The organism is Nisaea sp. (assembly GCF_017640745.1).
GTDB lineage: Bacteria > Pseudomonadota > Alphaproteobacteria > Thalassobaculales > Thalassobaculaceae > Nisaea.
On record NZ_JAEPQA010000002.1, the window covers coordinates 170,158 to 227,297 of the forward strand.

Annotated in this window: 51 protein-coding genes and 2 tRNA genes (2 of these 53 only partly in view); 23 read left to right on the forward strand and 30 right to left on the reverse strand. The window is 61.9% G+C overall.

Annotation, left to right across the window (positions count from 1 at the left end):
- A protein-coding gene (gene queG, locus JJ959_RS02680) for a tRNA epoxyqueuosine(34) reductase QueG (protein WP_292879720.1) crosses the window boundary here: on the forward strand, positions 1–598 show its 3' portion. 545 nt of this gene lie to the left of the window's left edge; 598 of the gene's 1,143 nt are visible here — the last part of the coding sequence; its start codon lies off the left edge, out of view; its stop codon occupies positions 596–598.
- Between the two features lie 43 nt (positions 599–641).
- Here the strand turns inward: queG and JJ959_RS02685 are convergent, their stop codons facing one another.
- A complete protein-coding gene (locus tag JJ959_RS02685; RefSeq protein WP_292879721.1) occupies positions 642–1,109 on the reverse strand; it encodes a PAS domain-containing protein in 468 nt (155 codons plus the stop codon).
- A 220-nt stretch (positions 1,110–1,329) separates the two neighbouring features.
- On the opposite strand from JJ959_RS02685, the gene JJ959_RS02690 reads away from it, so the two are divergent.
- The 9 genes from JJ959_RS02690 (at position 1,330) to trxA (ending at position 15,335) form a co-directional block, all read left to right on the forward strand.
- Entirely contained in the window at positions 1,330–2,751 is a 1,422-nt protein-coding gene (locus tag JJ959_RS02690; protein ID WP_292879722.1) for a pyridoxal-dependent decarboxylase, read from the forward strand.
- Between the two features lie 18 nt (positions 2,752–2,769).
- Entirely contained in the window at positions 2,770–3,450 is a 681-nt protein-coding gene (locus JJ959_RS02695) for a DUF4286 family protein (protein WP_292879723.1), read from the forward strand.
- 52 nt (positions 3,451–3,502) lie between these two features.
- Positions 3,503–5,992 (forward strand): PAS domain-containing sensor histidine kinase, encoded by a 2,490-nt coding sequence (locus JJ959_RS02700; protein ID WP_292879724.1) that lies wholly within the window; start codon positions 3,503–3,505, stop codon positions 5,990–5,992.
- A complete protein-coding gene (gene tsaE, locus JJ959_RS02705; protein ID WP_292879725.1) occupies positions 5,989–6,525 on the forward strand; it encodes a tRNA (adenosine(37)-N6)-threonylcarbamoyltransferase complex ATPase subunit type 1 TsaE in 537 nt (178 codons plus the stop codon). Before JJ959_RS02700 ends, tsaE begins: the two co-directional genes overlap by 4 nt.
- Entirely contained in the window at positions 6,518–7,555 is a 1,038-nt protein-coding gene (locus JJ959_RS02710; RefSeq protein WP_292879726.1) for a phosphotransferase, read from the forward strand. Before tsaE ends, JJ959_RS02710 begins: the two co-directional genes overlap by 8 nt.
- 16 nt (positions 7,556–7,571) lie before the next feature.
- Positions 7,572–8,336, forward strand: a complete 765-nt coding sequence (locus tag JJ959_RS02715; RefSeq protein ID WP_292879727.1) for a nucleotidyltransferase family protein — start codon at positions 7,572–7,574, stop codon at positions 8,334–8,336.
- 23 nt (positions 8,337–8,359) lie between these two features.
- Positions 8,360–11,356: a double-strand break repair protein AddB gene (gene addB / locus JJ959_RS02720; RefSeq protein WP_292879728.1), complete on the forward strand. Its 2,997-nt coding sequence runs from the start codon at positions 8,360–8,362 to the stop codon at positions 11,354–11,356.
- Between the two features lies 1 nt (position 11,357).
- Positions 11,358–14,879, forward strand: a complete 3,522-nt coding sequence (addA, locus tag JJ959_RS02725; RefSeq protein WP_292879729.1) for a double-strand break repair helicase AddA — start codon at positions 11,358–11,360, stop codon at positions 14,877–14,879.
- Between the two features lie 105 nt (positions 14,880–14,984).
- Positions 14,985–15,335 (forward strand): thioredoxin TrxA, encoded by a 351-nt coding sequence (gene trxA / locus JJ959_RS02730; RefSeq protein WP_193183351.1) that lies wholly within the window; start codon positions 14,985–14,987, stop codon positions 15,333–15,335.
- A 57-nt stretch (positions 15,336–15,392) separates the two neighbouring features.
- Here trxA and JJ959_RS02735 read toward each other — a convergent pair whose 3' ends face one another.
- A complete protein-coding gene (locus JJ959_RS02735) occupies positions 15,393–15,938 on the reverse strand; it encodes a PAS domain-containing protein (protein WP_292879730.1) in 546 nt (181 codons plus the stop codon).
- A 353-nt stretch (positions 15,939–16,291) separates the two neighbouring features.
- Between JJ959_RS02735 and JJ959_RS02740 the strand changes: the two genes are divergently transcribed.
- Positions 16,292–17,824 (forward strand): hypothetical protein, encoded by a 1,533-nt coding sequence (locus JJ959_RS02740; RefSeq protein ID WP_292879731.1) that lies wholly within the window; start codon positions 16,292–16,294, stop codon positions 17,822–17,824.
- Here JJ959_RS02740 and JJ959_RS02745 read toward each other — a convergent pair whose 3' ends face one another.
- The 4 genes from JJ959_RS02745 to JJ959_RS02760 form a co-directional block, all read right to left on the reverse strand.
- Positions 17,825–18,208: a cupin domain-containing protein gene (locus JJ959_RS02745; RefSeq protein WP_292879732.1), complete on the reverse strand. Its 384-nt coding sequence runs from the start codon at positions 18,206–18,208 to the stop codon at positions 17,825–17,827.
- 70 nt (positions 18,209–18,278) lie between these two features.
- Entirely contained in the window at positions 18,279–19,115 is an 837-nt protein-coding gene (gene panC, locus JJ959_RS02750; protein ID WP_292879733.1) for a pantoate--beta-alanine ligase, read from the reverse strand.
- Positions 19,116–19,118: 3 nt separating this feature from the next.
- Positions 19,119–19,961 (reverse strand): 3-methyl-2-oxobutanoate hydroxymethyltransferase, encoded by an 843-nt coding sequence (gene panB, locus JJ959_RS02755; RefSeq protein WP_292879734.1) that lies wholly within the window; start codon positions 19,959–19,961, stop codon positions 19,119–19,121.
- 224 nt (positions 19,962–20,185) lie between these two features.
- Positions 20,186–20,261, reverse strand: a tRNA-Phe gene (locus JJ959_RS02760).
- A gap of 170 nt (positions 20,262–20,431) precedes the next feature.
- Between JJ959_RS02760 and JJ959_RS02765 the strand changes: the two genes are divergently transcribed.
- Together JJ959_RS02765 and JJ959_RS02770 are read left to right on the forward strand one after the other, a co-directional pair.
- Complete coding sequence (locus tag JJ959_RS02765) at positions 20,432–21,637, forward strand: putative 2OG-Fe(II) oxygenase (protein ID WP_292879735.1); 1,206 nt, start codon at positions 20,432–20,434, stop codon at positions 21,635–21,637.
- Positions 21,638–21,658: 21 nt separating this feature from the next.
- Positions 21,659–23,470: a class I SAM-dependent methyltransferase gene (locus JJ959_RS02770; protein ID WP_292879736.1), complete on the forward strand. Its 1,812-nt coding sequence runs from the start codon at positions 21,659–21,661 to the stop codon at positions 23,468–23,470.
- On the opposite strand, the gene yacG is transcribed toward JJ959_RS02770, so the two are convergent.
- The 11 genes from yacG to JJ959_RS02825 all read right to left on the reverse strand — a co-directional run bounded on the left by yacG (position 23,467) and on the right by JJ959_RS02825 (position 31,203).
- Positions 23,467–23,697, reverse strand: a complete 231-nt coding sequence (yacG, locus tag JJ959_RS02775) for a DNA gyrase inhibitor YacG (RefSeq protein ID WP_292879737.1) — start codon at positions 23,695–23,697, stop codon at positions 23,467–23,469. The genes JJ959_RS02770 and yacG overlap by 4 nt on opposite strands.
- 14 nt (positions 23,698–23,711) lie before the next feature.
- Positions 23,712–25,028, reverse strand: coding sequence for a ribonuclease E/G (locus tag JJ959_RS02780; RefSeq protein ID WP_292879738.1), 1,317 nt, complete (start codon positions 25,026–25,028; stop codon positions 23,712–23,714).
- Positions 25,021–25,641 carry a nucleoside triphosphate pyrophosphatase gene (locus tag JJ959_RS02785; RefSeq protein WP_292879739.1) on the reverse strand — a complete coding sequence of 207 codons (621 nt, stop codon included), beginning with the start codon at positions 25,639–25,641 and terminating at the stop codon, positions 25,021–25,023. Before JJ959_RS02785 ends, JJ959_RS02780 begins: the two co-directional genes overlap by 8 nt.
- 19 nt (positions 25,642–25,660) lie before the next feature.
- Complete coding sequence (gene infA, locus JJ959_RS02790) at positions 25,661–25,879, reverse strand: translation initiation factor IF-1 (RefSeq protein WP_193183322.1); 219 nt, start codon at positions 25,877–25,879, stop codon at positions 25,661–25,663.
- Positions 25,880–25,977: 98 nt separating this feature from the next.
- Positions 25,978–26,478, reverse strand: coding sequence for an arsenate reductase ArsC (locus JJ959_RS02795; protein ID WP_292879740.1), 501 nt, complete (start codon positions 26,476–26,478; stop codon positions 25,978–25,980).
- Positions 26,479–26,485: 7 nt separating this feature from the next.
- Positions 26,486–27,010 carry a UPF0262 family protein gene (locus tag JJ959_RS02800; RefSeq protein WP_292879741.1) on the reverse strand — a complete coding sequence of 175 codons (525 nt, stop codon included), beginning with the start codon at positions 27,008–27,010 and terminating at the stop codon, positions 26,486–26,488.
- A 13-nt stretch (positions 27,011–27,023) separates the two neighbouring features.
- Complete coding sequence (hisD, locus tag JJ959_RS02805; RefSeq protein ID WP_292879742.1) at positions 27,024–28,325, reverse strand: histidinol dehydrogenase; 1,302 nt, start codon at positions 28,323–28,325, stop codon at positions 27,024–27,026.
- Positions 28,315–28,977 (reverse strand): ATP phosphoribosyltransferase, encoded by a 663-nt coding sequence (hisG, locus tag JJ959_RS02810; protein WP_292879743.1) that lies wholly within the window; start codon positions 28,975–28,977, stop codon positions 28,315–28,317. Before hisG ends, hisD begins: the two co-directional genes overlap by 11 nt.
- 55 nt (positions 28,978–29,032) lie before the next feature.
- On the reverse strand, positions 29,033–29,551 hold the full coding sequence (locus tag JJ959_RS02815; RefSeq protein WP_292879744.1) for a DUF2948 family protein: 519 nt from the start codon (positions 29,549–29,551) through the stop codon (positions 29,033–29,035).
- Between the two features lie 12 nt (positions 29,552–29,563).
- On the reverse strand, positions 29,564–30,865 hold the full coding sequence (gene murA, locus JJ959_RS02820; RefSeq protein WP_292879745.1) for a UDP-N-acetylglucosamine 1-carboxyvinyltransferase: 1,302 nt from the start codon (positions 30,863–30,865) through the stop codon (positions 29,564–29,566).
- Between the two features lie 161 nt (positions 30,866–31,026).
- Positions 31,027–31,203, reverse strand: a complete 177-nt coding sequence (locus tag JJ959_RS02825; protein ID WP_292879746.1) for a hypothetical protein — start codon at positions 31,201–31,203, stop codon at positions 31,027–31,029.
- A 131-nt stretch (positions 31,204–31,334) separates the two neighbouring features.
- Here JJ959_RS02825 and JJ959_RS02830 point away from each other — a divergent pair.
- Positions 31,335–31,409: transfer RNA gene (locus tag JJ959_RS02830), tRNA-Thr, on the forward strand.
- On the opposite strand, the gene JJ959_RS02835 is transcribed toward JJ959_RS02830, so the two are convergent.
- The 7 genes from JJ959_RS02835 to JJ959_RS02865 form a co-directional block, all read right to left on the reverse strand.
- A complete protein-coding gene (locus JJ959_RS02835; protein ID WP_292879747.1) occupies positions 31,393–32,934 on the reverse strand; it encodes a recombinase family protein in 1,542 nt (513 codons plus the stop codon). The genes JJ959_RS02830 and JJ959_RS02835 overlap by 17 nt on opposite strands.
- Entirely contained in the window at positions 32,931–33,287 is a 357-nt protein-coding gene (locus JJ959_RS02840; protein WP_292879748.1) for a hypothetical protein, read from the reverse strand. Before JJ959_RS02840 ends, JJ959_RS02835 begins: the two co-directional genes overlap by 4 nt.
- A gap of 133 nt (positions 33,288–33,420) precedes the next feature.
- Positions 33,421–33,759 carry a hypothetical protein gene (locus tag JJ959_RS02845; protein WP_292879749.1) on the reverse strand — a complete coding sequence of 113 codons (339 nt, stop codon included), beginning with the start codon at positions 33,757–33,759 and terminating at the stop codon, positions 33,421–33,423.
- 18 nt (positions 33,760–33,777) lie between these two features.
- Complete coding sequence (locus tag JJ959_RS02850) at positions 33,778–34,080, reverse strand: hypothetical protein (RefSeq protein WP_292879750.1); 303 nt, start codon at positions 34,078–34,080, stop codon at positions 33,778–33,780.
- A complete protein-coding gene (locus tag JJ959_RS02855; RefSeq protein ID WP_292879751.1) occupies positions 34,077–35,681 on the reverse strand; it encodes a type IV secretory system conjugative DNA transfer family protein in 1,605 nt (534 codons plus the stop codon). Before JJ959_RS02855 ends, JJ959_RS02850 begins: the two co-directional genes overlap by 4 nt.
- A 3-nt stretch (positions 35,682–35,684) precedes the next feature.
- Positions 35,685–35,993 (reverse strand): hypothetical protein, encoded by a 309-nt coding sequence (locus tag JJ959_RS02860; RefSeq protein ID WP_292879752.1) that lies wholly within the window; start codon positions 35,991–35,993, stop codon positions 35,685–35,687.
- The gene (locus JJ959_RS02865; protein ID WP_292879753.1) at positions 35,993–36,481 is read right to left on the reverse strand and encodes a hypothetical protein; all 489 of its coding nucleotides are present in this window, start codon (positions 36,479–36,481) and stop codon (positions 35,993–35,995) included. Before JJ959_RS02865 ends, JJ959_RS02860 begins: the two co-directional genes overlap by 1 nt.
- Positions 36,482–36,660: 179 nt before the next feature.
- Between JJ959_RS02865 and JJ959_RS02870 the strand changes: the two genes are divergently transcribed.
- Both JJ959_RS02870 and JJ959_RS02875 read left to right on the forward strand, forming a co-directional pair.
- Positions 36,661–37,404: a hypothetical protein gene (locus tag JJ959_RS02870; RefSeq protein WP_292879754.1), complete on the forward strand. Its 744-nt coding sequence runs from the start codon at positions 36,661–36,663 to the stop codon at positions 37,402–37,404.
- 78 nt (positions 37,405–37,482) lie between these two features.
- Positions 37,483–38,583 carry a glycine-rich protein gene (locus tag JJ959_RS02875; RefSeq protein WP_292879755.1) on the forward strand — a complete coding sequence of 367 codons (1,101 nt, stop codon included), beginning with the start codon at positions 37,483–37,485 and terminating at the stop codon, positions 38,581–38,583.
- 140 nt (positions 38,584–38,723) lie between these two features.
- Here JJ959_RS02875 and JJ959_RS02880 read toward each other — a convergent pair whose 3' ends face one another.
- Positions 38,724–39,335 (reverse strand): sigma factor-like helix-turn-helix DNA-binding protein, encoded by a 612-nt coding sequence (locus JJ959_RS02880; protein WP_292879756.1) that lies wholly within the window; start codon positions 39,333–39,335, stop codon positions 38,724–38,726.
- 172 nt (positions 39,336–39,507) lie between these two features.
- On the opposite strand from JJ959_RS02880, the gene JJ959_RS02885 reads away from it, so the two are divergent.
- Positions 39,508–40,302, forward strand: coding sequence for a hypothetical protein (locus JJ959_RS02885; protein WP_292879757.1), 795 nt, complete (start codon positions 39,508–39,510; stop codon positions 40,300–40,302).
- A 2-nt stretch (positions 40,303–40,304) separates the two neighbouring features.
- Here JJ959_RS02885 and JJ959_RS02890 read toward each other — a convergent pair whose 3' ends face one another.
- A complete protein-coding gene (locus JJ959_RS02890; RefSeq protein ID WP_292879758.1) occupies positions 40,305–40,745 on the reverse strand; it encodes a hypothetical protein in 441 nt (146 codons plus the stop codon).
- A 307-nt stretch (positions 40,746–41,052) separates the two neighbouring features.
- Between JJ959_RS02890 and JJ959_RS02895 the strand changes: the two genes are divergently transcribed.
- The 5 genes from JJ959_RS02895 to JJ959_RS02915 all read left to right on the forward strand — a co-directional run bounded on the left by JJ959_RS02895 (position 41,053) and on the right by JJ959_RS02915 (position 49,419).
- Positions 41,053–41,658, forward strand: a complete 606-nt coding sequence (locus tag JJ959_RS02895) for a recombinase family protein (protein ID WP_292879759.1) — start codon at positions 41,053–41,055, stop codon at positions 41,656–41,658.
- A 449-nt stretch (positions 41,659–42,107) separates the two neighbouring features.
- Positions 42,108–44,876: a DEAD/DEAH box helicase family protein gene (locus JJ959_RS02900; protein ID WP_292879760.1), complete on the forward strand. Its 2,769-nt coding sequence runs from the start codon at positions 42,108–42,110 to the stop codon at positions 44,874–44,876.
- Entirely contained in the window at positions 44,876–46,444 is a 1,569-nt protein-coding gene (locus JJ959_RS02905; RefSeq protein WP_292879761.1) for a restriction endonuclease subunit S, read from the forward strand. The genes JJ959_RS02900 and JJ959_RS02905 overlap by 1 nt, the downstream gene beginning before the upstream one ends.
- Positions 46,441–47,931: a class I SAM-dependent DNA methyltransferase gene (locus JJ959_RS02910; RefSeq protein ID WP_292879762.1), complete on the forward strand. Its 1,491-nt coding sequence runs from the start codon at positions 46,441–46,443 to the stop codon at positions 47,929–47,931. Before JJ959_RS02905 ends, JJ959_RS02910 begins: the two co-directional genes overlap by 4 nt.
- A gap of 78 nt (positions 47,932–48,009) precedes the next feature.
- Entirely contained in the window at positions 48,010–49,419 is a 1,410-nt protein-coding gene (locus JJ959_RS02915) for a hypothetical protein (protein WP_292879763.1), read from the forward strand.
- Positions 49,420–49,672: 253 nt separating this feature from the next.
- Here JJ959_RS02915 and JJ959_RS02920 read toward each other — a convergent pair whose 3' ends face one another.
- Positions 49,673–51,010, reverse strand: a complete 1,338-nt coding sequence (locus tag JJ959_RS02920) for a relaxase (protein ID WP_292879764.1) — start codon at positions 51,008–51,010, stop codon at positions 49,673–49,675.
- A 3-nt stretch (positions 51,011–51,013) separates the two neighbouring features.
- Positions 51,014–51,397, reverse strand: coding sequence for a hypothetical protein (locus JJ959_RS02925; protein ID WP_292879765.1), 384 nt, complete (start codon positions 51,395–51,397; stop codon positions 51,014–51,016).
- 416 nt (positions 51,398–51,813) lie between these two features.
- On the opposite strand from JJ959_RS02925, the gene JJ959_RS02930 reads away from it, so the two are divergent.
- Positions 51,814–55,122, forward strand: a complete 3,309-nt coding sequence (locus JJ959_RS02930) for a DUF2126 domain-containing protein (protein ID WP_292879766.1) — start codon at positions 51,814–51,816, stop codon at positions 55,120–55,122.
- Positions 55,123–55,149: 27 nt separating this feature from the next.
- On the opposite strand, the gene JJ959_RS02935 is transcribed toward JJ959_RS02930, so the two are convergent.
- Positions 55,150–56,199 carry a putative zinc-binding metallopeptidase gene (locus JJ959_RS02935; RefSeq protein ID WP_292879767.1) on the reverse strand — a complete coding sequence of 350 codons (1,050 nt, stop codon included), beginning with the start codon at positions 56,197–56,199 and terminating at the stop codon, positions 55,150–55,152.
- Between the two features lie 207 nt (positions 56,200–56,406).
- A protein-coding gene (locus JJ959_RS02940; RefSeq protein WP_292879768.1) for an EAL domain-containing response regulator crosses the window boundary here: on the reverse strand, positions 56,407–57,140 show its 3' portion. It continues 442 nt past the right edge of the window; the window shows 734 of its 1,176 coding nt (coding positions 443–1,176); the start codon falls outside the window, past its right edge — the gene reads right to left on this strand; its stop codon occupies positions 56,407–56,409.

A 57,140-nucleotide genomic window follows, 5' to 3' on the forward strand; every position in this document is an offset into this window, starting at 1 on the left:
GCCGGACGCTCCCGAGAGCGACCGTTGCGGCAATTGCACCCGCTGCCTCGATATCTGCCCGACAAACGCCTTCCCGCGGCCCTACGCGCTCGACGCGCGGCGCTGCATCTCCTACCTGACGATCGAGCACAAGGGGCACATTCCCGAGGAATTCCGGGAGGCGATGGGGAACCGTATCTATGGCTGCGACGACTGTCTCGCAGTCTGTCCCTGGAACAAGTTCGCGGAAACCTCGGCGGAGGCGGCCTTCGCCGCGAGGCACGATCTCGACCTGCCGCCGCTCGCGGAGTTTCTCGGTCTCGATGACGAGGCGTTCCGTGCACGGTTCAGCGGCTCGCCCATCAAGCGGATCGGCCGCGACCGGTTCCTGCGCAATGTTCTGATCGCCTGCGGGAACAGCGGGGACGTCTCTCTGCTGCCGGCTGTCGAAGCGCTGAGATCCGATGGCGCCCCGATTGTCAGGGCGATGGCGGTCTGGGCGCTGGGACGCCTCACGGAACGTGATGCCTTCCTTGCCTTGCGCGAGGCTGCGCTCGGCAGCGAGGAGGATCCGGAGGTTCTCAAGGAATGGGATAAAAAAGGGACGGTCCGTCCCTAGATAGCGCTAACGAGCGAGCAATTGCGGGAGCTTTGTCTCGCAATCACCAGTTCGGGAACATCGCGAGAAACACCTGATCCGCGCCCCGTTGTCTGTTCTCGGCAACGGGCATCAGCAGTTTCGTCGCGGTACGGTACTTCTTCTGATAGATCCGCACGCTGTCGATCGTGGGCGTGGCCGTGGAGTGAACCTCTGCAAGTTCCTCCAGGAACGTTGATCCGAAGGACTGGTCGACGTCCGATGCCCACCGGCCGGTCCAGTCCTGCCCGGTCATCTCGGTGATAAGCGTGCCTTCCAGCCGGTTTTTGAAATCACCGCGAACAGGGTCGTATTGGTAGATGCTGATAAAGCCCAGCCACTCGCGCAGCGCATACGGATTGAACATCGTGCGGTCAGGAACGGGATTGTCCCCACGAGACGTATACCAGTAAGCGAGCAGAGGGAGTGCGCGTGAGCTCATCTGCTCCCGAAAGCTCGTGGCTGTGGTTTCGAGAAGGGCGGTGTTCATCATGCTGGCTCTGCTTTGCCGAATGGGCCCTGTCCTGGCGATAAAAGACCTGGCAAGTGTGAGGACTGACGCGTCGAGAGAGGCTGACCGTTGGAACGCTTCTTCTATGGGGATTCCGCTAAAATTTTATTAATCTGAGCGAAGCCGCTCGCTGCGCGGCTGTGGCGCTGGCCTTTTCATGCGGCTAGACTCCTGAAATCTGAAATTTGCGTTTGTCCAAACGATGTCCCCTGAAGAATTCCGCCGCCACGCTCACAGCTTCGTCGACTGGATGGCCGATTACATGGAATCGGTCGAGCAGTACCCGGTACGGGCGCAGACAGCGCCGGGGGATATTGCCGCCACGCTTCCCGACCTGCCGCCGGAAGAGGGCGAGGCGATGGAGCGGATCTTCGAGGATTTCAAATCCGACGTGATTCCCGGGATCACCCATTGGCAGCATCCCCGCTTCTTCGCCTATTTCCCGGCCAACAGCTCGCCGCCGTCCGTGCTGGCGGAAATGCTGACCGCGACCCTTGGCGCGCAATGCATGCTCTGGCAGACCAGTCCGGCGGCGACCGAGATGGAAACCAAAGCGCTCGACTGGCTCCGGCAGATGACCGGGCTGCCGGAAGGGCTCACCGGCGTGATCCAGGATTCGGCTTCAGGCGCCATACTCTGCGCGCTGCTGACCGCCCGCGAGAAAGCAACCGGCTGGAAGGCGAACGAGAAAGGGCTCGGCGCGCAGCCCAAACTTACCGTCTACACCTCGAACCAGACCCATTCGGCGACAGAGAAGAATGTGAAGATCATCGGTCTGGGACGGGAAAATCTCCGTCTGATCGATGTCGACGAGAACTTCGCGCTGCGCCCGGATCTGCTGCAAGCGCAGATCGAGGCCGATATCGCCGCCGGCTGTGTTCCGGCGTGCGTGGTGGCCTCGGTCGGGGCGACGGGCGTCGGTGCCGTGGATCCGCTCCGCGCGATCGGGGAAATCTGCGAGCGGCACAACATCTTCCTGCATGTCGACGCCGCCTGGGCCGGCACCGCCTGGCTCCTCCCGGAACAGCGCTGGATGCTGGACGGGATCGAATATGCCGACAGCCTGGTCTTCAATCCGCACAAATGGATGCTGACCAATTTCGATTGCTCGGCACATTTCGTGAAGGATCCGGACGCCCTGATCCGAACGCTCTCGATCCTGCCGGAATTCCTGAAGAGCCGGGAGCAGGGCCAGATCATCGACTACCGCGACTGGAGCGTGCCGCTCGGCCGCCGGTTCCGCGCTCTGAAGCTCTGGATGGTAATCCGCTCCTACGGCGCCAACGGTCTGCGCGAGATTGTGCGGCGCCACATCGAGCTCGCTGCCGAACTTGAAAGCTGGATCGCCGCCGAGCCCGATTTCGAGATCGTCGCGCCGCGGTCGCTCGCGCTGATCAATTTCCGCTTCCGGCCCGAAGCCATGCCGGAGGGCGAGGAACTCGACCGCCTGAACGGGACGCTGCTGCAGCGGATCAATGACGATGGACGGATCTATCTCACGCAGAACAAGGTGCGCGGCCGGGCCGCGATCCGCTTCTCCATCGGGCAGACCAACACGGAGCGCCGCCATGTCGCGGAAGGCTGGGATGTGGTGACGGAAATCGCCCGCGATCTGCATCGCTGAAACAGGGAGCGAAATCTCATGGCGTTGTACGGAACCGGCATGCTCATGACCTTCACCGAGGTCGCACCGGAAGACGAAGCCGAATTCAACGAGTGGTACAATCGCGAGCATATCGACGAGCGGGTCTGGATGCCGGGTTTCCATCGGGCGCGGCGCTATGTTGCGGTCGATCCCGATGCGCGCGTGAAGTATTTCGCCAGCTACGAGACCGGCAAGGTCTCCGATCTCGCCGACCCGGAATACATGGCCCGGCTCGCAGAGCAGACCGCCTGGAGCCAGAAGGTCATGGCCGGCTTTACCAAGTTCGACCGCCTGACCGCGTCGATCACCGTCGACAGGACCCACGGCTTCACCGGTTGGCTGGGCGTCACCCGATTCTTCCCGGAAGCGCCGGCGATGAAGCGTCTTCGCGACATGCTTGGAGAGACGGTATTGCCCAAGCTTGGTTCTCAGCCGGATATGCTCGGCGGCTGTCTCGCTGAGAACGATATCGACGTTTCAAATACAGGCCTTAAGGCGCAGGGCAAACCGGTTCCGCCGGGGCAGACACCCGAATGGGTGATCCTGCTCGACGGCGCGACCGAAGCCGCGGTGCGAGAGGCAAACCGAGGATTGTCCGAGGCGCTCGGTGATGCAGGGGTTTCGGCACCCGGTCTCGATCAGACCGTCTACAGTTTTCTCTTTGGGAACAATCGCTAAGCAGAGGGTGTCTTTGCTTGAGCCGAGTCCGATGGACGCGTAACGTGAGATAATGAAAAGGACCGCGATTCTCTTCACCGCTGCCGTCGGCGTGACCGGCGACCTCGTCTTCCGGGTCCCGGAAGCGCGTGCGGAGAGATCCATGGTGGAGAATCTTTCCGACAGTATCGCCGCGATCCCGCTGACATCGGTTGCGCTCGCGTTTCTTCTCGCGCTGGCCATAGGGCTTGCCGCGATGCAGTTCATCTACCGAGGGCGCATCAACGGTCTGCAGGCCGAGCTGGACAGTCTCTCCAATCAGATCGACGGCCGTGATACGGCTCTGCAGAGTCCCCAGGTCGGCCTCATCGGCCTGGTTGCCTCGGACAGCTCCGGTGAGGGATCGGTCCTCCGCCATGTCAGTCCACCGGTCGCCTCCCTGCTGCGGACCGATGCAGGCAGTCTGAATTCGATCGACGCGATCGCGGCATTGCTCTCGGACGGATCGGGCTCGCGGCTGGTGACGGCTGTCTCCAGGCTCATGGCGGAAGGCAAGGCCTTCAGTTTCGAGAGCGGAATCCGCAACGGCGCGCGCATCGTCCGGATCTCCGGAATTCCGATCGATGCCGGAAGCGGTGCCATTGGGCGCGCGACAGTTTCCATCGTCGATATCTCGGAGCTGGCCGGCGCGCGCTCGGCGGCTGAGGACGAAGCCCGGAAATGGCGTCGCAAGACGGAAGACCTGCTCGCTGCCGTCAATCTTCAGACGATCCCGTTCTGGCAGCGCGACGAGGATATGCGGATCCGTTTCGCCAATATCGCGGCAGATGTGATCGATCTCGATTCCGAGCCCGCGCGGGACACGTCCCGCCGGGCGCGCCGTCTCGGCGCTCCCTTTTCGGAAAGTCGTTTCATCGTCGTCGATGGCGAGCGCCGGTTGTTCGAGGTGACCGAGGCACCCGGCACTGCAGGGCGCGGTACGGTCGGCTGGGCCATTGACGTCACGGCGCTGGAAGAGGCGCAGGCGGAAATCGCCAGGCATATCGCGGCCCACGAAGACGTGCTGGAGGGGCTCTCGACCGCGATCGCGATTTTCGGACCGGACAAGCGGCTGAAATTCTTCAACAGCGCCTTCGCCAATCTCTGGGAGGTCGATCCGGCGAAGCTCGACGCCGACCCGACGATCACGGAGTTCCTTGAACTTCTGAGGGAATTGCGGCGGCTGCCGGAGCAGTCGGATTTCCGCGCCTATCGCGATCACTGGAACGGGCTTTTCACGCGCCTCATCGATCCGCTCGAGGATTTCTTCTTCCTGCCGGACGACCGCACCCTGCGCATGGTTGTGATGCCGCATCCTTTCGGCGGCCTCTTCCTCACCTTCGAGGACGTGACCGACCGTCTGGCGCTCGAGCGCAGCTACAACACCCTGAACGAGGTGCAGCGGGAGACCATCGACAACTTGGCCGAAGGCGTCGTCGTGTTCGGCGCGGACGGGCGGATGACGCTGTCCAACCCGACCTTCCTCAAGATGTGGGATCTGGACTCGAACTTCCACGAACAGTCCCTCCATGTCTCGGATGTTCTGGAAGCGATGCGGCCGCTCTTCCCGGTCGTCGAGGAAGCGGTCTGGGAAGACTACAAACAGGAATTCGCCGCCCGTTTCGCCGACCGGTCCGCGGAGCACGGCCGCACCGAGCGGCCGGACGGCACCGCGCTCGAGTATTCCTTCGTTCCGCTTCCGGACGGCGCCACCCTGGTGAACTTCCTGGACGTCACCGACACGCTGAATGTCCAGCGCGCCCTGCAGGACCGGAACGAGGCGCTGGAAACGGCCGACCGCCTGAAGAGCGAATTCATCGCCAATGTGTCCTATGAGCTGCGCACGCCGCTGAACGCGATCATCGGCTTTGCCGAAATGCTCGATGGCGGCTATGTCGGCACGGTCAGCGAACGGCAGAGCGAATACCTCAAGGCCATTCTCGAATCCTCCGGGCGGCTGTCCTCCCTGATCGGCAACATTATCGATCTCGCCTCGATCGAGGCGGGCTACCTCACGCTCGACCCGAAGGAACTCGATGTCCGTGAAGTGGTATCTGCGGCCGTGTCATTGGTTGACGAGAGGGCGCGGTCCCAGAATGTCACGGTGGGCGTCGAATTCGAGGACGGCGTCGATACGATCGAGGCGGACGATCGCCGGCTGCGGCAGATCCTGTTCAATCTGGTTTCCAGCGCCTTGCAATTCACCGAGGCCGAGACGCAGATCACGTTGCGGGTCTGCGCCGACGCGGATCACGTCGATTTTGTGATTCTCGAAGGCGGAAAAGGGGTGCCGGAGGAAATGCGCACCATGCTCTTCGAGGTCTTCTCCGGCGTCGAGCGCGGCGGCCGGGCTCAGGGACCGGACCTCGCCCTGCCCCTGGTTCGCCGCCTTGTCGAGCTGCATGGCGGCGCCCTGTCGCTCGAGCCGGTGGGAGGTGAGGGGCTCTGCATCAAGTGCCGGATGCCGCGCCATGCCGAACTGCCTGAAGCCAATCCTACTTTCGCCAACGAGCTCTCCCTGTGACCGAAGCGTACGTGGCCGCAGGCCTCCATCTCGAAGGACAGGAGCAAACCGAGGCCCTCGCCTGGATCTGCGCCGATCTCGCCGGACCTGGCTGCAGCTTCCTGCTTTCTGGTGGGCTCGGTGCCGGAAAATCTACCTTTGCCCGTGCCTTCATCCGCTATCTCGTCGGCGAGGACGAAGAGGTTCCAAGCCCCACCTTCACCCTGGTGCAGCAGTACGGCCCGATCGATAAAGACGGGCAGGACGTCGAGATCTGGCATGCCGATCTCTACCGGATCGGCGATCCGGACGAGGTTCTCGAACTCGGCCTGGACGAGGCCTTCGAGACGGCCATATGCCTCGTTGAATGGCCGGAACGTCTCGGCAGCTTCGCGCCGCCGGAAGCGGTGGCGCTCCATTTCGAGATATGCGAAGGAGGTCCGGCGGAGGATGGTGATCGTCTGGTCGCGCTTTCGCTTCCGGAGCGCATGCGGCCGGGATTTGCGGAGGCCTTCGCTGAAGCCGGGTTTGAGGTCGTTTGGACGAATGAGTGACACTATCGCATCGGGTCCGCGCGCGCTCGCACGCCGGACTTTCTGGGAAACTGCCGGCTGGTCCGACGCGACCGAAAACGCACTCGCGGCCGATGCCTCTTTCCGGCGCTATTTCCGTCTGACGCGCCCGGACGGCAGCCGTGCGATCGTCATGGATGCGCCGCCGGAGAAAGAGGACGTTCGTCCTTTTGTCGCGGTCGCGGAAATCCTCGAGGGTTTCGGCTACAGCACGCCCCGGATCGTGGCTTCCGATCTCGCGGACGGCTTCCTGTTGCTCGAGGATCTTGGTGACCTGACCTACACGCGGGCGCTCGCCGGGGGGTATGGGGAGCGGGAGCTCTACTGCCTCGCGGGAGATCTGCTCGCCGATCTGGCCCGACGCGATGCGACTCCTTACGCGGACATCCTGCCGCCCTACAGCGACGAGAAGCTGCTGCAGGAGACCCTGTTGTTTGTCGACTGGTATCTCCACCCGGGTGTCGGCCTTGCGATCGGCGAGGGGGCGCGGGACGCCTATATCGAGGCCTGGAAAGCGGTCCTGCCTGCCGCACGTTCGGGGCCGGACGTGCTGGTGCTGCGCGACTTCCATGTCGACAACATGATGGTGCTCGACGGACGGAAGGGGATCGCCGCCTGCGGTCTGCTCGATTTCCAGGATGCCGTGATCGGACCTGCGAGCTACGACCTCGTCTCCCTGCTGCAGGACAGCCGGCGCGACATCGTGCCCGAGATCGTCGGCGAGGTAATGCAGCGCTATCTCGACGCGGTGCCGGAACTCGGCGACCGGGCCGGTTTCGAGCGCTCCTACCGGGTGCTGGGCGTGCAGCGTGCGCTCAAAGTGTTCGGAATCTTCGCGCGGCAGTCCGTGCTCTACGGAAATCATGGTTATCTGGTGCATATCCCGCGTCTCTGGCGTCTCACGATGGAGAATTTCTCGGACGACGCTCTTGCACCGGTACGGGATTGGATCGAAAAACACGTGCCAGACGATTACCGCGTGACGCCGCCGCCGGGCGGCCGCGCGCCTTGAGGAACATCCGACTGCCATGCTGCTCACCAGACTGAAGACGAAAAAGGTAACGATCCCGGAGACCGCGATGATCCTCGCGGCCGGCAAGGGGACGCGCCTGGCGCCGCTGACGGACAAGACGCCGAAGCCGCTGATCGAGGTCGACGGCAAGCCGCTGATCGATCACATCCTCGACCGGGTGGTCGCCGTCGGCGTGAAGAAGGTTGTGGTGAACACCTTCCATCTCGGGGAGCAGATCGAGAAGCATCTTGGCGGCCGCGCGGATATCGAGATCGTTTTCAGCCGGGAAGACGAGCTGCTGGAGACCGGAGGTGGCGTTGCGAAAGCCCTGCCGCTGCTCGGCGATACGCCGTTCTTCGTGATCAACGGCGACAGCCTCTGGGTCGATGCGATGAAGCCGACCCTGGCGCGGCTCGCGGAGGCGTGGGACGGCAAGGCGATGGACGCATTGCTGATGCTGCATCCCTTCTCGCGCGTGCCCGGCTGGCACGGCTATGGCGATTTCACCATGGATCCGGAAGGCCGGCTGACGCGCCGCGAGGAGCGCCGTGTTGCGCCTTATGCCTATATGGGCGCCTCGATCCTGCACCCGCGTCTTTTCGAGGGTGCGCCGGAAAGGGCCTTCTCGCTCAACCTGCTTTACGACAAGGCGCAGGAGGCCGGGCGGCTCTACGGTGCCCTGCATGACGGTCTCTGGTACCATATCAGCACCAACGAGGATCTTGAGACGGCGCGGCATCTCTATGCCCAAGGCCACGTTCCGGACGTGCCGTTCTTCTGAGACCCACCACCGGGGGAGGCTCCATGGGGATCGGCGGGCTCTATGCCATCGCGGCGACCGACGGCTTCGCCGACACGCTGGCGCGGGGCCTCTGGCAGGAGGCGGGCGAGGATCCGATGGTGCTCGCCCGAATGTCCGTGCTGCTGCCGACCCGGCGTGCCGTCCGCACCCTGCGCGACAGTTTCCTCCGCCTCGGCAACGGGCGGCCGATGCTGCTTCCCTCGCTGCGCCCGGTCGGCGACATCGACGATGACGAAGGCGCTTTCGGCGGCCTCGACGGCGCAGTTGCGGCAGGCGACCTGCCGCCTGCGGTTCCGGGGCTCCGCCGCCAGCTCCTGCTGACGCAACTCGTCCAGCGCTTTCTCGAACGCAAGGACAGCGGCTCCGCGATCCATGCCGCCGGGGTCGATCATGCGGCGCTCTTGGCAGGCGAACTCGCGCGCTTTCTCGATCAGGTCCACACCGAACAGGTGAGCTACGCGGGCCTCGCCGGGCTCGCGCGCGAACGTTATGCGACGCACTGGCAGGAAGTGCTTGAATTCCTGTCCATCGCAAGCGAGTTCTGGCCTGCCATGCTGGCGGAGGAAGGCGCGATGGAAGCGCCGCTTCGGCATGCCGCGCTGGTCGAAAGGCTGACGGCGCTCTGGGCTGCAAACCCGCCCGAGGATCCGGTGATCGTCGCCGGCTCGACCGGCAGTATCCCCGCGACGGCGCGCCTGATGGGCGCGGTGCTCGGCCTGCCGCGCGGCTCCGTCGTGCTGCCTGGGCTCGACAGGGACGCGGATGCGGCGACCTGGAGCGCGATCGAGGGTGACAGCGGCCATGCCCAGCACAATCTCGCGCTGCTGCTGCAGCGTCTCGGCAGGACGCGCGAGGAGGTGCAAGTGTGGCCGGTCGCCGGTGAACGGAAGACCCATTCAGCACGGGCGCGGCTGATCCAGGAAGTCCTGCGCCCGGCCGAGACGACGGAAGCCTGGCGGCGGCTCGCGGAGACGGATCAGGAACTGCTCTCCAGCGGGACCGAGGGACTGTCGGTGCTGAGCTGCCCGAGCCATCACGAGGAGGCGGAGACCATTGCGCTGCTGCTGCGCGAGGCGCTGGAGGACCAGACCCGCACCGCCGCGCTGGTCACGCCGGACCGCGCGCTCGCCCGGCGGGTGAAGGCGGCGCTCAGGCGCTGGGAGGTCGAGGTCGACGATTCCGCCGGCCAACCGCTCGCCGCGACCCTGCCGATGACCTTCTGGCTGGCGACGGCGGACATGGCGGCGGAAGCCTGCGCGCCGGTGCCGCTGCTCGCCGCCCTGAAACATCCGCTCGCCGCCGGCGGCATGTCGCAGCCGCGCTTCCGGCGCAGGGTGAGGACGCTTGAGCGCGAGGTTCTTCGCGGCCCGCGCCCGGCGCCGGGACCGGCAGGGGTGCTCGCCGCGGTCGACGAGGCGTTCGAAGCGGAGGACCGCGACGACATGCGCTCCTGGATCGACCGTCTCGCCGAGCCGATCACGTTTTTCTCCGAATTGCTCCGCAGTGACGAGATCTCGCTGATCGATCTGCTCTCCGCCCATAATGCGGTCGCCGAGGCGCTGGCGGCGACGGACGAGGAGAGCGGCGACAAGCGGCTCTGGGCGGGAGAGGCAGGCGAGGATGCGGCGAACTTCCTCGCAGAACTTGCGGAATCCGCCCGCGATTTTCCGCGTATCGACGGCCGCGACTATCTCTCCCTTCTGGAAGCTCTGCTGGTCGGGCGGGTGCACCGGCCGCGCTACGGCACCCATCCGCGCCTCGCCATCCTCGGCCCGCTCGAAGGCCGCTTGCAGCAATACGACCTGCTGATCCTCGGGGGACTTAACGAGGGCACTTGGCCGCCCGATCCTGGTGCCGATCCCTGGATGAGCCGTCCGATGCGCGCCGAGTTCGGCCTGCCGGCGCCGGAGCGCCGCATCGGACTCTCCGCGCACGATTTCCAGATGGCCGCGTCCGCCCCGGAAGTGGTGCTGACCCGGGCGGAGCGGGTCGAGGGTGCGCCGACTGTCGCCTCGCGCTGGTGGTTGCGCATGGAGACTGTCCTGCGTGCGCTGCAGTTGACCGAAAAGGTGCGCCTGCCGGTCGCGGACTTTCCGCACTGGCAGCAGGCACTCGACCTGCCGCGCAAGGTCGATCCGGTGAAGCCGCCGACCCCGCGTCCGCCGCTCGCCGCCCGTCCGCGCCGCTTCTCCGTTACCGAGATCGAGACCTGGGTGCGCGATCCTTATGCGATCTATGCCAAAAAGGTCCTCGGGCTGCGGGCACTGGACCCGCTCGACGCCGATCCGGGCGCGGCGGACCGGGGCACGATGATCCACCGGGCGCTGGAGCTCTTCACCAACGAGTTCCCGAAGGATATCCCGCCGGGCGCACTGGAGCGCCTGATCGAGATCGGGCGGGGCGAGTTCGCGCGCGAAATGGCGCATCCCTCGGTACAGGCCTTCTGGTGGCCGCGCTTCGAGCGTATCGCCGAATGGTTCGTCGAAACGGAGCGGGTTCGCCGGTCAGGCATTGACGCGATCTGGACCGAGAAAAAGGGTCACGTGGCCATCCGTGGGCTGCGGGACCCGGTGGACCTCAATTGCGAGGCGGACCGGATCGAGCGGCTCGCTGACGGCGGCTTCGCGATCGTCGACTTCAAGACCGGGGCGCCGCCGACGGAGAGCCAGGTCACGGCCGGTTACTCGCCGCAGCTCCCGTTGGAAGCGCTGATCCTCTCGATGGGCGGGTTCGACGGGCTACCGGAAGGTGCGGTCGAAGCGCTCGAATATTGGCGTCTCAGCGGGGGTGATCCTGCGGGCGAGCGCAAGGCGATCAAGGCGTCTGTCGAGACCCTCGTGACCGAGGCCGAGGAAGGGTTGCTCAACCTGATCCGGACCTTCGACGACCCGGAAACGCCCTATCGCTCACGACCGGCGCCGGAATATGCGCCGCGCTATTCCGATTACGAGCATCTGGCGCGGGTGAAGGAATGGTCCGCCGGCGGGGAGCTCTCCTGAGATGGCGGAGCACGATCCGAAGGCGGTGATCCAGGAGGCCGACCGGGCGCAGCGCCGGGCCGCCGATCCCGCCGCCTCGGTCTGGGTCGCGGCTTCGGCCGGGACGGGCAAGACCAAGGTGCTGACCGACCGGGTGCTGAACCTGCTGCTCGCGGGCGCCGATCCGGGCCGCATCCTCTGTCTTACCTTCACCAAGGCGGCGGCGGCGGAAATGTCGGCGCGCATCTCCGGCAAGCTCTCGGAATGGGCGGTCACCGGCGAGACGGTTCTGATTAAGAAACTCGAGTATCTGCTCGGACGCCAGCCGAAGCAGAATGAAATTGCACTCGCCAGACAGCTCTTCGCCCGCACGCTGGACACGCCCGGCGGGCTCAAGATCCAGACCATCCATGCCTTCTGCCAGGCGGTGCTGAAGCGCTTCCCGCTCGAAGCCGGTCTGCCTCCGCACTTCCAGGTCATGGATGACCGCACCGCTGCCGAGCGGCTCTGGGATGCGCGCGACCGGGTGCTGAACATGGCGGCGGCCGATCCCGAAAGCGTGCTCGGCCAGGCGCTCCGGCTGATCAACCGCCGTTTCGCCGAGGAAACCTTCGACGGGCTGGTTTCCGAGCTGCTGCAGGAACGTGCCCGGCTCGCCCGATTCATCGAGGCGATCGGCGGAAAAGAACGGATCGGCGCGGCGCTCAGAACCCATCTCGACCTGCCTCCCGAGGAAACCGCCGAAACGGTGCTGCGCGACGGACTTGCGGACAGTGCGCTCGATCTGGTCGGACTTCGCCGGGCAGTGGAAGCGCTCGTGGAAAGCAGCAAGACCGATATGGAGCGTGGTGCCGCACTCGCTGATTTCCTCACAGCGGACGGGGCGCGACGGCCTGAGCTTTTCGAGAGCTATTGCGGTGTCTTCCTGACCGGCGGGGGGGAGATGCGCAAGCGGCTGGCGACGAAGGCGGCAGTCGAGTTTTTCGCCGACATCGAAACCGTGCTTGCCCGCGAGGGCGAGCGCCTGATCGCCCTGAAGGAGCGGCTGAACGCCCACGGCCTCGCCGAGCGGACCTCGGCGGTGCTGCGTATTTCCGCCGCCGTGCTCGACGGCTACGAGGCGGGCAAGCGGCGCGGTGCGCTGGTCGATTTCGAGGATCTCGTCGCCACGGTCTGCGACCTGCTGAAACGGCCGGGTGTCGCCGCCTGGGTGTTGTTCAAGCTCGACGGAGGGCTCGACCATATCCTGATCGACGAGGCGCAGGACACCAACCCGGAGCAGTGGGAGGTGGTGCAGGCGCTGACCGAGGAATTCTTCGCCGGCGAGGGTGCGTACGAGGAGGCGCGGGACGCCGGGCGCAGCATCTTCGCGGTCGGCGACGTCAAGCAGTCGATCTTCTCCTTCCAGCGTGCCGACCCCGAAGGCTTCCTGCGCATGCGACGGCATTTCGCGGAGCGCGTTGCCGCTGCCGCGGGTACCTGGGCCTCGGTCGATCTCGAGGTCTCGTTCCGCTCCGGCGCTGCCGTTCTTGGACTTGTCGACCGGCTCTTCAACAGCCGTCCGGCGGGAGAGGGCGTGCTTGAGGTCGGCGATGACGGCGAGCTGCTGTCGATCCGCCACGGCGTCTCGCGCGGCGGCGATGCGAGCCTGGTCGAGATCTGGCCGCCCTTCCTGCCGGCGGAGAGCGAGGAGGAGGGCAGCTGGGCCCTGCCGCTCGCCCAGCGCGGCCTCGACAATCCTGCCTCCCGGCTCGCCGCCGCGATCGCGGGGCGGATCCGGTCATGGATCGAGAGGGGCGAAATCCTGCCCTCCAAGGGCCGTCCCATCGGCCCCGGCGACATCATGGTGCTGGTCCGCCGGCGCGGCGGTTTCGTGCACGAGATGGTGCGCGCCCTCAAGGAACGTGACATCGACGTCGCCGGTGTCGACCGCATGGTGCTGAGCGACCAGATCGCGGTGATGGACCTGATCGCGCTCGGGCGCTTCCTGCTGCTGCCGGAGGACGACCTGACGCTCGCGACGGTGCTGAAGAGCCCCTTGATCGGGTTCGACGAGGATGAGCTGTTCGAGCTCGCCTGGAACCGCAAGGAGAAGCGGCTCTGGCGCGAGCTCCGCCGTCGCGCGCCGGAGAAGGCCTCCTTCGCGCGTGCCGATCAGCTGCTCACCTCCTATCTCGCGCGTACCGACACGATGCCACCCTACGAGCTCTTCGCCGGCATCCTTGCCGAGGGCGAGCCGAGCGGGCGGCGGCGGATCCTTGAGCGGCTCGGGATCGAGGCGGCGGACCCGCTCGACGAATTCCTCGCCCAGGCATTGGAATATGAGCGCGGCCACGTGCCGTCCCTGCAGGGCTTCCTGCATTGGCTCGAAGCGTCGGAGAGCGACATCAAGCGCGATATGGAAGGCGGCGAGGGCGGGCGCGTCCGGGTGATGACCGTACACGGATCGAAAGGCCTGCAGGCGCCGATCGTCTTCATGCCGGACACCATGCAGGTGCCGCGCGGCACGGCGAAGATCCTCTGGAGCGAGTCGGACGACGGTGTTCCGGTCCCGCTCTGCGCCCCGGCGAAGGCGGAGGACGCCGCGGCCAGCGCCGACGCGAAAGAGGCCGCCGAGCGCAAGCGCAACGAGGAATATCGCCGCCTGCTCTATGTCGCGATGACCCGGGCCGAGGACCGCCTCTATGTCGCCGGATGGGCGACCAAGCAGCGTGCGCCGGAGGGTAACTGGTACGATCTCGTACGCGCCGCCATGGGCGATCTGGCCGCCGAGGTCGAAGACAGCACGATCAGTGCCGCCTCCGGCTCCGACCTGCCGCTGCTCCGACATGAGACGGCACAGGAAAGGGAGGTGACGCCGCCCGCCGAAGTTACTTCCGGAACGGATGCGCGCAAGCCGGTGCCAGGTTGGGCGCTCTCGCAACCCGCCCCCGAACCGGTCCCGCCGCGTCCGCTGATGCCGTCGCGGCCGAGCGATCCGGAACCGGCGCTGCGCTCCCCGCTCTCTCCCGTCGACCAGGGACGCTTCAAGCGCGGCCAGCTCATTCACCGGATGCTACAGGTCCTTCCGGATCTGCCGGCGGAGCGGCGCCGGGAGGCGGGAGCCTCGTTCCTTGCGCGACCGCTGCACGATCTCGCCCCCGAGGTGGCGGCGCGCTATCTGGACGAAGTCATGGCGGTGCTGGAGCATCCGGACTGGGCCGGGCTCTTCGCGCCCGCCTCGCGCGCCGAGGTGCCCATCGTCGGACAGGTCGCGACCGGCGACGGCGGGATCACGGTCGTGTCCGGCCAGATCGACCGTCTGCTCGTCGAGGAGGCGCGGGTGACGGTGGTCGATTTCAAGACCAACCGGCCGCCACCGGAACGTCTGGAGGATGTGCCGGCAGTTTATCTGAAGCAGATGGCCGCCTACCGGGCGCTTCTTGCCGGCATGTTCGAAGCCCGCGAAGTGCGCTGCCTGCTGCTATGGACGGACGGGCCGTTCCTGACCGAGCTGCCGCCCGACCTGCTCGACTCATACGCGCCCGGCGCCCCAGCCGCTTAGGGGAAGTTCCTTTCCCCCTTGGAAATGCTGGGCCCTGGCCGGTTGTCTTGACGGGGCTGCCGACGCTTCCTAGATTCACGGTTCATGCAAGGGTGGGAGCCCGGCATGCGAGACAAGGCAAACGAGGAAGCCCCCATGTCGACGGTTACGGTTACCGACTCTAGTTTCTCCGACAGCGTTCTGAATTCCGACAAGCCGGTTCTGGTCGATTTCTGGGCCGAATGGTGCGGCCCCTGCAAGGCGATTGCACCGGCGCTCGAGGAAGTGGCGCAGTCGATGGGCGACCGCGTCACCGTCGCCAAGATCAATATCGACGAGAATCCGCAGACCCCGCAGCAATACGGTGTGCGCGGCATTCCGACCCTGATTCTGTTCAAGGATGGCCAGGTCGCCGCGACCAAGATGGGCGCGATGCCGAAGGCTCAACTGCAGCAGTGGGTCGACGAAGCACTCTGATAGGGTCTGGATCTACCGGAACCGATAGAAACAGGCGCTGATTCGGCGCCTGTTTTTTTATGTGCTCCGCTTCCTGCCGAATATGGAAAAGCTGCCCACCTGTTTCACCGGCGCGTCCTGCTCGACGACGACGATCAGCAGCACGAACTGGTCGACCGACGACCCGTTGGAGCTGTACGGCAGGATGAGCCGGTCATACCGCAGGTTTCCACTGTCGCCCCCGATCGGGAAGACGCGCTGTGAAAAATGCGCCTGGCCCGATTCGGATATCTCGCGATAGGTCCGGTTCGCCGTCTCGAGATAGTTTCCTTCGTACAGCTCCTCGAAACTCTTTCCGGTCGGATCGCGGCCCGCACGCCGCGCGATTTCGGTGCCCGCAAGGCGATACCGGAAGACAGGCGCTTCCTGCTGTCCGCTGCGCTCGATGATCGCCATCCTCGGCATGGAGCGATGGAACTGCAGCGGGTCGAAACTGCTGCGCAACGGAACGTCGTCGCCGCGCCGGTTCGACTTCCAGTGATCGAACAGCGCGCGGTGTTCCGGATGAGAGAGGTCCGCAGCGTCTGCGATCGTCCCGCCATAGTGTTTATCGTCGTTTGGCATATATAGGCCAGTAAAAGCAAAATTTGCTTGATTGGTTTCCAGAAAAAGCTAGTTGCCAAACGTCGCGCGGCAAGTTGTATTTGATAAAATACATCGTAATATTAATAGGTTACGCTTTGTTAAAATTGATTTTGAATCCAAAATACCGTGGAAATAGACCGAGAATCGGTCATTGTCGAATAAGTGGTTAATTTATTGAGGGCTTTAATTGACGTAACCCTATATTCCGGGATGGATTCTATGGGCTCGAATTATATCTCCCGGTCTCTTCATGCTGCCGGCTGTACGAAGTCTCCGGCTGTCGTTAAAGATGAGCCGTCGTATCCCGCCATCAACATTTCCTCCGCCGGTCCATGAGCAACAGAACCGATATTCTCGACCGGCCAGACAAGATTGAGGCCTATGTCGAGCTGTTCTGTACGCTTGCCGGTAAGCAGGGCGGTTGTAGCTGGCAGAAACGTTTTCTCAGAGATGCACCGGCCCGCTTGCTGGCGGTGAGTGCGAGCGTCGTGCGGACCCTGGTAAACGGGCAAACGGGCTTCCGGGACGCGCTCAATTTTCCGGCTTCATATTATTTCGAGCCGCTGCTCGACGCCGTTCTCAGAGAGCAATTGCGGCGCGGCGATACGGTTTTCGAGTCCCCGCTCTCCGTGCTCGAGCGCCGAGACGATCCCGGGATAGCGCTCGCTGCAACCACCTCGGCAATGCACATTGCGGGTGCGCCGGAGTCCCGGAGCTGGCCGGAATGGGGCTTGCAAGGCGGGCGGCGCCTCCGCCTCGGCTATGTCACCTCCGACCTTCGGATGCACCCTGTGGGGTTTTCCGTCCGGAGCATGCTGGTTCATCACGATCGCAGCCGGTTCGAGACCTTCGTCTATGACCGAACGGCGGAGCCGGTCCGTCCGGTTCAGGGGCCGGTGCGGCTGTCCGTTGACCATTTCCGGGAGGTCGGGGGTCTCCCGCCGGCGGCGCTCGCGGAGCGGATCCGTGCCGACGGGATCGACATCCTGGTCGACCTGAGCGGCACGCCGCTGAGCCCGGAAGAGGATGTCTTCCGCCGCGGTCCGGCTCCTGTCCGGGTGGCGATGATCGGATTCCCCGGGGCGACTGGTGCGGAGACCGTGGATTACACAGTCGCGGACAGGGTCGTGGTACCCGAGGAGGAGCGCCCGGGTTTCTCCGAACACCTGATCCTGATGCCGGGAAGTTTCCTGCCAGTCGACGACCAGGCGGAGGACGACCCCGCCCCCTCCCGCGCGGAGCTCGGGCTGCCGGAGGACGCTTTCGTCATGGCCGCCTTCAACCGGCTCAATAAGGTCGACATGGCGACGCTTCGGCTCTGGTTCGAGTGTTTGAGACGGATTCCCCGCGCGCTGCTCTGGGTCGCAACGCAATCGGAGGAGGGGACGGAGAATCTTCGTCGCTTCGCCGCGCAGGCGGGGCTGTCGCCGGACCGGATCCGTTTCGCGGAGCCCACCGGGATCCGCGATCACCGGGCGCGTATCGCCGCCGCCGATATCGCCCTCGATCCGCTCGGTTACAATGGCGGTCACACGACGGTGCTGGCGCTCGCGCGCGGCGTTCCGGTCGTGACACGGCCCGGCCGCTGCTTCGCCTGGCGGATGTCGGCCAGCATCCTGACCGCGGCGGGCTTACCGGAGGGAATCGCCGACAGTCCGGAGGACTATCTCGCCCGCGTTGAGCGGTTCGCCGCCGATGCTCCCTTTCTCGCTGCCATCCGCGCCCGGCTGCGGCAGCCGGAACCGGGGGGCTTCTTCTCGACGAAAGCCTATGTCGCGGCCCTCGAGGCTGCATTCCTGCAGATTGCGGAGAATCGGTCCGCCGGTTTGCCCGACCGGGATATCGAGGTCAAAAGTCCGGGTTGATCAGGCGCCCTCGTCGAGGAACTGGTTCGGCTTGTGGAACATGCTCAGCATCAGCGCGCCTTCCGGGGCCCGTGCGACATGCCGGCTGCCCGCCGGACGCCAGACATATTCGCCGGGCCCGATCGCGCCCTGCTCATCCTCCAGCCGGCCCTCCAGCATGTAGGTCTGCTCGATATCCGTATGCTCGTGAAACGGCAGGACCGCGCCGGGCTGCCAGCGGAACAGGGCGGTCATAAGCCCGGTTTCCTTGTCCTCCATCAGCACCTTCATCTCGACCCCCTCGAAGCGGGTCGGGCTCCAGTCGAGCTTCTCCGGGTCGACCGGGCGCGAGTCGAGCGCTCCGAGTGCGGCATGTTCCGGGTAGTTCGGCGTCTCGATAGCCATCTTGCGTTCCTCCCTCCGGGCCGTCGTGTCGCGGCCCCGGAGGGAAGCATAGCCTGATCGGGACGTTCCGTCAGATGCCGATATTGTCGATCAGGCGGCAGCTGCCGAGTTTGGCAGCGGCGAAGATCCTGAGATTTTCGCCAGGGTCCGTGGCGGTTTCGAAACTGTCCTGATCCCGGATGTCGATATAGTCGACCTGTTGGAAACCGGCCGCGAGCACCGCCTTCCGCGCCTGCTCCGCCGCGACGGCCGGAGCGATGCCGCTTTGCACCGCGGCAGCCGCCGCGACAATTGCCGCATGGAGCGCCGGAGCGATCTGCCGTTCATCCGTACTCAGATACGCGTTGCGTGAGGAGAGTGCTAGGCCGTCGGCCTCGCGCACCGTCGGGGCGCCAAGGATCTCCATCGGCAGGTCGAGGTCGCGCGCCATGGTCTTGATGACGGCGAGTTGCTGATAGTCCTTCTCCCCGAAGATCGCGATGTCCGGCATCGCCTGGATGAGGAGTTTCGAGACCACGGTGGCGACGCCGGTGAAGAAACCCGGACGGCTGGCGCCCTCCATGACCTCGGAGATGTCGTGTACGATGACTTCGGTCTTGTAGCCGGGGGCGTAGATCTCTTCCGGCCCAGGGGCATAGACCGCGCTGCAGCCCGCCGTTTCGAACTTGGCGAAATCGCCGTCCTCGTCCCGCGGATAGGTCGCGAAATCCTCGTTCGGTCCGAACTGCCGCGGATTGACGAAGATCGTCCCGACGCAGCGGTCCGCGCGTTCGAGGCCGAGCCGGACGAGCGAGAGATGACCTTCGTGGATCGCGCCCATCGTCGGCGTCAGAGCGACGGTCTCGCCGGCGCTCCTCCAGCTGTTCACGCGGTTGCGCAGGTCGGCCTTGGTGCGAATGATGTCCATGGTTCAGCCCTTTCGCGCCGGCTTTTCGGCGTAGGTGTTGCGTTCGGCCGGAAAGGCCCGGCTGCGTACGTCATCCGCCCAACGCTGCGCCGCTTCGCGGATCGTGCCCGCGAGATCGGCGTACCGTTCGGCGAATTTCGGGAGGTGCCCGTCATAAAGGCCGAGAAGGTCGTCGGTGACCAGGATCTGGCCGCTGCAGGCGGCGGAGGCGCCGATCCCGATGGTCGGGATGGAGATCGTCTCGGTCACCCGGCGGGCGACGGGCTCGACCGTGCCCTCGATGACGACCGCGAAGGCGCCGGCGCGTTCGACGGCGCGGGCATCCTCGAGCACCTGCCGGGCGCCGTCCTCGCCGCGTCTCTGGATCCTGAAGCCGTCTTCGGCATGCTGCGGCAGAAGGCCGATATGACCGAGCACCGGGATGCCGTCCTCGACGAGAGCAGCGATCGAAGCCTCGACGGCGACACCGCCCTCAAGTTTTACCGCGTCGGCCCCGGTCTCTTCCATGACGCGGCGGGCACTTTCGAGCGCCTGCTCCGGCCCGTCCTCGTAGCTGCCCGCCGGAAGGTCGACGACGACGCGGGCATGGTGCGCCCGCCTCGTCACGGCGCGGCCATGAGCAATCATCATGTCGAGCGTGACGCCGACCGTCCCGTCCATGCCGTAGATCACCATACCGAGCGAGTCGCCGACCAGCAGCAGATCGCAGAGCGGATCGAGATAGGCCGCGACGGGCGCGGTATAGGCCGTGAGGCAGACCAGCGGCCGGTCGGGAGCAGCGGCGCGGATATCGGCCGGGCCGATATGGCGCGGGACCGGTTCCGCGGTTCGTGAATGATGGTTCATATGTCTTCTCCAAGCCGATACGGATCGTCTCCTGCGACGTATTGATCGGTTGGAAGGGGGGCTTAGCGCAGGCGGTGTCCGGAGCCAACTGTTATGCTGCATTGCGGAAAGCCATGCTGCATCGCGGAGGGACTGTTGTTGCGATGGCAGCAGTGACGGAACGCCATCGGTCGGCCCAAACTGATCGAGCGACGGCAGGGAGTCTCGGGTTTTCAGGGAGAAAGTGGTGCCCAGGGGCGGATTCGAACCACCGACACGCGGATTTTCAATCCGCTGCTCTACCAACTGAGCTACCTGGGCACACCGTTGATATGACTGCGCGATGCGCCGCCATATCGTTGAGAGGCAGCTGTATAGAAGATATCAGGGAGGCTGTCCAGCGCCCAATCCGTGCTTTTTTTGCGGGCCGCTTGATGGCTTCGGATATCGGCGCTATCCAAGAGCGGGCTTGCCGGAGAGGGACCCGAAAGATGCAATTGTCCGAGGCCTTGTCGCTCGCGATCCAACACCAGAATGCCGGCCGGACCGCGGCGGCGGCGGAGATCTACGACCGGATTCTCCAAGTGGCGCCCGGCAATCCGCCCGCGGCGACGCTGCGGGCCCGGATCTATCTGAAGGAAGGCCGGCTGGACGAAGCGGACCGGCTGACCGAGGCCGCCATCCGGGCAGCGCCGGATTTCTTGCAGGCCTGGAACGCGCGGGGCGATGTGCTGGACGCGCGGAACGAGCCGGAGGCCGCCAGCGCGGCCTGGCGCCGCTCGCTCCTCGCGGGGCCTGAGAATACCGGTCCGTTCGTCGGGCTCGGCAACCGGTTCCAGCTCGACAAGGAGTACGGCGCGGCGGAGATCGCCTACCGGCGGGCGCTCGCGGGGCAGCCCGGAAACATACCTGCGGCTAACAATCTGGCGCAGGCGCTACTGATCGAGGGCGATGTCGAGGGAGCCCTCGCGGCTACGGACCGGGTGCTCGCTCGCGACCCCAACCATGTCCGCGCGACGGCCTATCGCTCGGTCGCGCTGGAGGAACTCGGGCGCTACGATGAGGTCGATCGGCTGATTGCGCACGGCACCGCGACTCGCCCGATCCGTTTCGAGGTGCCGGACGGCTACCGGAACCATGTGGAGTTCAATGCCGCGCTCTCGGACGAGATCCGCAACCATCCGAACATTTCGGGCGATCTCGACCCGTTGCGCCGGGCGATCCGCGGCGGTGCCTTCGTGCCGCAGCTGTTCGATCATAAGGGGCCCGCGACAGCTGCGTTCGAGCGCATGCTGAGCGCCGGGCTGGACGAATATATTGCCGGGTTGAAGAAGGACCCGTCACACCCCTTCTTCGCCCGTATCCCGAAAGGCTATGCGGTGAATATCTGGGCCAATATCCTCGGCGACGAGGGGCATCAGAGTGCGCATATTCACAACGCCGGCTGGCTGAGCGGGACCTATTACGCCGCCGTGCCGGAGACGGTGCGGCCGGACGATCCGGAGCGCGCCGGCTGGCTCGAGTTCAACCGGCCGGGCTACGGCATCCCCTACCGCGGCACCCGTAAGCTGGAGGCGATCTGTCCCGAGCTCGGCATGGCGGTGGTCTTCCCCTCCTATGTCTGGCACAGCACGATCCCGTTCCGCGGCGGCGGAGAGCGGATCAGCATCGCCTTCGACCTCCATATCGACGGCTGACCGGTGGCGGTGCCGGATCCCATGGCGCGGCTCCGCGAGGCCGCGCAGCTGATGCGTCAGGGCCGGGCGGGGGAGGCGGTGGCGATCTTCGCCGAGGCCGCGAAGGCCCATCCGCGCCAGCCGGAACTGCAGAACAATCTCGGCGTCGCCCTGAAGGCGGCGGGAAAGCCGAAAGAGGCGGTGCAGGCTTATCGCCGGGCACTGAAGCTCGCACCGGGCTATGCTGTCGCCGAAGCCAATCTCGCGCGGGCCCTGCTGCAGCTCGGCGAAGGAGCGGCCGCTGTCCGGCATTTCGAGAGCGCGCATCGCAACGCGCCTGACGCGGGATATTTCGGCGAATTGCTTGATACGCTCGCCGGACTGCGTTTCGAAAAGCCTGATCCGGCACTCCGCACCCTGCTGCTCGCTCTCTTCGAGCGTCGCGATATAGATCTGCAGCGGCTAGCGCCGGCGGCACTTTCCCTTGTGCTCGCCAACCGCTCGGCGACGAAAGGCGCGGAGGCGGCTTGGCGATGGTACCGCGATGATGGTGAACCCCCGCCACCGCTGCCGGAGGATGCGCTGCTCGCGGCACTGCTGACCTGGACCACCGTGCCCGATCCGCGCCTCGAAGCCTGGATGATCGCGGAGCGTAGGCGTTTGCTGCTCGAAGGCGGGGTGAAGATGGCGTCCGCCGTTCCGCTCGCGCTGCAGGCGACGACCTCCGAATTCGCCTGGCACCTGACGCCGGAGGAGAGCGAGGCACTGGCGCCGATGCTGTCAGCGGAGACGCTGACGCCCGAAGAGGCGCTGCTGGTCGCTCTATACAGGGACATCGCCGAGGTGCCCGCTGCCTTCGCGGCGCTTCAAGGGGAAAAGTATTGCCTTCCGATCCTGGAGCGGACGGTCCGCGAGCCGGAGGAAGAGCGCACGCTCGGCACGGCGCTGCCGTCGCTGACGGATATCTCGGACGAGATTTCGGACAAGGTGCGCGCGCAGTACGAGGTGCATCCCTATCCGCGCTGGCGCAGCGTCGACGGGCAGATCCGGCGAAAGCCGCTCGATGCGCATCTGCGCGACAGGTTCCCGGCGATGCGCTTCGAGGGCATCGACCTGAAGGCGCCGAAGCTTCTTGTCGCCGGCAGCGGCACCGGGCGGCACGCGATCCAGACGGCGGCGCGTTACGAGGGCGTCGAGGTCACCGCCGTCGATCTCAGCCGACGCTCGCTCGGCTACGCGGCGCGCATGGCGCGGGAGCTCGGGCGGACGAACATCTCCTTCGCGCAGGCGGACATTCTCGGGTTCGGTGCACTGGAGCAGCGGTTCGACGTCATCGAATGCTCCGGCGTGCTGCATCATATGGCGGACCCGATGGCGGGCTGGCGCGCCCTCAGGGGCCTGCTGAAGCCGGGCGGACTGATGCGGGTCGCGCTCTACAGCGAAATCGCGCGGGAGCGTTTCGCGAAGCTTCGGGCGGAGATCGAGGCGACCGGGGAAGAGGAGATCGCGGCCGAGATACGCGCCCGGCGGCGGGACGCGCTGCTGCTGGCGGAGGACGACCCGGCGGCGATCGTCTGGCAGACCGGGGACTTCTATTCCCTCAGCGGCTGCCGCGACCTGCTGTTCCATCGCCGCGAGGTGCGTTTCACCTGGCCGGAGATCGGCGCGGCGGTGGCGGAGCTGGATCTGAAACTCGTCGGGGTGGAAACGGCGTCACAGGCGCTGCGGGAAGCCTATCTCAAGCGGTTCCCGAATGATCCCTCGGCGACAGACCCGGCCAACTGGGATGCATTCGAGAGGGACAATCCGGACAGCTTTCTCGCGATGTACCAGTTCTGGTGCCAGGCGGCCTAGCGTTCCTGCCGTTCTTCCAGCGCCTTTGCCAGATCGAGCAGTTCGGCTTCGTCCGGCTCCTCGTTGGTCTGCAGCCGGTATTCGCCGCCGAGCCATCGCCCTAGATCGATGGTCTTGCAGCGCTCGGAACAGAACGGCCGATAGGCGGCGTCGACCGGCTTGCCGCAAATCGCGCAGCTGGGCTTGCGCTTGCGCTTCTTCTTGTCGAACTCGCTGATCTCGCCCATCGCCCTCTCCGGTCCTAACGCCGCGCCGGACCTATCTCGATCCGCTCCAACGCATAGTCCGTTTGCGGGGTCAGCCGCAAGGTACCGCCGAGGCGTTCTTTCGTCTCCTCCAGCGCTTTCGCACCGGGGCCGGCGAGCCAGTCGGCGATATCGGGGGCGCAGATCATTTCGGGATGCGCAATCCCGCCGGTTTCGGTGAGCAGCCGGCGCAGCGCCGCGAGCGCAACGGTCGCTGCGCGCGGATGCTGTTCGACGGGGCGAAGATAGTCCTCCGCGAGGCTGCGGCCCGCACGCTGCACGGTGATTTCGAGCACCCCACTCCGCGTCCAGCCGAGTACCTGGGGCGGCTGTTCGTTGTCGCCGCCGCCGAGCGGCCATCCCGCGAAGGCGGTCTGCATCGCGTCCGCGACGCGCTCCCTGTCGGATTTCTGGGAGAGGCGCGGAAAATCGACCAGGACGAGACCGGAGAGCCGGCGGCGGCGGATTTCCGCGGCGATGTCGGGCGCCATCTCCTCGAACAGCTGTGCCCAGCCGTTCGGCGCGCGTCCCGCGGCCGCGACATCCACGTCGATGGCGACCAGTGCTTCCGTTTCGTCGAAGGTCAGCGCGGTACCGTTCGCGAGCTGCAGACGCCGGGCGAGGGCCCGGTCGATCTGCCCGTCCACGTCGTCGTCGGCGAACCCGGCGCCGTTGCTGCTCTCTTCAACCGCAGCGCTCGGGAAAAGCGCACGGGCCACATCTTCGGCAGTTGGAGCCGGGCGGATCGTCTTCGGGCCGTCTCCGGCCACGATCGCGTCCTCGACCGCTTTCCATTCCTTCAGCAGCGTGGCCAAGTCGGAAAGCAGCTGGATCTTTTCCGCATCCGTCGCGGTTTCATGCACCAGCAAACCGATTTTCTCGGGGCGCCCAGGTTCCAGCATCTCCTTCAGCGCATCGCGCTTGCCCTTGGCCTTGATCGCACCGGCGATGGAGAGATCGGTTTCCGTCGGCCGCAGGCTCATGTAACGGCCGCCGAGAACGACCTGCCGGGAGGCCTGCGCCTGTTTGCGGCCCGCGGCGTCGGCGGTAATGGTCACTGCGACCAGCGCACCCTCGGCGGGCGCCTTGCGCTTGCCGAGATTGAGAAAGGCCTCGCCATGTCCGATATCGAGGAAAGCCGCGTTCAGTTCCGGCCTGACGGCGGTCACGCGTGCCAGCACGATCTCTCCGACGCGGCGCGGCGGGGTGCCGGCGCGCTCGAGCCAGAGATCGGTCAGGCGTCCGCCGGAGAGACCAGCGATCCGGGTCTCTCCCGGGGATCTGTCGATGATCAGGCGGTCCGGATCACGCATCGTCCTCACCATAGCGGAAACCGCATCCGGCGAGGAGGGCATGGGTCTCGTAGAGATCGAGCCCGACGACATTGGAGTGGGAACCGGAGAGGAAACGAATGAAGATCGCCGCCAGACCTTGGATTGCATAGCCGCCGGCCTTGCCGTCCCACTCGCCGGAGGCGATGTAGGTCCCGATCTCTTCCTGCGTCAGTCGCTTGAAGGTCACGACGGTCTCGGAAATCCGGCTGCGGGTATAGCCTCCGGGCCCGATCAGCCGGATTGCGCCGATCACCCGGTGACGCCGCCCGGAGAGATGTTTCAGGCAGGCGCGCGCCTGCTGCTCGCTCTCAGCCTTGGGCAGGATGCGGCGTCCGCTCGCGACGACGGTATCGGCGGCCAGAACCCAGGCATCCGGATGTTCCTGCGCAACCGCATGCGCCTTTTCCCAGGCGACGCGCTCGGCATAAGCGTCCGGCAATTCGCCCTTTTTCGGGGTCTCGTCGATATCGGCGGGGCTCACATGGTCGGGTTTCAGCCCGATCCGGCCGAGCAGGTCGAGCCTGCGCGGCGAGGCCGAGGCCAAAACGAAATGCGCGCCGGAAGGGGCGCGCAATCGTAGGGGGCCAGACATGGCCTTCACCTCGGAAGAGTTATTTGAAGCGGAAGGTAATACGACCCTTGGTCAGATCGTACGGGGTCATTTCCACGTTCACCCGGTCGCCCGCGAGCACGCGGATCCGGTTCTTGCGCATCTTGCCGCTGGTATGGGCGAGCACTTCGTGGTCATTGTCCAGCTTCACCCGGAACATCGCGTTCGGAAGCAGTTCCGACACGGTCCCGGAGAATTCGATAACGTCTTCTTTGGCCATTCCTACTCCTTACAGGTCTGCGAAGATCGCGCAAATAAGTGCTCCGGGAGGTCTCCCGGGTCAAGGTCTTTTCTCCTCATGGCAGAACTGCAAAGCGTTCAGCCGGGCGTTCCGTTTTGCTTCATCAGGGCGGAAAATCTTTGTTTTATCCGCCGCATCAGTTCGTCCCGCACCTGCCTGTAGGCATCGAGGCGGATCTCGCGCGAGCCTTCGATGATGGTGGCGTCCAGCATCGGCCAGTACTCGATATCGCAGGCCATGGTCCGGGTCATCTCGATCGCGCGGTGCTGCGCCTCCGGCGAGAGCGATATGATGACGTCGAAGAAATCGTCCTCCATCTGCTCGAAGCTCTTCGGTGCGTGGCGTGAGATGTCGATGCCGATCTCGTTCAGCACTTCGACGGCGAAAGGATCGAGATCGCCGTTTCGGACGCCGCAGGAATCCACATAGGCCTTCATTCCGATCAGGTGCTTCATGATCGCCTCCGCCATCGGCGAGCGCACCGCGTTCTGGGTGCAGGCGAAGAGGATGGCGCTCGGCTCCCGGATAGGTTCGCCGAGCGGCGACTGCAGGTCAGGGGGCGTGACGCGATCCGTCATGGTCCGCCTAGCCCCGGATATGCAGGACGCAGATGAGGGTAAAGAGGCGGCGGGCGGTGTCGAAATCGATATCCACCTTGCCGGCGAGGCGCTCCTTCAGAAGCGTCGAACCCTCGTTGTGCAGCCCGCGCCGGCCCATGTCGATGGCCTCGATCTGCGACGGGTTCAGGTGTTTGATGGCGTCGTAATAGCTCTCGCAGATCTTGAAATAGTCCCGCACGACACGGCGGAACGGGGTCATGGCGAGCCAGATTTGGTAATTGCCGCCACGCTCCGGGTCGGAGATATCGAAGAGCAGCCGGTTTTCCTCGATCCGGAGCTTCAGCTCGTAGGGACCGCCATCCTCGTCGCCCGCGGGGGCGAAGGAGTTTTCTTCCAGCAGATCGTAGATCGCGACCGCGCGTTCGTGCTCGACCTCGGGGCTGCGGCGGACGACGGTGTGTTCGTCGAGTTCAATCTTGGAGATCCGCGCGTTGGCGCGGCCCTCCTCGTCGTCATCCTCGATCGGGCCGTCGCCGAAATCGCGCACCATGCTCCCCTCCCGCCTATTCGGCGGCCGCTCCGAGGCGGATGGCGACCGAGCGGGCATGGGCGCCGAGTCCTTCCGCTTCCGCAAGCGTCACCGCAGCGGGGCCGATGGCTGCAAGGCTTGCCTCGTCGCATTTCACCCAGGTGGTGCGTTTGAGGAAATCGAGCACGCCGAGCCCGGAGGAGAAGCGCGCGGTGCGCGCCGTCGGCAGCACGTGGTTCGGCCCGGCGACATAGTCGCCGATCGCTTCCGGCGTGTGCCGGCCGAGGAAGATCGCGCCGGCATGACGGATCCTGGCCGCCAGCGCGTCCGGATCGTCGACGGCAAGTTCAAGATGCTCCGGCGCCAGCCGGTCGACCAGGGCAGGGGCATCGGCGAGACTGTCGACGACGATGACCGCGCCGTGATTGTTCCAGCTCGCGCCGGCGATGTTCGCCCGCGGCAGGGTGGCGAGATGATCGGCGACCGCCGCCTCGACCTTGCCCGCGAAGTCCGCGTCGTCGGTGATCAGGATCGCCTGAGCGACCTCGTCGTGCTCGGCCTGCGAGAGCAGGTCGATGGCGATCCAGGAGGGATCGTTGTTACCGTCGGCGACCACGAGGATTTCGGACGGGCCGGCGATCGAGTCGATCCCGACCTTTCCGAAGACCCGCCGCTTGGCGGCGGCGACATAGGCGTTGCCCGGGCCGATGATCTTGTCCACCGGACGGATCGTCTCGGTGCCGTAGGCGAGCGCGGCGACGGCCTGCGCGCCGCCGACCCGGTAGATCTCGGTGATCCCCGCGATCTCGGCGGCGGCGAGCACCAGCGGGTTGATCTCGTTGCCCGGTGTCGGCACCACCATGACCCGTCGCTCGACCCCGGCGACGCGCGCCGGAATGGCGTTCATCAGCACAGAGCTCGGATAGGCGGCCTTGCCGCCCGGGACATAGAGCCCGACGGCGTCGACCGGCGAGTGCCGGAGCCCGAGCCCGACGCCGTCCGCGTCGGTGAAGTCGATGGAGGAGGGGACCTGCGTCCGGTGGAAGGCCTCGATCCGCGCGGCGGCCGTCTCCAGCGCTGCGAGGGTTTCGGGCGAGCAGGCGGAACGCGCTGCCGCGATTTCTTCCGCCGAGATCGCGATCCCGGTTTCCGCGAGATCGATATTGTCGAATTTCCGGCTGAGCTCGATCAGCGCCGCGTCGCCGCGCGATATCACGTCGGCGATGATGCCGGCGACGGTGTCGCTGACATCGCTGTCGGTCTCGCGCTTGGAATTGACCAGCGCCTCGAACTCTTTCTCGAACCCCGGCGCTCCGGCTGTCAGCTTACGCGGCAAGGGCGGCCTCCCCGATCCGGTCGATCAGGTTCTTCACCGGGCCCGGCCGGGTCTTCATGGCGGCGCGGTTGACCGCGAGACGGGAACTGACGGCGGCGATCTGCTCGACCTCGACAAGGCCGTTCGCCTTCAGCGTCGAGCCGGTCTCGACCAGATCGACGATGCGGCGGCAGAGGCCGAGGCCGGGTGCGAGCTCAAGGGCGCCGTTCAGCTTGATGCATTCCGCCTGCACGCCGCGCGCGGCGAAGTGCCGCCGGGTGACGTTCGGATACTTCGTCGCGATCCGGAGATGGCTCCAGTGCTGCGGGTTTTCCTTGGCGGCGAGCTCCGCCGGCTCGGCGACCGCGAGGCGGCAATGCCCGACATTGAGGTCTACCGGGGCGTAGATCTCCGGGTGGTCGAATTCCATCAGCACGTCGCTGCCGGCGATCGCGAGATGGGCGGCGCCGAAGGCGAGGAAGGTCGCCGTGTCGAAACTGCGCACGCGGATGATCTCGAGATCCGCATCGTTGGTATGGAACTGCAGCCGTCGCGAGGACTCGTTGAAGAAGTCGTCTTCCGGCTGGATTCCTGCCCGTTCCAGTATGGGCGTGATCGCCTTCAGGATCCGGCCCTTCGGCAGGGCGAGGATCAATGGCTGGTTCGCGCTCACCGCGTTATCTCCTGTCTTTGTCCGCCTGCCGCGACTGTGCCCGGCGGCAGTCCGATCAGGCGTCCGAGGCCTTGTCCGCCGCTGCCGGTTCCGTGTCCTCTTCGGGATGGGACGGCGTGAAGACGGTCGGCCATGGCTCGCCGAGGTCCTCGATATGGCACAGGATGCGGTCGACTGCGAGTCGAATGGTCACGTTGTCGGCGAAGGCGATGTCGATCTGCCCGTCCGAGGGGTGCACGGTCAGCAGGTTGAGGATCCGCTCCCGCTTGCCGCGGTCGAAGCCGTGGGTCTGGACCTTGGTCACGCCGTCGAAGCGGATGCCGCAATGGACCCGCTCCGCATAGAGCGTGTCGCCCTCGGCGGGAACGGTGCCCGCTTCCGGCGCGGTCTCCCAGCGAAAGCGCTGCACGAGCATGACAAAGCGGCCATCCTCCGCTTCGTAGGTCATGCCGGAGACCGGGAGCAGGGCGTCCTGCAGGAAGGCGGCCACGACGGCCAGATCCTCGGCGTCCTCGGCCCTGACCCGGAACGGACGGTCGCCCGCCTGCAGTAGGGATACGTCTCGCGAAACCATGGCCCCCGCCACTCAGACTGTCACTTCCTCGCTGGCCTCGGCCGCGACACGCTTGATGTCGGCGCCGCAGGCGCGCAGCTTCTCGACCAGATTCTCATAGCCGCGGTCGAGATGATAGATGCGGTTCACTTCGGTGACCCCGTCCGCCGCAAGGCCGGCGAGCACCAGGCTGACCGAGGCCCGGAGATCGGTCGCCATGACCGGCGCACCGATCAGCCGGTCCGTGCCGCGGATCAGCGCCGAGGCGTGATGCACGTTGATGTTCGCGCCCATGCGGCTCAGTTCCGGCACATGCATGAAGCGGTTCTCGAAGATCGTCTCGGTGACCATGGAGGCGCCCCGGGCGACGCACATCAGGGTCATGAACTGGGCCTGAAGGTCGGTCGGGAAACCGGGGAAGGGCTCGGTCATGACATCGACGCCGCGCAGCTTGCCGCGCTCGGCGGAAACCCGGATCGAGCGGTCGCCCTCCTCGATCTTCACGCCTGCCTCGCGCAGGATCTCGAAGACGTTGTCCAGCAGGCCCGGCCGGGTGCCGGTCAGCTCGACATCACCGCCGGTGATGGCGGCCGCCATGGCATAGGTGCCGGTCTCGATCCGGTCCGCCACCACCTTGTGAATGGCGCCGCCGAGCCTCTCCTTGCCCTGGATGTGGATGGTGTCGGTGCCGTGTCCCTCGATTTCCGCGCCCATGGCGATGAGGCATTCGGCGAGATCGGTGATCTCCGGCTCCCGCGCCGCGTTGACCAGCACGGTCTCGCCGTCGGCGAGGCTGGCCGCCATCATCAGGTTCTCGGTCGCGCCGACGGAGACCAGCGGAAAGACCACGCGCCCGCCATGCAGCCGGCCCGATGGCACCTCTGCCTTCACATATCCGCCCTCGAGCGCGACCTCGGCGCCGAGTTCGGCCAGGCCCTTCAGGTGCAGGTCGACCGGACGGTTGCCGATGGCGCAGCCTCCGGGCAGCGACACCGTCGCCTCGCCGCAGCGCGCGAGCAGCGGGCCGAGCACCAGCACGGAAGCGCGCATCTTGCGCACCAGGTCGTAGGGCGCGGTCGTGCTCTCGATGGTCGCTGCGTGGAAATCGACGGTCTGGCCGCCGCCGGCCTCGTCCTGGGTCCTGCGCTTGACGCCGTGCTGGTCGAGCAGGGCCGCCATGGAGCGGATGTCGGCGAGCTTCGGCATGTTGGTCAAAGTGACCGGCTGGTCGGTCAGCAATGTCGCGGCCATCAGCGGCAAGGCTGCGTTCTTCGCCCCGCTGATCGGAATCTTTCCCTTGAGCGGAGTGCCGCCGCGAATCACCAACTTGTCCATAAAGGTCCCCAATTCATGAAAGAGCCCGCGCCGCGCAGCGCCGAGCCCCACATATTTCTACCGCATCGCGATGAGGTCTCTCAACCCCGCGAACTGTCAGAATTTCCCGAGAATGCGGCAGGTTTTTGGCGTTGAGAGGCGGTTGTGCACTGCCGGGACGGTCACGAATCGCCGGGCGTGCTTTTCTTTAAGCTTTCCGCTGGCGCGTCGCTGCGCTGGCGCGACTGCGCCTTGCGGCGGTGCAGATTGGCGCGCAATGCCGCCGCCCGGCGCTCCGCGCGCAGTTCCGCCTCGCTCCTGGCGCCGCGGGAATCCGTTTCTTTCGGGGTTTTCGCCATGGCCGGAGAGTGCCCGGAAGCGGGGTTCAAATCCAGTCAAGAAACGGGCTTGCACCTGGGGGGAGCCTATGGCATGTTCCGCGCGCTTCGCGAGGGGCCTCCCTCGCCGCCCGGCTTTATTGCCGAAAAATGCTGCCGTAGCTCAGGGGTAGAGCACTCCCTTGGTAAGGGAGAGGTCGAGTGTTCAAATCACTCCGGCAGCACCATCTCCTTTTTCTCCCCAGATATGCCTGCTAACATACTGAATGGTAACGATTTTTTGGTGTTCAAACACCCGGTCGTCCGATCATAGGTTAGGAAATCCCCAAAAGCGAGTTTGAGAACAGCGCGCTTTTGCCTGAAAACGCCCGAGTTCCATAGCTTTTGAGGGTTCGCTAGGAACGTCAAAGCGTGTTCAAACACCTCGTCAAAGACGGCTTGGCTCGGTACGGGATTGGCGGCCCGTTCAAGCAGGAGGAGTTTCTCCTTCTCTAGGTTATCGATCTTGGCTTCGTAAGCCGACACGACTTTCGGGTGGCTGGCTTCGACAACAGCTTCGACGAGTTTGTCTATCTTGCTATCGATTTCGCGGATCTGCGCGCGGACATGATCAACCTGATCCTCCGCCAATGCGGCGCGTTGGCCCCAGGCGTCCTTGAACATGGCCGTCGCGACACTGACGAGCCCCTTGGTTGGGCGCAGGCTTGAAAGCAACTCATCGAACGATCCTTCTAGTTTGGCGCGCGCGATGGATTTGCCGTAGTGATCGCATCCTTTTTTGCGGCAGCGGTAGTAAGCGTGGTGCCGAACTTTGCCTTTAGACCATCCTCCAGTAAGCGTCGTACCGCAGCCCGAGCAGACCACCGCGCCTCTCAGCGGGAAGTCCTCGTGATTGTCAGTTCGTGTTGTGACGTAACCGGTTTCTTGCAAACGTTCCTGAATGCGCTGGTACGTCGCTAAAGAGATCAGTCCTTCATGTTGCCCCTCACGCAACGAGATGCCCCATTTGGGCGCACGCACATAACCGGCATAGATCGGCTTTCTCAGAAACACCGAGATTGTCATCGCACGGATTTCGCCTTTTGGCGTATCTTTCGGAAAGAGTGGCTGGCGCTCTAGATAGCGCTGGACTTCGGCTTGGGTGGACAGTCTGCCCGTTGCGAAGCCCTCAAGTGCATCTTGAACGATGGACGCGAGCGGTTCATCGCGCACGAGGACTTTCCCGCCATACTGGCCTTTCTCGTATTTGTAGCCGACAGGCGCGCGAAACACCCAAAAGCCTTGTTCCACGCGGGCTTTCATTTTTTGAAGAACCTGACGTGCATTTTGCTCGCGCTCTAATTGGCCCTGTGCGGCGAAGACGGTCTCGACAAACTTGCCTTCCGGTGTGTCCTCGAAACGGAAGTTCAGGCACTCCACGCGGGCATTCCTGATCTGAAGCTCTCTGCGCAGGCGGAGATGGAACTCCGTGTCTCTCGCGAAGCGCTTCAGATCGTCAAAAATCACCACATAGTTCTTGCCGCGTTGGCGATCCAGATACCGCAGAAGGGAAACCATTCCGGCGCGTTTCAGGAAGTCGCCGCCGCCCGAAACGTCATCGGGGAACACGGCCTCGACATCGTAATTGTGTTCTTCCGCGAACTGTCGGCAGCGATACTCCTGCGACTCCAGACCAGACGCTTGGGCCGACTGCTTCTTGCTCGAAACCCGGCAATAAATGATTGCAGGTGTTGGTTTCGTGTTGGTGCTCATTTTGGAATCCTCTCCGCTGCTCGCGGGCGATCCCCGTGAGCTGCGTCTTTAAATTGCTTATCAAGAATTTTGCTCGCTAATTGTACGCTATCGCCCCCCAGAATTGGCGGATTTGCGAGCTGGATCGGGAGTTCTCCACAGGCGTTTTTCGCCTGTTGCGCCGGATGGACTTCGAAGCCCAGGGCGACGAACTCACAGATGATGTTCCAGAGCGTTTGCAGGAATTCGAGCTTCTGATCTTCGCTGAGATCGGTGTCGGCCAGATAGTGCGCATAGAGATCGTAATCGACCGTGATGACGCGCGTGGCTGTTTGGTTTTCAGAATTACCATTGTCTTTTGTCTGCCGCGTCATCGCTGCCTCCTTCTCTAATTCACCATTTTATCCCGCGCTCCTTTCCCTGTATTGCGACAGAACAAATCAAGAACATTTCTATCTGAATACTTTCCGCAATACAAGAAAAATTGGAAAGAATCTTTCGCGGGGCCTACCTCTCGATTTCGCGTTTGGGAGTCCGATTTGTGCTGGTTTCCCGGCGCTCGCGGAAAGCTTCACGCGCGCTCTGATCGCGACCATCGCGGCTCAGTTCGTTCGTGCGCTCGTATGCCTTTCGCGCCAGTTCGGCGACCTTGAGTAGGTCTCCGGCAACGAAGCTGTTCGTGTCGCGATATTCGCCGTCACGGTCTTTGTAGGTCCGGGTGATCGTCGTCGCGTAGAACGGGCCGGTCTCTGACTCGTTGCGCCAGATCGAGGCTTTGAGGTTGGTATCGCGGATCACATCTGCGGGCTTGTTCGTCACGGTCGAATTATCGTTATCGCGGTCCATGGCGGATCTCCTTTGCGGTTAGCGGTTGAAGGTCTTGTTGAGGACGCGCACGCGCGCTCCCGTTTCGGGATCTGTGCGCATGGCGATGAAGGCAGCGCGGCGCTGTTCGCGCTCCCACGCGGTATTGAAGGCCGCTCGGTCGCTCTCCACCGCCATACCCGGCGACGGACGCGGCGCAGGGTGCGGCTTGTCCTTGGCAATCATCTCGGAGCCAGGCCCTTCCACCTTCGGGACAGCTTCTTGCCGGGCGGCATCGAAGCTCTCACGTGACGACGGCGCGTCGATGCGCGTGGCTGATACGGTTTTGGCAAAACTGGTCATCCGATACGGCTCCAAGTTCCATCTGCGTATTGCGGGTAATGAGAAAATCTTGGATCGACCTTCTCCACGATCACGGGCCGCCACTGGGGACCACGCGGCGTCATGGTGAGCACGCGGTCAATGGGCGGGTGATACGGGTTCGGGTGGTAGCGTCCGGCCATGAAGGGCTGCTCGTAATACGGCCTGCGATCCGCCCAGATCGGATGACTGAGGCCATCCGCGAAGATCAGTTGCTTGTCCGCAGGCATGCCCAGCAACTCGTCTACGCTGCACAATGGGGCGCTCTTCAGAATGGGGGCCTCCGCCATGCGTTTTTGGTGGGCCATATCGAGCGCGGCATTGAGCGGATTGCCGCCGCTGAACAGTGCCTTGGCGGCCTTCAGTGCCCCATGGCGCGCCATCTCCCGGTTGCGCGGGTCTACATAGGCCAATGTCTCATTGCCGAGCATCGTGGAGACCGTGCGGGCCGTGCGTTCGTCGCGGATGCCATACCAGCTTTGGAGCCCCGCCGAGGCGAGCAGCAGCGACTCTCCGTCCGGCGCGAGATTGTTCATCTGCTTGGTGCTCTGGAAGAAAGCCCATGGGCGGATGCCAAGGCCAGCATCGCGGGTGAACAGCTTGGCCACGAGGGGGAAGCCGCCAAGCTGGCCGCACTCGTCCAAGAACCATGTCTGGCGTGGGGCCGAGGGAGCGCGCGCCTTATAGGTTCTCGCGCCGACGAAGAACGCCTTGAGCACCGCTGCCCACGGTTCGACCGCCTCTGTCGGCGGCATAAGGTAGAGGTTGTAGGTCTGATCGCTGGAGCAAAGCTGCGACAGGCAGAAGTCAAAGGGCGGAGAAACAGCCTCCATCAGCACCGGGTCGGCAAGGGCTGTGAAGGCCCGGGTAATCTCACCCAGAATGCCCTTGAAGCCGCCCGTGCTGTCGGCGCGCGAGTTGGCAGCTTCTTCCTCGATCCGCTCCGCGAGATCGAACCCGGCCTCGGTCATCTCGAAGGCGAAGTCCAGCCAGGCTTCGCCGCCCATCACCAGTAGATTGATGGCGCGGTAGAGCGCAGGCAGCGTCAGAACACTGTCACATTTAACGATTGTGAGAACGATGGCGGCCAGGAACTCGTGAGCCCGCCCTTCGAAGTAGCGACCGTTCGCGCTTCCGGAAGGCGGGATCATGTTCTCGCAGAACACCAGCACATCCGAGACCAGATCCGGATTGTCCCGGTTCAGGTGCCCAACCGGATTGATGCGGTGATACGGCAGGCCGTGAAAGCGGCGCGGGTTCCAAAAAATGCAGAACTTGCGGGCGGGCACCTGCCATTGCGAGATGGCCGCGCACTCGCCCTTAACGTCCAAGATCAAACTGGTGCCGGAATAGCCGCCGCTACAGATGTTGTAAGCAAGGGTCGTGGTCAGCTTGCCAGACCTTGGCCCGGCGCACGTTACCAGCCCGGCCATGCCCGAATAGACCAGTCCACGGTTCCCGTAGAACCCGACGAAGAGTGAGTCTCTCGTCCGGTTGAACAGTCCGGCTTCGGCAATCTCCTTCGGCTCGGCAAACCGGGCCGAGCCGAAGGCAGTCGCACTTCGTGAGAACGGCGCGGCCATGATTTAGAACGCCGCACCCGCGAGGCGTAGCGCGCCGAAGCCCGCAACGCCCGCCAGGGCGTAGAACAGCGCGATCCTCGTAATGGAGAAGATCACAGCGCCCGAGAGCACGAAGCTCGCGTAGTACATGAGAAACGCAAACTCTTCGGAGCCATAGGCGCTCAGAACCAGCTTGCGGACAAGCGGACCGATAAACTCGAACAGCATCGGTGTTCCCAGCAGAGCCGCCAGCAACGCAAGCGAAATGGTCAGGATGTTCTGACCCGGTGGGCCGTTCTCGTTCCCGGTGTTTGTGTTGCTCCAGTCCTTCATCACGCGGCTCCTTCCTCTGGGGTAATGTCGATCATCGCGGTGCCACCGCCGCGCCCGGATTCCCGGAACGCAATCCGGTAAAGGTCCTTGCGCTCGTCGGGGCGCAGGTCTGGATTGGCTTCGATGGCCATGAGGTTCAGGTTGTGGCGCTTGGTGCGCTCTTCGCTCTGCTTCTCGGCCAGCCGCCGGGCTGAATAGATGCCGAAACTGATCACGCCCACGACGGCAGCCAAGAAAGCGATGACCTTGCCGAGCGCGGTCAGGTTGTAGTTGCGCTGGCGCGCCGTCTCTGCCGCCAGAACGTTCTTACGCCGCAGCGTTTCCGCGTTCAGATCGGCAACATGCTGGTGAAAAATGCGCTGCTGGCGGGCCTGTTCGGCGGCAATGCGGATTTCTTTTTCCCGCATTTCCCGGCGCTCCCGCTCGGAGCACCCGCCGAGCAGCAGCGCTCCGGCTACTGCAACGGCGACAATGGCTTGCTTTCGCATGGCATCCTCCTTTCAAGCCATCTCATTCGGGCGATCTGCCGGGACGGACTCCCGTGCAAAATCACTGGCTGGCTTGTCAGGAAGAGCAGGTTTGTTTGTTGGGGTTTTATGATGCTAGTCGCGGCGCAAGATGCTGTAAAACAGCTTACGGAAGATGAGCGCGTGAACCGGCAGGTTAAATGTCTGAAAAACCGAATAAATCAGGCTCAAAGCAAAACAAAAAAGCGGGTCTTTCTACGCAGCCGCGAAACCGCTATCACCGCCGCGCCAAGCTGTCTGAGCACAGGTTTCTTAGAGTGCTGCGGTGCTTTTGTGATGAGAAGACCGTGGAGGACACGGCAGAGGAAACGCGGATCACACCGCGAACGATCCGTGATTTGTATGGCCGCTTTCGCGAGGCACTGCTCCGGGCTGCCCTGGAAGAACCTTTTGCGTTTGGGTGGACGGGGTACTTCCTGTTCGAGAAGCAGGAACTATCGCCAAGAGGCAATGCCATCATGGATGCCATCGCTGGCAGCGAGATGATGCGAAAGGCGCTCAATCATCACGGCATTCGGGCGGGGATAACGGGGGAGAAACCCGACCCGAGATTCAGCTACTTCCTGTTCGAAGTGGCAGCGCGCGTGTTCTGCGCGCTCTCCATGAGCAAGGATAACGACACGCTGTATTCCGATGAGATCCACGAGGCATATGCCGGGCTTCAACTGATCGCGCTCTACATTTACATGCACAAGGACAACCCGGACGATCCGGAGCTGTTCGAAGCGGTCACCACCTCGTTCGAGCGGATCATGCGGGATTTTCCGAAGCTGTTGGATCTGGAGGAGCTGGCGCACCTTATAAGCGGTTTCGCACCGCACCGTTATGGAACCCAAGTGCTCTATGACGACTTGAGGCGCTATCTGGCTAAGAACCCACTTTAACACCCCATGATTAGAGAGAGTTATAGAGGTCTATTAATAATTGTAGAAATTACTAATCATTGATATAATAAAAAATGAATGCTTAGGGCTTTTTTATTATTTTTATTTTCGACGATAATTCTCTCTCTGTATATTTCGAGTGGGGCGTTTGCCGCTGATTGTAGTAGTCCAGACGGAAATGAAGCCGAAATAGACTACTTTGTCGCTGAGAATGTCTACAAATTCTGTAATGGGACCGAGTGGGTCTCGATGGTCGACACTGGCGGCGGTAGCGGAGCCACCTGCGACACGACAAAACAAGTCTTTTCTTATACCGGCACGGAACAGAGTTTCACAATTCCTGAAGGCTGCACGAAAATCACGATTAAAGCCTGGGGCGGCGCCGGTGGCGGCTCCAGCTACAACGGATACCTCTCCCCAGGTGGCACTGGTGGTTACGCAAAGGGCACCGTTAGCGTCACCCCAGGAAACACAATATCTATTGTCGTCGGAGGCGGCGGTTCTTCTGGCTACATCGGCAGCAGCACTTATGGAGATGGTAGCGGTGGTTTCGGTGGCGGCGGTGATACGGTTGCAAACCCTGGATCAGAGCAATCAGGTGCAGGCGCTGGCGGAGGTGCTTCTTATGTCTTCTCGGGTGAAACACCATATATCGTCGCCGGTGGCGGTGGCGGCGCCTCTAGTCTCACAGGCGGTGGCGGCGCGAACTATGCTGGTGGCTCCGGTGGTGGGACCACTGGTGAAGCGGGCACGGGCACATATACGCCTGGCGTAGGCGGGACCCAATCAGTCGCAGGCTTAAACGCGACATGTCACTCAACCAGCGGCGGGAAATTTGTGATTGGCGGCGGCGGATCGGCTTCTGGTTATTCAACCGGAGCAAATACAGGCGGTGCTGGTGGTGGCGGTTATTGCGGCGGTGGCGCCGGTACATCAACAACGAATAATTCAAACAATAATGGAGATGCTGTGCCAGGCGGTGGTGGCGGATCCGGTTATATTATAGCAACAGCGACTGACACTACACTCACAGCAGGTCCGGCAGGCTCTACCCTACAGGGGACATCCAGTGGCATTCCTCCCAACAACACAGACCCAGATTATGTTTCAGGCGTCGGAGCTTCAGCTATAGCTGATGGCGGCAATGGTCTCGTAGTTATAGTTCCCTCGGGATCTTAGTGGCCCGATACGCCCGTCACTCTCATGCATTATTGGCCGTTTGACTCGACGAGCCAGCATAGGCAGCAGCGCTGTGTCGGTGCTCGTGGCAGCTTTTAGTGCGGATCATTTCCGGATCAGCTTGATGCAGGCTTCAGTGTTTAAGCGGCTTTAAACTCCCTAATCACCTTTAACGTCACTGGTGAATTGAGTTGCTTCAGGGCGGAGCTGTACCGCGCGCGGATGGCTTTGGTTCCGATCCCGAGGATCGTGTCTATTTCCTTCATCGGCATGCCTTCGAACACGAAGCGGGAGAACACCTCGTATTCGTCCTGGGGCATGCGGCGTATCAATTCCTCGGCAATGGCTGGAGCGGCTTCTGGTGGGATGATCGCTTTGAAGTCGAGTAGGGCGATCAGTGCGTCAACCTGATCGCCGGTTAGCTCGCGCTCCGGGAAGTATTTCTTGAGACGGCCCTTATAGGCTCGCTGCCCGTAACCGTCGTCATAGGTCTCCCGCAGCCGATAAGGCCGGTCTAGCGCTTCAGGAGGGAACAGATCCGGCAATTCAAACCCCAGCGCTTCACACATAGCCACAGCGTCGTATTTCACGTAACCGGACTGGTCGATAGGAGAGCGGTCGAGCCGCAGATAGGTGTATAAGCAGTTGTAGTGAACGCCTAGATGCTCCGCGAGGCGGGAGACGCTTCCAAACTCGGAATTTTCTATGGCTTTTAGTAGCTGATTGTTCTTGGTTGTCGCATCAGAATTCATAATTAAAACAATATACTACAGATTTATTTTAATTTTTATTCTTATTTTATCTAATTTTACATAATTCTTAAGAAAGTTGTGGGAATATAAGACTGCATCACTCCAAGAGTATTGGGTGATTGCCTAGAAGATATTCAAGTAAAAGCGAATTTAATTCGTGTAACGGGGTAAAATGGAAGACGATAGCTTTGAGCCAGCAGCCGAAGAAGGGGGCGAGAACACGGTTGAATTCGTCGACGTTGTGGAGACGGAGCTTGAAGAGCGCGCTGTTGAGGCGCGTGAACACTCGGATGCCAATCTAAAGGACTTTCAGGCGGAGCAGTCAGAGACAAAAGCAGGCGGCAATTACCGCTTCTTCCCTGCCAATAACCCGAATAGCAAATCCGGTCTGGAGGCCGCTAAAGGCAGAGCGGCAACTCAGCAACTGCTAGCCGCAAGCGCTGCGGCATATGCTCAGCCAATTGCGCTAAACCTTGGTGGTCAGAACGTGAATATGACCCTTGGTGATCTAAGAGACGCTGCCTCAGATCGCTACAATCACTATGCAAAGCAGGTCAGACAGCTCAAAGCGCAAGGAGCTTCTTCTGACAAGGTCAGAGCGGCACAACAGCGGATGAGAGATTACCAAGACCTGATGACGATGACGGACTTGGTGGCTGCAGGTAAAATGTCTCCGGAAGAGTTGCAGCGGATTGTTGATGATAAGGAGATGGGCCCAGAGCTTCTTCAGGCGCACGAGACAAAAGTAGCTGCAGAAAACGACATAGCAAGAGAAGTAGAGTCCAATAGAGCTGCCGAATTTGCGGATAACTCAAAAGAGGAAAAGGTGGCGTCCGCTTTTGCCGAAAACTACGGCATAGAGACTGCTACCACAGCACCTGAAAGCGACGAACCAAAGCCTCTGCAAGAGGTTGATTTTAGTAAAGTTGATTTCGCCAAAATCGGCTCAACGCCAGGTCTGGGTTAGGTCTAGTCATTATCAAGGGATGCTAACGAAACTGCGTCTGCGGGCAATTTACAGACGTTCGTGGCAACCCAGTTAACTCCCTGTATGACTGCATCATCGGCAGATGCGCTAGAATCTCCAGTACTGTTAAGCCTGTGCACGCTCGTAATTGCCGACTTTAGCCCTCGGGGCAGAACGATACTCCCGTCGCTTGTTTGATTAATTGTAACAAACTCCTTGCGGAGACATTGTGATGCGCTATCGCCAAAGCGTCTAGCTAGCGTCAAACTACGTTCGGCGGCAATGTCGTAAATATACTGCACGCCCTGTCCGCCCGGCATGCTCGCTACTTCACCAACCGTCTTGCCATCACCTGCATGCGCGTCACCCATTGCGCCAAAGGCGGCCAATGCCACTCCGGCCAAAGCGCTTGTCGCTTGTAATCTTGTAGAAACTTTTGCCATCATTCCGCTCCTGACTCCAAGGAATTAAGTTTCAATTGGAGTCGATTTTTGGGAATTTTATACACGTTTTTGGGTTGTTTGTCCAGTTTTTACTATTTGTCAACCGTCAGTGTGATATTTTTACATGCTTTCATAAGCGAACGTTTTTGATATAGGTGGTTGATGTTTATGAGGATTGATTTTTTGACTTGATGTGTATTGAAGTTGTGCCAATCTACTCTCCTGTCGCGCTGGCTCGAAGCGGCAGCAAACCCCTGTGGCTCAGGCGCTCAAAAGGGTTCCCTTTTGAGCGAGGTCGGAGGGCGCGGTGACGCTGTGGTTCGGGGCAGAAAGCGACGGTCGGCGCATAGGGTATGCGCGGGTCTCGACGCGCGATCAGAAGATGCGCATGCAGCTCGATGCCCTTAAGACCGCACAGTGCGACAGGATCTTCACTGACCACGGGATTTCGGGGGCTAGATCCAGCCGTCCAGGTCTCGACCGTCTTCTCGGCTACATGAAGCCGGGGGATACGGTCATCGTCTACAAGCTCGACCGGCTAGGGCGCTCGGTTCTCCATCTATCGGACCTGCTCGTCCGCTTCCATGCCGAAGGGATACATTTCTGCTCGCTTTCCGAAGGCATCAACACCGCGACGCCAGGTGGAAAGCTCGTCTATCACGTCTTCTCTGCGTTCGCGGAGTTCCAGCGTGACATCATCGTCGAAAACACCATCGAGGGTATGCGCGCCGCGAAGAGGAGGGGGCGGCACGTCGGACGCCCTCGCAGCTTACGTCCTGCGGATGTGAAGGCAGCCCATCGCGATATCCGGCAGTCGGGTGCCCGCCCGAAGGATATCGCCAAGCAGCTCGGGGTTTCGCCTCTTACGCTCAGTCGTGCAATCAAGCGTCTGGGGCTCGATGAGGCCGCATAGACAGCAGCGCTGTTTCGGTGCCCCAGGCAGCTTCTAGAGCGGATCAATTTCGGATCTGAGCGAGGCGGAGTTTAGTGTGCTTACGCTACGCGCAAGATGTGCGCTGGTAGTACCAGCGCCTTGGCTCGGCTCTCTATCGCTCCCCTCGGCAAGTGGGCGTGCCGCCCCCTGTGCAACCCCCTGCCAGTTGGCTCTTCGAGCCAATCGAAACGTGCCGCCGTTTCATCCCGGCAAACGTGAGCGCCGTTTGATCGCACCATTTCGGGTACATTGGGGAGATCAATCCAGCGCCCGCACTAGAGACGCGAACAACCGCTCTAAGTTGAATAATCGCATTGCTTATCAACCATTTACTCATTAAGTATTTATAGGTGGGTCGCGCTACGTATAAGACTGGCGAGGTGCATGGCCCTATTTAATGAGTGCGTATGTTAAGCCGAGGGGGCGGCATGGCAGAAAAAAACCAAACGCCTGAGCAGAAGGCTCGCGACAACATCGACAAGATGCTGGAGCTGTCTGGCTGGAAGGTTCAGGACAACAAAAAGATCGATTTGAATGCCGGTCTTGGCATTGCCGTGCGCGAGTACCAGACGGACATCGGTCCGGCTGACTACGCTTTGTTCGTGGACAAGAAGGCCGTTGGAGTCATTGAGGCCAAGCCTGAGGATTGGGGCCAGAAGATCACGACCGTCGAGGAGCAGTCCGGCGGCTACGCAGCAGCCAAGCTCAAATGGGTGAACAACAAGGAGCCCCTGCCTTTTGTGTATGAGAGCACGGGCGTCGTCACACGGTTCACCGATGGTCGCGACCCGACGCCACGTTCCCGCGAGGTCTTCAGCTTTCACCGGCCCGAGACCATGCAGGAATGGCTCTCGAAGCCTGCATCCCTTCGGGCTCGTCTCCAGACGATTCCGCCGCTTCCGCACCAAGGGTTGCGCGATTGCCAAATCACAGCGATTGAGAACCTAGAGAAGTCATTCAAGGCAGACCGTCCGCGTGCGCTCATTCAGATGGCGACCGGCTCTGGCAAGACCTACACCGCCATTACTTCGGTCTATCGGCTCCTAAAGCACGCAGACGCAAAGCGGATTCTGTTCTTGGTCGACACCAAGAACCTTGGCGAGCAGGCCGAGCAAGAGTTCATGGCCTACCTGCCGAACGACGATAACCGGAAGTTCACCGAGCTATACAACGTCCAGCGCCTGAAGTCGTCCTTCGTCGCCAAAGACAGCCAGGTTTGCATCAGCACGATCCAGCGTATGTACTCGCTTCTGAAGGGCGAGGATCTGGATGAGGTAGCCGAGGAGGGCAATCCGGCAGAGGCCATGGTGCGTCCGAAACAGCCGGTGCCAGTTTCCTACAACCCCAAAATTCCGCCAGAGTTCTTCGATTTTATCATCATCGATGAGTGCCACCGCTCCATCTACAATCTGTGGCGGCAGGTCATTGAGTATTTCGACTCCTATCTTATCGGGCTGACCGCTACGCCGGACAACCGCACCTATGGCTTCTTCCGCAAGAACGTTGTCAGCGAGTACGACCACGAGAAGGCGGTTGCCGATGGTGTCAACGTCGGGAACGAAATCTACGTCATCGAGACCGAACGCACCCGGCAGGGCGGTAGCCTCAAGGCTGACCAGCTTATCGAGCGACGAGAAAAGCTGACCCGCAAAAAGCGATGGGAACGCCAGGACGAAGACGAGGCATACTCCGCCAAGCAGCTTGATCGCGACATTGTCAATCCCGATCAGATCCGAACGGTGATCCGCACCTTCCGCGACAGGCTCCCTGATATCTTTCCGGGGCGCGAAGAGGTTCCCAAGACTCTCATCTTTGCCAAGACCGACAGCCACGCGGACGACATTATTCAGACCGTTCGGGAGGAGTTCGGAAAAGGCAACGATTTCTGCAAGAAGATCACCTATCAGGCCAAGGAAGATCCTAAGTCCGTCCTCGCGCAATTCCGGAACGACTACAACCCGCGCATCGCGGTGACTGTGGACATGATCGCCACCGGCACGGACGTGAAACCGCTTGAATGCCTTCTGTTCATGCGTGATGTGAAGAGCCGGAACTACTTCGAGCAGATGAAGGGACGCGGGACGCGCACGCTGGGCGAGGACGATCTGAAGAAGGTCACACCTTCCGCCAAGACCGCCAAGACCCACTACGTAATCGTTGATGCCATCGGCGTAACCAAATCACTGAAAACGGCGAGCCAGCCGCTCATCACCAAGCCATCTGTTCCGCTTAAGGATCTGGCGATGGGAGTCATGATGGGTGCCCGTGATGAGGACACCGTTAGCTCGCTCGCCGGACGCCTGGCGCGGCTGAACAAGCAGCTCGACCATGACGATCAGGCAAAGATCCAAGAGGTCGCAGGTGGTATTGGGCTGAGCGACATCGTCGCAAACTTGCTCTCTGCCATCGACCCTGATCGGGTCGAAATGAAGGCGCGGGAAATTGAGGGCCTTGCCGCAGACGCCGAACCATCTCCCGAGTCGCGCCACAAGGTGCAGGATCAAATGGTTGGAGAAGCCGCGAGCATCTTCACCGGAGAGCTAATCGAGCTGATCGATGGCATTCGGCGCGACAAGGAGCAGACCATCGATCACGAGAGCCTCGATAAGCTCACCCGCGCGGAGTGGGATGGCGACGCTCAGGGCAACGCTCAGCAGATGGCCGAGGATTTCCGGGCGTACCTTGAGGCCAATCGCGACGAGATTGAGGCGCTGACCATCTTCTATAGCCAACCGCACCGCCGCAGCGAGCTAACCTACGACATGATCCGCGAGGTGCTCGACAAACTGAAGGCCGACCGACCCACCCTCGCGCCCTTGCGGGTGTGGCGCGCTTATGCCCTCCTGGACGAGTACAAAGGCAGTGACCCAACCACCGAACTGACCGCCCTGATCGCCCTCATCCGTCGCGTCTGCGGAATCGATGCCAGCGTCGCGCCGTACTCGGAAACCGTTCGAAAAAATTTCCAAAATTGGATTATGGGCCACCACAGCGGCCGCGGGCAAAAATTCAATGAAGAGCAGATGGACTGGCTGCGCATGATTCGCGATCACATCATAAGCTCATTCCACTTAGACCGCGATGACCTTGAGATGTCGCCATTTGATGCCAAAGGCGGTATGGGCAAGATGTATCAGCTTTTTGGCGATCAAATGGATCAAGTGATTAAAGAGTTGAATGAGGCGTTGGCGGCGTGATGAAGAATGAGAAACTTTGGGATATTCCGCTTAATTGGGAGTGGACCGAGATTAAGGCTCTCGGCGATGTAGTTGCAGGTGGCACCCCATCAACTAAGGAGCCCAGGTACTGGGGAAATGAAGTAAATTGGATTTCTCCTGCTGATCTGACTGGATATTCATCGAAGACAATTTCCTGTGGGGCTAAGAGCCTTTCAAAGCTTGGCCTCGATAATAGCTCCGCTAAAGTCATGCCGTCGGGAAGCGTGCATTTCTCAACACGTGCACCTATCGGATATGTCGCGATTAGCGCAGAGCCACTTGCAACAAATCAAGGGTTTAAAAGCCTGATCCCAAGTGGCGGAATATTCAACGAGTATGTCTATTATTATCTAAAAGGCTCAAAACTACTTGCGGAGAAGCGAGCAAGTGGCACGACTTTTTTGGAATTATCTGGGGCTGCTTTTGGATTGCTTCCAATCCCGCTCCCGCCAACACCTGAGCAGCATCGCATCGTTGCCAAAATTGAGGAGCTGTTCTCTGCGCTAGACAAAGGGGTCGAGAACCTCAAGACCGCGCGGGAGCAGCTCAAAGTTTATCGCCAAGCAGTTCTCAAGCACGCCTTTGAAGGGAAGCTCACGGGGCAATGGCGAGAAGAGAACAGGGATAAGCTCGAATCCGCACACCAGCTCTTGGCTCGTATTAGGCAAGAACGCGAAATCCGCTACGAACAACAACTTGAAGAGTGGAAGACTGCGGTCAAGGACTGGGAAGCTAAGGGCAAGCCGGACAAGAAACCGGCTAAACCGCGAAAACCGGCAAAGCCCGATAAACCGCGAGCGGACCAGGTCGAAATTATGTGGGACGGACCACCGAATTGGCAGTGGCTTCAACTGGGAGACTTTTGCTTCGTCACAAAGCTTGCCGGTTTTGAATATACAAAATTTGTTCGCTACGACGACGATGGCGACCTGCCAGTCATCAAGGCTGAGAATGCGGGACCGAATGGTTTTCGGCGCACAGAATACTCACACGTTCATTCGAGCTCTGTCAAAAATCTTACTCGTTCATATCTCGGTGGCGGGGAGCTTTTGATGGTTTTTGTCGGAGCTGGTACAGGAAACGTAGCGACAGTTCCCAGCGACCGAACCTATTTTCTTGGTCCCAATATTGGAATGATGCGCCTTGAATCAGACGCGATTAATCCGCGATATGTGGAGCTATTTCTTCGGTCACCAAAAGGAAAACAGCTCGCCCTCGCTTCCGTAAAAGCGGTGGCACAGCCTTCCTTATCGATGGGAACCATCCGGCAAATACCCGTAATATTACCTTCGACCGAAGAGCAAGACGAGATCGTCAACGCAATTGAGGACACCCTATCTTTGCTCGATAAACAAGAGCAGGACATCGAGTATCAGCTATTGAAAGCTGAGTCTCTTAGGCAATCCATCTTAAAAAAGGCGTTCTCCGGACAACTCGTTAGGCAAGACACCAACGATGAGTCTGCATCTGTATTGCTGGAACGGATCAAGGTCGAAAAGGCAGAACACGCGAAGAAAAACAAAAAGAGAAAGAAGGAGGCTGCATGAACACCGCGCCAATCATTACCAAGGTATGGAGTTTTTGCACCACGCTACGCGATGACGGTGTCGGCTATGGCGATTATCTGGAGCAGCTCACCTATCTCATCTTCCTGAAAATGGCGGATGAATATTCCAAACCACCCTATAATCGCGATGTCGGCATTCCCGCCAAATACAACTGGCAAAGTCTGAAAGACAAACGTGGCGCGGAGTTGGAGGGGCACTACATCGAGCTTCTGCGTGAATTGGGTCAGAAGACCGGCATGCTTGGTCAGATTTTTACCAAGGCGCAAAATAAGATTCAGGACCCGGCCAAGTTGTTTCGTCTGATCGACATGGTTGACGGCACCCAGTGGGCGATGATGGGCGCGGACGTCAAGGGCGACATCTATGAAGGCTTGCTTGAGAAGAACGCTGAGGACACGAAATCAGGCGCCGGACAGTACTTCACACCGCGCGCCCTCATCCGTGCCATGGTCGAGTGCGTTCAGCCCGCCCCCAACAAGACCATCTCCGACCCAGCCTGTGGCACCGGTGGTTTCTTTCTTGCCGCATACGACTTCATCACCGATCCGGACAACTATCAACTCGACAAGGATCAAAAGGACTTCCTGAAGCACGAGACGTTCCATGGGAACGAGATCGTTGCGAACACGCGCCGTCTCTGCCTTATGAACATGTTCCTGCACAACATCGGGGAGATCGACGGGGGCGTTCTGATTTCCCCGAATGATGCGCTGGTCGCGCCAAGCGCGCAGACCTACGACTATGTCCTTGCCAACCCGCCCTTCGGCAAGAAGAGCAGCATGAGCTTCACCAACGAGGAGGGTGAGCAGGATACGGACGATCTGACCTACAATCGCCAGGATTTCTGGGCGACGACCTCGAACAAGCAGCTCAATTTCGTGCAGCACATCCGCACGATGCTCAAAACGACCGGCAGCGCTGCGGTCGTGGTGCCGGACAACGTGCTGTTTGAGGGCGGAGCGGGCGAGACGATCCGCAAAGGGTTGCTCAAGAACACCGATCTCCACACGATCCTGCGCCTGCCGACAGGCATCTTCTACGCGCATGGTGTGAAGGCGAACGTCCTCTTTTTCGACAATCAGGTGGCCAGCGAAAAACCTTGGACGAAGCAGGTCTGGTACTACGACTACCGGACGAACATCCACCACACGCTCAAGAAGAAGCCGATGCGCTACGACGATCTGGTGGATTTTATCAACTGCTACAAGCCGGAGAACCGGCACGAGCGCGAGGCGACCTGGAACGCCGAGACCAATCCCGAAGGGCGTTGGCGCTGCTTCAGTTACGGCGAGCTGATCGCTCGCGACAAAACCAGCCTCGACGTGTTCTGGCTGAAGGATAAGAGCCTCACCGATCTGGACAATCTCCCGGAGCCGGACGAACTCGCCGAGGAGATCATTGAGAACCTGGAGGCAGGCCTGAACAGCTTTCGCGAGGTGTTAGCGGGGCTAAACAAGGTTGCGTGAAATAGTCGCAAAAATTGAGATGCAAATATGGGTGGAGAGGCTAAGCGGAAACAAGCCCAGAGAGAAAGTGATCTGGCAATGTCCAGAGAGCTTTCGTATGCCCGTTTCAACCTCTACACGCTTGGGTCTCGACACTCTCTTGCTCGTGTGATGGCCGAGGAGCTTTCCTATTGGGCTGACCAGGATGAAAAGCTCATTGGCTTCGTTTTCAGAGACACTACGGATAACGACTATGGCTGGCAGATTTTGGCGCGGGATCGGGTAAACCGATTTCGATCTGTTAACGTGGCCGCCAGTCTTAGAAGCGAGGCATATGCGACGATAGGGTTGCGGCTCGCAATCGCTGAGACCCTGAGGCGCGAGAACATTCGTGAACTTGGATTCCAGGGTGATGAGCCCAATACACCTACGGATGTTCTGCGTGTTCCCGAGGGTACAAATCCTGAGCATCTACACCCCTATTTCAGAGAACTCGCGGAGCGCCCTGGAAGAGCACCCGCTCGTGCCGTCGTCCGCGAGATTGGTCCTTGGTTAGCGCCCGCAGATCCTCATTTCGTTGAAGAATTCCAATTCCATCAATTCGATCAGCGCTTGTGGGAGCTGTATCTATGGGCATCTTTTAGAGAGTTGGGGTTTGACATCACCCAGCTTGAAGCTCCCGACTTTATCTGCCGGGCGCCAGGCATAGAATTTGCGGTGGAGGCGACAACCGTTTCGCCCTCCCAAGCCGGTCCGCTGGCGGCTCATCCCGAGCCCAAGACCCAGGCTGAAATGCAGGAATTTCTGGCGAACTACATGCCCATGAAATTCGGCACACCGCTGACCAACAAATTAAACAAGATCGACAAACAAGGCCGCCACTACTGGGAACGAGAGGACACTAAAGACAAACCATTTGTTATCGCTGTCGCTGATTTTCACAAACAGGCGGAGCGGCATCAGCTCGGCTCCATGACTTACACTCAGTCAGCTCTTTGGCCGTACCTCTATGGACACCGCGTCGACTGGGAGATCGTCGATGGAGAGCTCAGGACCTCTGCGGTGCCTAACCCGACCCACAAATATGGACAGAAGGAAATCCCCTCCGGCTTCTTTGACCTGCCCGGCTCGGAGCATGTTTCCGCTGTACTCTTTTCCAATGCAGGAACTATCTCGAAGTTTGATCGCATTGGCGTAACAGCCGGATTTGGCGCTCCCAGCCATAAATATTACCGCTTCGGCTACCGCTTTAACCCCGATCCAAATGCGACGATTGGCATCCCATTTTCCGTCGACGTTTCCGATCCGAATTATGAAGAGGGCTGGTCTGACGAGCTTCAGATTTTTCACAACCCCAATGCGCGCATACCGCTTTCGCACGACTGGCTCTCGGGGTTAACGCAGTTCTATTTTGATGCTTCGGGCAACCAGTTCTCTCTCATTCCAGACCATCACGTCTGGTCATCCGGCACGATGTTAGTGCGGATCACCGATGATGAAGAGGGTTAGTGTTCTGAGAGTTCGCCCTTTTAGGGCGGGTTCTCGTGAACCGAACAGCTCAGCAGCGAGTTTCAGCCGTCCGGCTTCGATCCTTCGCTCAGCTTAGGGGCCAGCCCCTCGGCGCACTTCACGAAAAATAGACGGTCTCCCGAGGCTCGACTTCGTCTGCGCCCGCCGTCGATTTTTCGCTCCGCTTGCACACCCCGTTCTCGGCGAAGGCCAAGGGTTGCAGGCGCAACCCATTTACAATCCTGCTGGATGCCTAAGGCTCTAAGGTAGGCCCGTCACGCTGCCTGCTTCGGCGGCGAGGACGTTCCTCGGTCCGGCGGCGTTCCTTGAAGGCATCCCGGCGTGCTTCTCTTTCCTGCTCGGCATTGGTTTCCATCTGTTTGAAGACCTTGGCGTCTTCCGTGAGCTCGCGTGTTGCCGCCGTGTTGGTTACGCGCTGGATAGCACGCTCTTTAACAACCTCACGTCGTTGGGCGAGTTGCGCCGCCGTCAGTTGGTCGCGCTCTCCCTTATCGCGGCGTTTCGCTGTCTCAGCTTCGTGTTGGTTCTGCTCGATCTGGCGTTTGCGTTCTCCGCGCAGCCGATCCCAAAGACCCAAGATGCCAGAGCGCAGGCGCGCCTGACGGGCTTTCTCTTCCTCTTGTGCCCGCTTTTGCGCCGTGTCGCGCTGTCTCTGACGCTCAGCTTCCTGCCGCGCCTTGAGAGCGGCGCGGCGCTCGTTCGCTTCCCGATTTTCTCGCTCCTCGCGTTCGCGCACCTCTTGTTGGAAGGCTTCCATCTTTGCCTGCATCGCGCGGGCAATCTCGATTTTGGCATCAGCGACGGAAGGAAGGGTGTCCATATCGCCGATGCGCTCACGCACCGCTTTCGTGGTCACTCCGGCGCGCTTGGCGATGTTGTGGACTTCCCCGTGACGATCTACCGCCACATAACCACGCTTATCGCCCTTCGCGAGCCAATAGCCGCGCTCCTCCAGAGCATGGGAAAGCGCGGCCTTGCTGTCCGATATCGCCCAGGCATCCTGAAACGTTGCCTTGATCTCTCGCGGGTTCTCTTTGATGCGCCGCGCTTGTTGCCATTCAGCCAGCGTGAAGTTCCTCGGATCGCGCTCACCACTCACGGCAAGCCCGCGCGGCATGGTCCAGCCATGTTCTAAGTGCAGATCGCGTGAAACATCTTGAAGCTTGCGCCTTGAGTGAGGGAGCGGAACAGCTTTCATTTCTTCGGCTTTGATCCGGCTCCACACCGCATGGGCATGACGGCGCATCTCGCCATCATCACCGCGCTTTTCATGAAAGACGATGGCGCGAGGCTGACCGGAGAGGCCGAGCTTCGCCTCAGCCCTATCGATGGCTCGCTCGAACTCCTCGTTGCTGACTTCTGTCCCTTTGGGCGGATTGAGGCTCAGCGAGAAGAGGAACTGCTTACATTGGGTTCCACGGGCGATGGCCTGGCTCTCCTGAAACGCTTCATCGAGATCACGGCCCATGAAGCCGCGAAGCTGATAGATCTCTACCCGCTCATTGTCCTGTTTCATTAAGTGGCGGGCGAGATCACGTGCACCGCCGCGTTGGTTGCCGACCAGTATCATCTCTCAGCCTCCTGATTTGAGCCCGAGGGCATTGATCAGGATGAGGCGGATTTCACGAATGTCTTCGTGGGTGGCATGCAGGACGGCGCTGTCTTCGGCGCTCATTTGCACGCGCTCCGCCTCTGCGGCCAGCAAGAGGGCGTAGAGAACGGAAATCTGCTCGGACTTGCCGAGCAGCCCGAGAATGCGCCCGAGGGTCACATAGTCGATGCCCATGTTCCGCTTGCCGAGTAGCTTCGCGCGGATATAGGCCCCAAGCGGGCGATCTCCTGCCTCTTTCTTGAGGCGGGCACGTTCTTCCTCACTTAGACGGATCGAGAACGGGGCAGGGCGCTTAGACTTCTTCGGGCGTGCGGCTTCAGTGAATGCGGTCTTGGAAAGGCTCATGGCTCAGGCCCTTCCATCTTTTCGATTTCTTCGAGAGTCTGGCGTTCAACGTCCTTGAGGATGTCTTCCCAATCGGCGAGCGTCTGGAACAAGTCGTTCAAACGACTTAGGTTCCACTGCACCAGTTCCCCACATAAGATCGATCTTCTTTTCGCGTAATGCCCAGACAGAAGCGGTGCGCCCCCCGTTGCGGCCAATTTCGGCGGCTAAAGCAGTCACGCGACGAAATCCCTCGCATTACCGGCCGAAGACCTTACGATTTTGACTGGCGCCGGCAGGGCCGCAACAGGTCTGGCACGGCGCATCTTGAGGCTCTGGCACCTGGAATGCCGGTCGGTACAATGGTGCGGAGCAAGATCTAGGTAACATAGCCGCGCCTTTTCCGTGCTGTGTCGCAAGCGTGTCTGAGGGAAAATATGTCGATCAAAGCCGCCATCTATCATCTGACACACTACAAGTACGACCGGCCGGTGGTACTTGGTCCGCAGATCATCCGGCTCCGGCCCGCGCCGCACAGCCGGACGCGGGTGATTTCGCATGCGCTGAAGGTCAGCCCGTCCGATCATTTCGTGAACCATCAGCAGGATCCCTACGGCAACTGGCTTGCCCGCTTCGTCTTTCCCGAGCCGGTCACCGAGCTGAAGATCGAGGTCGACCTGACCGCGGACATGACCGTCTACAACCCCTTCGACTTCTTCGTCGAGGAAACCGCCGAAAAATGGCCCTTCGCCTATGGCGAGGATATCGAGCCGGATCTCGTCATCTACCGGACGGCGGAGCCGGCCGGACCACTCTTGCAGAAGTTCCTCGACAGCATTGATCGTAGCGAGAAAGGCACCGTCGACCTGATCGTCGGGCTGAACACGCGTCTCTCGCAGGACATCGACTACGTGATCCGGATGGAGCCCGGAGTGCAGACACCGGAGGAGACGCTGGGCGCCGGCAAGGGCTCCTGCCGGGATACCAGCTGGCTCCTGGTGCAGATCCTGCGCAACCTCGGCTTCGCGGCGCGCTTCGTTTCCGGCTACCTGATCCAGCTGAAGCCCGATCTGGTCTCGCTCGACGGGCCGGCCGGGACGGACAAGGACTTCACCGACCTGCATGCCTGGGCCGAGGCCTATATCCCCGGCGCCGGATGGATCGGCCTCGATCCGACATCGGGGCTGCTGACCGGCGAGAGCCATATCCCGCTGGCCGCGACCCCGCATTATCGCAACGCCGCGCCGATTTCCGGCATGGCGAGCGCGGCCAATGTCGAGTTTGCCTTCGACATGCAGGTCAGCCGGGTGGCGGAACATCCGCGCATCACCAAGCCATTCTCGGACGAGTCCTGGGCGGCGCTGGACGCGCTTGGCAAGACGGTTGATGCCGCGCTCGAGGCGGGCGATGTCCGCCTGACCATGGGCGGAGAGCCGACCTTCGTGTCGATCGACGATTTCGAATCAGACGAGTGGAACACCTCGGCGGTCGGTCCTGCCAAGCGTGAGCTGGCCGACGGCCTCATCCGCCGCCTTCGCGACGAGTTCGCGCCCAACGGCTTCCTGCATTACGGGCAGGGCAAGTGGTATCCCGGCGAGACTCTGCCGCGCTGGACCTTCTCTCTCTACTGGCGGCGCGATGGCAAACCGGTTTGGTCCGATGTCGGCCTGATCGCGGAGGAGGGCGCCGAGACCGGCGCGAAGCCGGAGCAGGCGCAAGCCCTCTTACAAGGGATCGCAGACGAGCTCGGCGTGGCGGAGGAATTCGTCGTCCCGGCATTCGAGGATCCGGCCCTCTGGATCGTCAAGGAGAGCAATCTTCCGGAGAATGTCACACCCGAGAACTCCAGGCTGGAGGACCCCGAGGAGCGCAACCGGATCTCCCGGGTGTTTTCCCGCGGGCTGACGGAGCCGTCCGGCTACGTGCTGCCGGTCCAGCGCTGGCAATCAAAGGCGACGGGTACGAAATGGCGCTCGGAAAAATGGAAGACGCGGCGCGGCACGATTTACCTCGTACCGGGCGACAGCCCGGTCGGCTACCGCCTGCCGCTCGGCACTCTGCCGCATGTGCCGGCGGCGGACTATCCCTATGTCTACCCTATGGACCCTTCGATGCCCCGGGGTCCGCTGCCGGATCCGGCGGAACGAGAACAGATGCGGGCTTCCTTTGTCGCCGCCGAACCTGTGCAAGAGCGGGTAGAGCAGCAGGCGGGAGATCTGTCCGGCGCCGTGCGCACGGCGCTCTCTGTCGAGCTGCGCGACGGCAGGCTCTGCGTCTTCATGCCGCCCGTGGAGGCGCTGGAAGATTATCTGGAGCTGGTCGCCGCAGCGGAGAGTGCGGCCAAGCGGCTTGACGTCGCGGTGCATATTGAAGGTTATGCGCCGCCCCACGACCCGCGCCTTAACGTAATCCGCGTCGCACCCGATCCGGGCGTGATCGAGGTGAACATCCATCCTGCCTCGAGCTGGGAGGAGTGCGTCGCGATCACCGAGACGGTCTACGAGGCCGCCCGGCAGACCCGGCTCGGCGCCGACAAGTTCATGATCGACGGCCGGCATACCGGGACCGGCGGCGGCAACCATGTGGTGGTCGGCGGCGCGACGCCACTGGACAGTCCCTTTATCCGCCGTCCCGACCTGCTGAAGAGCATCATCCTTTACTGGCAGCGCCATCCGAGCCTCTCCTATCTCTTCTCGGGGCTCTTCATCGGCCCGACCAGCCAGGCGCCGAGGATCGACGAAGCGCGCCACGACAGCCTCTACGAACTCGAGATCGCCCTTGCTCAGATCCCGAAGCCGGAGGAGGCGGAGCGGGTGATGCCCTGGCTGACCGACCGGCTGCTTCGCAACATTCTGACGGACGTGACCGGCAACACGCACCGTGCGGAGATCTGCATCGACAAGATGTATTCGCCCGATGGCCCCACCGGGCGCCTCGGCCTCGTCGAGTTCCGCGGTTTCGAGATGCCGCCGAACCCGCGAATGAGCCTGGCACAGCAGCTCTTGATCCGCGCCATCGTCGCCCGGCTCTGGGCGAACCCGCTCGAGGGCCATCCGGTCCGCTGGGGTACGACCCTTCATGACCGCTTCATGCTGCCGCATTTCGTCTGGGAGGATTTCGGCGAAGTCCTCGGCGATCTGGCGGACCACGGTTTCCCGCTCCGGTCCGAATGGTACGAGGCCCAGGCAGAGTTCCGCTTTCCGTTCTGCGGCGAAGTCAGCTACGAGGGTGTGGACTTGGAAATCCGGCAGGCGCTGGAGCCTTGGCTGGTGCTGGGCGAAACCGGCGCGATCGGTGGGACCGTGCGCTATACCGACAGCTCTACCGAACGCCTTCAGGTCAAGCTCACCGCGGCCGATGCCTCACGCTACCGGGTGGTCTGCAATGGCCGCGCGGTACCCTTGCAGAAGGCGGCGGAGAACGGTGTTGGTGTCGGTGGCGTGCGCTACAAGGCCTGGCAGCCGGCGAGCGCCATGCATCCGGTGCTGCCGGTCGACGCGCCGCTGGTCTTCGACATTTACGATACCTGGACAGGGCGTGCGCTCGGTGGCTGCAAGTATCATGTCGCGCATCCGGGCGGACGGAACTACGAGACCTTCCCCGTCAACGGCCATGAAGCAGAAGCGCGGCGGTTGGCGCGGTTCGAGGCGCACAGCCACACTCCGGGCCATTACGAGGCGCAGCTGGACAGGCCGCATCCTGAGTTTCCGTTCACGCTCGATCTGCGCCGTCCGCACGGCAAGTAAGGTGCCGGACGGCCGGGTCCCGTTTGCTCAGCTGGCGAACGGGACCTCGTTCGCCGCGATCAGTTCATGGACGAACTTGAGCTTGTCCAGGATCGCGGGCGTCAGCACGAACGGGTAATAATCCTGGTTGCCGAGCGAGCGGTTCATCGCATTCATCGCCACGGTGAGCGGTACCCAGTGATCGATCAGCTCCTGCACGTTCTCGACGTGGAAAGGATTCTCGAGCTGAATCAGCCGCGGCTCGTCGGCACGGAGCGGCTGCGGGTTGATCCCGTAGGCGTAGGCGGTCTCTAGCCCGTCGACCATGTGGAAATAGTGTGCCCAGGTCTCGGCGAAATCCTCCCACGGATGCGCCGCCGCGTAGGCGCTCACATAGGAGATTTGCCACCCGGGCATCGGGCCGTGTGCGTAATGGGCCTTCAGCGCTTCCGCATAGTCGCCGCTTTCGTCTCCGAAACAGGCGCGGAATGCCTCGGTCGCGGGCTTTTGCGCGATCAGCTTGTCCCAGTAATAGTGTCCGAGCTCATGCCGGAAATGCCCCAGCACAGTTCGGTAGGGCTCGCCCATCTCGGTCCGTATCTTCTCGCGTTCGGCATCGTCGGCCTCTGCGATATTGATCGTGATGCGGCCGTTGGCATGGCCTGTCATCACCCGCTCGATCGCGCCGTCCGGGCCGATCTCGTCGCTGAGAAACGCGAAATGCAATCCGCCCGACGTCCCGTCGGGGCCACTCTCCAGCGGCAGCTTGAATTTTATCATCGCGTAGAACAGCCGCCGCTTTGAGCGTTCGAGCCGGGCCCACCGGGAGACATTGGTCTCGACCGAGATATCAGGGATCAAGGTCGTGTGTCGGCAGCTCAGGCACAGCGCGTGAGCGTCGCTCTCGCAGAGCCAGTTGCAGCCGATCAGATCGCGGTTTGCGCAAGCTTTGGGTGCGGACGTGCCGCTTTGGTCCATGGCAAATGCCAGAATACGGTCCTCCGGCGGCATATATCCGAGCAGTGCGGAACACCATACGCATTGGCTGTTGCCGAAATGGACTTCATTCCCGCAGTTGGGACACAGAAAACGGCGCAATGTGGTTCATCTCTCCGCAGCGGCGGATATCTCTCCCAACCGCGATTGCTTGATATGTGCGCTGACGCGCGAGGATAATTCTCTGGGTTGGTTTCGGGACAATGCAAGTCTGTTCGGCGATGTGCCGGTCAGGGCATGCTATTTACCAATCGACGGCAAACCGCAGCAAGAAGTCGCTCCCGGCGGAATTCCGGGAGCGGATAAAGTCTATCCGGTCGAAGCCGCACTGGAGTTGTTCGCCAGCCATGTGCGGAGGTCCTCGATCGGCATCGGTCTTCCAATCCAGTAGCCCTGTCCCTCGTCGCAACCGATAGCGCGGATCGCATCCAGCGTCTCTTCGTCTTCGACGCCCTCTGCGATAACGGTCATTCCGAGATTGTGCCCGAGCGTTGTCGAGATCTCGACAACGGCCCTGTATTCGGCATTTTTCACGAGGTTTCGCACGAACTTCTGGTCGATCTTGAGTTCGGAAAAGGGGATCCGGACGAGTTGCTCCATGGAAGAGTAGCCGATTCCGAAATCGTCGATCGAGAGCTCGAAGCCTCTCATCCTGAGCCGGGTCAGGATATCCAGCGACACGGCGAGGTCCGACATCACCGCTGTTTCCGTGATCTCGAGGACGATCTGGCGGGGCTCTATGCCATGCATCCTGACGTAGCGGTCGAGCCTGTCCGGAAAATCTATGTCGAAGATCGAGTTGGCCGAGAGGTTGATCGCGACGTGCATTGTCCCGTTCACCCTATGGAGTTCCGGCATATCCCGGCAGACACGGCGTATAACGAATTCGGTCACCGGGCCGATCAGTTCGCTGGTCTCGATGATCGGCATGAATACGGACGGGGACAGAACGCCGTGCTCGGGATGCCGCCACCTCAGCAAGGCTTCGATACCAATGAGTTGGCCGCCGTTGAGTGCGATCTGCGGCTGATAGACAAGAAAAA

Excerpts from the sequence above, each read along its gene's own strand:
- JJ959_RS02850 (WP_292879750.1), bottom strand. The coding sequence starts at position 34,080 with ATGACCAGTTTTGCCAAAACCGTATCAGCCACGCGCATCGACGCGCCG.
- JJ959_RS02835 (WP_292879747.1), bottom strand. The coding sequence starts at position 32,934 with ATGAGCACCAACACGAAACCAACACCTGCAATCATTTATTGCCGGGTT.
- JJ959_RS02905 (WP_292879761.1), top strand. The coding sequence starts at position 44,876 with ATGAAGAATGAGAAACTTTGGGATATTCCGCTTAATTGGGAGTGGACC.
- JJ959_RS02920 (WP_292879764.1), bottom strand. The coding sequence starts at position 51,010 with ATGATACTGGTCGGCAACCAACGCGGCGGTGCACGTGATCTCGCCCGC.
- JJ959_RS02890 (WP_292879758.1), bottom strand. The coding sequence starts at position 40,745 with ATGGCAAAAGTTTCTACAAGATTACAAGCGACAAGCGCTTTGGCCGGA.
- JJ959_RS02925 (WP_292879765.1), bottom strand. The coding sequence starts at position 51,397 with ATGAGCCTTTCCAAGACCGCATTCACTGAAGCCGCACGCCCGAAGAAG.
- JJ959_RS02745 (WP_292879732.1), bottom strand. The coding sequence starts at position 18,208 with ATGGCTATCGAGACGCCGAACTACCCGGAACATGCCGCACTCGGAGCG.
- JJ959_RS02910 (WP_292879762.1), top strand. The coding sequence starts at position 46,441 with ATGAACACCGCGCCAATCATTACCAAGGTATGGAGTTTTTGCACCACG.
- JJ959_RS02875 (WP_292879755.1), top strand. The coding sequence starts at position 37,483 with ATGCTTAGGGCTTTTTTATTATTTTTATTTTCGACGATAATTCTCTCT.
- JJ959_RS02800 (WP_292879741.1), bottom strand. The coding sequence starts at position 27,010 with ATGGTGCGCGATTTCGGCGACGGCCCGATCGAGGATGACGACGAGGAG.
- JJ959_RS02855 (WP_292879751.1), bottom strand. The coding sequence starts at position 35,681 with ATGGCCGCGCCGTTCTCACGAAGTGCGACTGCCTTCGGCTCGGCCCGG.
- JJ959_RS02780 (WP_292879738.1), bottom strand. The coding sequence starts at position 25,028 with ATGCGTGATCCGGACCGCCTGATCATCGACAGATCCCCGGGAGAGACC.
- JJ959_RS02825 (WP_292879746.1), bottom strand. The coding sequence starts at position 31,203 with ATGGCGAAAACCCCGAAAGAAACGGATTCCCGCGGCGCCAGGAGCGAG.
- JJ959_RS02880 (WP_292879756.1), bottom strand. The coding sequence starts at position 39,335 with ATGAATTCTGATGCGACAACCAAGAACAATCAGCTACTAAAAGCCATA.
- JJ959_RS02770 (WP_292879736.1), top strand. The coding sequence starts at position 21,659 with ATGGCGCGGCTCCGCGAGGCCGCGCAGCTGATGCGTCAGGGCCGGGCG.
- JJ959_RS02690 (WP_292879722.1), top strand. The coding sequence starts at position 1,330 with ATGTCCCCTGAAGAATTCCGCCGCCACGCTCACAGCTTCGTCGACTGG.
- JJ959_RS02695 (WP_292879723.1), top strand. The coding sequence starts at position 2,770 with ATGGCGTTGTACGGAACCGGCATGCTCATGACCTTCACCGAGGTCGCA.
- addA (WP_292879729.1), top strand. The coding sequence starts at position 11,358 with ATGGCGGAGCACGATCCGAAGGCGGTGATCCAGGAGGCCGACCGGGCG.
- JJ959_RS02685 (WP_292879721.1), bottom strand. The coding sequence starts at position 1,109 with ATGATGAACACCGCCCTTCTCGAAACCACAGCCACGAGCTTTCGGGAG.
- JJ959_RS02885 (WP_292879757.1), top strand. The coding sequence starts at position 39,508 with ATGGAAGACGATAGCTTTGAGCCAGCAGCCGAAGAAGGGGGCGAGAAC.
- JJ959_RS02735 (WP_292879730.1), bottom strand. The coding sequence starts at position 15,938 with ATGCCAAACGACGATAAACACTATGGCGGGACGATCGCAGACGCTGCG.
- JJ959_RS02840 (WP_292879748.1), bottom strand. The coding sequence starts at position 33,287 with ATGACGCGGCAGACAAAAGACAATGGTAATTCTGAAAACCAAACAGCC.
- JJ959_RS02715 (WP_292879727.1), top strand. The coding sequence starts at position 7,572 with ATGCTGCTCACCAGACTGAAGACGAAAAAGGTAACGATCCCGGAGACC.
- JJ959_RS02865 (WP_292879753.1), bottom strand. The coding sequence starts at position 36,481 with ATGCGAAAGCAAGCCATTGTCGCCGTTGCAGTAGCCGGAGCGCTGCTG.
- addB (WP_292879728.1), top strand. The coding sequence starts at position 8,360 with ATGGGGATCGGCGGGCTCTATGCCATCGCGGCGACCGACGGCTTCGCC.
- trxA (WP_193183351.1), top strand. The coding sequence starts at position 14,985 with ATGCGAGACAAGGCAAACGAGGAAGCCCCCATGTCGACGGTTACGGTT.
- JJ959_RS02815 (WP_292879744.1), bottom strand. The coding sequence starts at position 29,551 with ATGGTTTCGCGAGACGTATCCCTACTGCAGGCGGGCGACCGTCCGTTC.
- JJ959_RS02785 (WP_292879739.1), bottom strand. The coding sequence starts at position 25,641 with ATGTCTGGCCCCCTACGATTGCGCGCCCCTTCCGGCGCGCATTTCGTT.
- JJ959_RS02860 (WP_292879752.1), bottom strand. The coding sequence starts at position 35,993 with ATGAAGGACTGGAGCAACACAAACACCGGGAACGAGAACGGCCCACCG.
- yacG (WP_292879737.1), bottom strand. The coding sequence starts at position 23,697 with ATGGGCGAGATCAGCGAGTTCGACAAGAAGAAGCGCAAGCGCAAGCCC.
- JJ959_RS02710 (WP_292879726.1), top strand. The coding sequence starts at position 6,518 with ATGAGTGACACTATCGCATCGGGTCCGCGCGCGCTCGCACGCCGGACT.
- JJ959_RS02845 (WP_292879749.1), bottom strand. The coding sequence starts at position 33,759 with ATGGACCGCGATAACGATAATTCGACCGTGACGAACAAGCCCGCAGAT.
- JJ959_RS02900 (WP_292879760.1), top strand. The coding sequence starts at position 42,108 with ATGGCAGAAAAAAACCAAACGCCTGAGCAGAAGGCTCGCGACAACATC.
- JJ959_RS02740 (WP_292879731.1), top strand. The coding sequence starts at position 16,292 with ATGAGCAACAGAACCGATATTCTCGACCGGCCAGACAAGATTGAGGCC.
- JJ959_RS02765 (WP_292879735.1), top strand. The coding sequence starts at position 20,432 with ATGCAATTGTCCGAGGCCTTGTCGCTCGCGATCCAACACCAGAATGCC.
- JJ959_RS02795 (WP_292879740.1), bottom strand. The coding sequence starts at position 26,478 with ATGACGGATCGCGTCACGCCCCCTGACCTGCAGTCGCCGCTCGGCGAA.
- JJ959_RS02915 (WP_292879763.1), top strand. The coding sequence starts at position 48,010 with ATGTCCAGAGAGCTTTCGTATGCCCGTTTCAACCTCTACACGCTTGGG.
- JJ959_RS02870 (WP_292879754.1), top strand. The coding sequence starts at position 36,661 with ATGTCTGAAAAACCGAATAAATCAGGCTCAAAGCAAAACAAAAAAGCG.
- panB (WP_292879734.1), bottom strand. The coding sequence starts at position 19,961 with ATGAACCATCATTCACGAACCGCGGAACCGGTCCCGCGCCATATCGGC.
- JJ959_RS02700 (WP_292879724.1), top strand. The coding sequence starts at position 3,503 with ATGAAAAGGACCGCGATTCTCTTCACCGCTGCCGTCGGCGTGACCGGC.
- murA (WP_292879745.1), bottom strand. The coding sequence starts at position 30,865 with ATGGACAAGTTGGTGATTCGCGGCGGCACTCCGCTCAAGGGAAAGATT.
- infA (WP_193183322.1), bottom strand. The coding sequence starts at position 25,879 with ATGGCCAAAGAAGACGTTATCGAATTCTCCGGGACCGTGTCGGAACTG.
- JJ959_RS02930 (WP_292879766.1), top strand. The coding sequence starts at position 51,814 with ATGTCGATCAAAGCCGCCATCTATCATCTGACACACTACAAGTACGAC.
- panC (WP_292879733.1), bottom strand. The coding sequence starts at position 19,115 with ATGGACATCATTCGCACCAAGGCCGACCTGCGCAACCGCGTGAACAGC.